The organism is Streptomyces sp. NPDC085900 (assembly GCF_044540925.1).
Classification (GTDB): Bacteria; Actinomycetota; Actinomycetes; order Streptomycetales; family Streptomycetaceae; genus Streptomyces; species Streptomyces gilvifuscus.
Map to the genome: position 1 here is coordinate 343,964 of NZ_JBITSP010000009.1, position 56,836 is coordinate 400,799.

At 71.8% G+C, this 56,836-nt stretch carries 50 protein-coding genes (1 of these 50 only partly in view); 18 read left to right on the forward strand and 32 right to left on the reverse strand.

Annotated features, from left to right (window positions below):
- Nucleotide 1: a 1-nt sliver of a transcriptional repressor LexA gene (lexA, locus tag ACIGDI_RS29835; RefSeq protein WP_200702936.1), read on the forward strand. Its footprint begins 779 nt before the window's first position; just 1 of its 780 coding nucleotides falls inside the window; the start codon falls outside the window, past its left edge; only part of the stop codon is in view: it crosses the left edge, with 1 base visible at nt 1.
- Between the two features lie 126 nt (nt 2-127).
- Here lexA and ACIGDI_RS29840 read toward each other — a convergent pair whose 3' ends face one another.
- From ACIGDI_RS29840 to ACIGDI_RS29855, 4 genes are all read right to left on the reverse strand, one after another.
- Nucleotides 128-2,104, reverse strand: coding sequence for an ATP-dependent DNA helicase (locus ACIGDI_RS29840; RefSeq protein ID WP_200702937.1), 1,977 nt, complete (start codon nt 2,102-2,104; stop codon nt 128-130).
- A 125-nt stretch (nt 2,105-2,229) separates the two neighbouring features.
- Entirely contained in the window at nt 2,230-3,114 is an 885-nt protein-coding gene (locus ACIGDI_RS29845) for a GNAT family N-acetyltransferase (protein ID WP_399902946.1), read from the reverse strand.
- A gap of 13 nt (nt 3,115-3,127) precedes the next feature.
- Nucleotides 3,128-5,170 carry an IucA/IucC family protein gene (locus ACIGDI_RS29850; RefSeq protein WP_399902949.1) on the reverse strand — a complete coding sequence of 681 codons (2,043 nt, stop codon included), beginning with the start codon at nt 5,168-5,170 and terminating at the stop codon, nt 3,128-3,130.
- Nucleotides 5,171-5,225: 55 nt separating this feature from the next.
- A complete protein-coding gene (locus ACIGDI_RS29855; RefSeq protein ID WP_399902952.1) occupies nt 5,226-6,482 on the reverse strand; it encodes an aminotransferase class III-fold pyridoxal phosphate-dependent enzyme in 1,257 nt (418 codons plus the stop codon).
- Nucleotides 6,483-6,846: 364 nt separating this feature from the next.
- Here ACIGDI_RS29855 and ACIGDI_RS29860 point away from each other — a divergent pair, with 364 nt between their 5' ends.
- Complete coding sequence (locus tag ACIGDI_RS29860) at nt 6,847-8,076, forward strand: trypsin-like serine peptidase (RefSeq protein WP_399902955.1); 1,230 nt, start codon at nt 6,847-6,849, stop codon at nt 8,074-8,076.
- A gap of 63 nt (nt 8,077-8,139) precedes the next feature.
- Here the strand turns inward: ACIGDI_RS29860 and hflX are convergent, their stop codons facing one another.
- The 6 genes from hflX to miaA form a co-directional block, all read right to left on the reverse strand.
- Nucleotides 8,140-9,633: a GTPase HflX gene (gene hflX / locus ACIGDI_RS29865; RefSeq protein ID WP_399902958.1), complete on the reverse strand. Its 1,494-nt coding sequence runs from the start codon at nt 9,631-9,633 to the stop codon at nt 8,140-8,142.
- Nucleotides 9,634-9,768: 135 nt separating this feature from the next.
- Nucleotides 9,769-11,244, reverse strand: a complete 1,476-nt coding sequence (locus ACIGDI_RS29870; RefSeq protein WP_399902961.1) for a M1 family metallopeptidase — start codon at nt 11,242-11,244, stop codon at nt 9,769-9,771.
- An 87-nt stretch (nt 11,245-11,331) separates the two neighbouring features.
- Nucleotides 11,332-13,440 (reverse strand): RelA/SpoT family protein, encoded by a 2,109-nt coding sequence (locus ACIGDI_RS29875; RefSeq protein ID WP_399902964.1) that lies wholly within the window; start codon nt 13,438-13,440, stop codon nt 11,332-11,334.
- 297 nt (nt 13,441-13,737) lie between these two features.
- A complete protein-coding gene (dapF, locus tag ACIGDI_RS29880; RefSeq protein ID WP_399902967.1) occupies nt 13,738-14,613 on the reverse strand; it encodes a diaminopimelate epimerase in 876 nt (291 codons plus the stop codon).
- An 82-nt stretch (nt 14,614-14,695) separates the two neighbouring features.
- Nucleotides 14,696-15,199 (reverse strand): hypothetical protein, encoded by a 504-nt coding sequence (locus ACIGDI_RS29885; protein ID WP_399902970.1) that lies wholly within the window; start codon nt 15,197-15,199, stop codon nt 14,696-14,698.
- A 108-nt stretch (nt 15,200-15,307) separates the two neighbouring features.
- The gene (gene miaA, locus ACIGDI_RS29890) at nt 15,308-16,246 is read right to left on the reverse strand and encodes a tRNA (adenosine(37)-N6)-dimethylallyltransferase MiaA (protein WP_399902972.1); all 939 of its coding nucleotides are present in this window, start codon (nt 16,244-16,246) and stop codon (nt 15,308-15,310) included.
- Between the two features lie 183 nt (nt 16,247-16,429).
- Between miaA and ACIGDI_RS29895 the strand changes: the two genes are divergently transcribed.
- Together ACIGDI_RS29895 and ACIGDI_RS29900 are read left to right on the forward strand one after the other, a co-directional pair.
- On the forward strand, nt 16,430-16,699 hold the full coding sequence (locus tag ACIGDI_RS29895; protein WP_399902975.1) for a hypothetical protein: 270 nt from the start codon (nt 16,430-16,432) through the stop codon (nt 16,697-16,699).
- 62 nt (nt 16,700-16,761) lie between these two features.
- Complete coding sequence (locus ACIGDI_RS29900; protein WP_399902977.1) at nt 16,762-17,031, forward strand: antitoxin; 270 nt, start codon at nt 16,762-16,764, stop codon at nt 17,029-17,031.
- A 663-nt stretch (nt 17,032-17,694) separates the two neighbouring features.
- Here the strand turns inward: ACIGDI_RS29900 and ACIGDI_RS29905 are convergent.
- The 3 genes from ACIGDI_RS29905 to ACIGDI_RS29915 all read right to left on the reverse strand — a co-directional run bounded on the left by ACIGDI_RS29905 (nt 17,695) and on the right by ACIGDI_RS29915 (nt 20,509).
- Nucleotides 17,695-18,408, reverse strand: a complete 714-nt coding sequence (locus ACIGDI_RS29905; RefSeq protein ID WP_399902980.1) for a class III extradiol dioxygenase subunit B-like domain-containing protein — start codon at nt 18,406-18,408, stop codon at nt 17,695-17,697.
- Nucleotides 18,409-18,476: 68 nt separating this feature from the next.
- Nucleotides 18,477-20,006 carry a tRNA (N6-isopentenyl adenosine(37)-C2)-methylthiotransferase MiaB gene (gene miaB / locus ACIGDI_RS29910; RefSeq protein ID WP_399902983.1) on the reverse strand — a complete coding sequence of 510 codons (1,530 nt, stop codon included), beginning with the start codon at nt 20,004-20,006 and terminating at the stop codon, nt 18,477-18,479.
- Between the two features lie 68 nt (nt 20,007-20,074).
- Entirely contained in the window at nt 20,075-20,509 is a 435-nt protein-coding gene (locus tag ACIGDI_RS29915) for a plastocyanin/azurin family copper-binding protein (RefSeq protein ID WP_399902986.1), read from the reverse strand.
- 191 nt (nt 20,510-20,700) lie between these two features.
- Here ACIGDI_RS29915 and ACIGDI_RS29920 point away from each other — a divergent pair, with 191 nt between their 5' ends.
- On the forward strand, nt 20,701-23,610 hold the full coding sequence (locus tag ACIGDI_RS29920; RefSeq protein ID WP_399902989.1) for a SpoIIE family protein phosphatase: 2,910 nt from the start codon (nt 20,701-20,703) through the stop codon (nt 23,608-23,610).
- 12 nt (nt 23,611-23,622) lie between these two features.
- Here ACIGDI_RS29920 and ACIGDI_RS29925 read toward each other — a convergent pair whose 3' ends face one another.
- Entirely contained in the window at nt 23,623-24,027 is a 405-nt protein-coding gene (locus ACIGDI_RS29925) for a MazG nucleotide pyrophosphohydrolase domain-containing protein (protein ID WP_399902992.1), read from the reverse strand.
- Nucleotides 24,028-24,122: 95 nt separating this feature from the next.
- Here ACIGDI_RS29925 and ACIGDI_RS29930 point away from each other — a divergent pair, with 95 nt between their 5' ends.
- Entirely contained in the window at nt 24,123-25,121 is a 999-nt protein-coding gene (locus ACIGDI_RS29930; RefSeq protein ID WP_399902995.1) for a TAXI family TRAP transporter solute-binding subunit, read from the forward strand.
- Here the strand turns inward: ACIGDI_RS29930 and ACIGDI_RS29935 are convergent.
- Nucleotides 25,111-26,514, reverse strand: coding sequence for a sensor histidine kinase (locus ACIGDI_RS29935; RefSeq protein WP_399902998.1), 1,404 nt, complete (start codon nt 26,512-26,514; stop codon nt 25,111-25,113). The two genes, ACIGDI_RS29930 and ACIGDI_RS29935, sit on opposite strands and share 11 nt — an antisense overlap.
- A gap of 9 nt (nt 26,515-26,523) precedes the next feature.
- Nucleotides 26,524-27,210 carry a response regulator transcription factor gene (locus ACIGDI_RS29940; RefSeq protein WP_142143031.1) on the reverse strand — a complete coding sequence of 229 codons (687 nt, stop codon included), beginning with the start codon at nt 27,208-27,210 and terminating at the stop codon, nt 26,524-26,526.
- Nucleotides 27,211-27,495: 285 nt separating this feature from the next.
- Here ACIGDI_RS29940 and ACIGDI_RS29945 point away from each other — a divergent pair, with 285 nt between their 5' ends.
- The 8 genes from ACIGDI_RS29945 to ACIGDI_RS29980 all read left to right on the forward strand — a co-directional run bounded on the left by ACIGDI_RS29945 (nt 27,496) and on the right by ACIGDI_RS29980 (nt 33,965).
- A complete protein-coding gene (locus ACIGDI_RS29945; protein ID WP_200705373.1) occupies nt 27,496-28,272 on the forward strand; it encodes an amino acid ABC transporter ATP-binding protein in 777 nt (258 codons plus the stop codon).
- Nucleotides 28,273-28,330: 58 nt separating this feature from the next.
- Nucleotides 28,331-29,173 carry a glutamate ABC transporter substrate-binding protein gene (locus ACIGDI_RS29950; protein ID WP_399903003.1) on the forward strand — a complete coding sequence of 281 codons (843 nt, stop codon included), beginning with the start codon at nt 28,331-28,333 and terminating at the stop codon, nt 29,171-29,173.
- Between the two features lie 132 nt (nt 29,174-29,305).
- Nucleotides 29,306-29,971 carry an amino acid ABC transporter permease gene (locus tag ACIGDI_RS29955; RefSeq protein ID WP_399903006.1) on the forward strand — a complete coding sequence of 222 codons (666 nt, stop codon included), beginning with the start codon at nt 29,306-29,308 and terminating at the stop codon, nt 29,969-29,971.
- Nucleotides 29,968-30,867, forward strand: a complete 900-nt coding sequence (locus ACIGDI_RS29960; protein WP_399903008.1) for an amino acid ABC transporter permease — start codon at nt 29,968-29,970, stop codon at nt 30,865-30,867. The genes ACIGDI_RS29955 and ACIGDI_RS29960 overlap by 4 nt, the downstream gene beginning before the upstream one ends.
- A 180-nt stretch (nt 30,868-31,047) precedes the next feature.
- Nucleotides 31,048-32,658 (forward strand): FAD-dependent monooxygenase, encoded by a 1,611-nt coding sequence (locus tag ACIGDI_RS29965; RefSeq protein ID WP_399903011.1) that lies wholly within the window; start codon nt 31,048-31,050, stop codon nt 32,656-32,658.
- Between the two features lie 174 nt (nt 32,659-32,832).
- Nucleotides 32,833-32,919 carry a putative leader peptide gene (locus ACIGDI_RS29970; RefSeq protein WP_313960178.1) on the forward strand — a complete coding sequence of 29 codons (87 nt, stop codon included), beginning with the start codon at nt 32,833-32,835 and terminating at the stop codon, nt 32,917-32,919.
- A gap of 96 nt (nt 32,920-33,015) precedes the next feature.
- The gene (locus tag ACIGDI_RS29975) at nt 33,016-33,567 is read left to right on the forward strand and encodes a cysteine dioxygenase (RefSeq protein ID WP_399903014.1); all 552 of its coding nucleotides are present in this window, start codon (nt 33,016-33,018) and stop codon (nt 33,565-33,567) included.
- Nucleotides 33,564-33,965, forward strand: coding sequence for a rhodanese-like domain-containing protein (locus ACIGDI_RS29980; protein WP_399903017.1), 402 nt, complete (start codon nt 33,564-33,566; stop codon nt 33,963-33,965). The genes ACIGDI_RS29975 and ACIGDI_RS29980 overlap by 4 nt, the downstream gene beginning before the upstream one ends.
- Nucleotides 33,966-34,063: 98 nt before the next feature.
- Here ACIGDI_RS29980 and recX read toward each other — a convergent pair whose 3' ends face one another.
- From recX to ACIGDI_RS30000, 4 genes are all read right to left on the reverse strand, one after another.
- On the reverse strand, nt 34,064-34,972 hold the full coding sequence (recX, locus tag ACIGDI_RS29985; protein ID WP_399903020.1) for a recombination regulator RecX: 909 nt from the start codon (nt 34,970-34,972) through the stop codon (nt 34,064-34,066).
- Nucleotides 34,973-34,975: 3 nt separating this feature from the next.
- Nucleotides 34,976-36,100, reverse strand: a complete 1,125-nt coding sequence (gene recA / locus ACIGDI_RS29990; protein ID WP_390628137.1) for a recombinase RecA — start codon at nt 36,098-36,100, stop codon at nt 34,976-34,978.
- Between the two features lie 362 nt (nt 36,101-36,462).
- Nucleotides 36,463-37,752, reverse strand: a complete 1,290-nt coding sequence (locus ACIGDI_RS29995; RefSeq protein WP_399903024.1) for an AI-2E family transporter — start codon at nt 37,750-37,752, stop codon at nt 36,463-36,465.
- 194 nt (nt 37,753-37,946) lie between these two features.
- The gene (locus tag ACIGDI_RS30000; RefSeq protein WP_272176412.1) at nt 37,947-38,141 is read right to left on the reverse strand and encodes a DUF3046 domain-containing protein; all 195 of its coding nucleotides are present in this window, start codon (nt 38,139-38,141) and stop codon (nt 37,947-37,949) included.
- A gap of 79 nt (nt 38,142-38,220) precedes the next feature.
- Here ACIGDI_RS30000 and ACIGDI_RS30005 point away from each other — a divergent pair, with 79 nt between their 5' ends.
- Nucleotides 38,221-39,165, forward strand: a complete 945-nt coding sequence (locus ACIGDI_RS30005; RefSeq protein ID WP_399903027.1) for a hypothetical protein — start codon at nt 38,221-38,223, stop codon at nt 39,163-39,165.
- A 10-nt stretch (nt 39,166-39,175) separates the two neighbouring features.
- Here ACIGDI_RS30005 and ACIGDI_RS30010 read toward each other — a convergent pair whose 3' ends face one another.
- From ACIGDI_RS30010 to ACIGDI_RS30020, 3 genes are read right to left on the reverse strand one after another with little or no spacing between them, the layout of a single operon-like run.
- The gene (locus ACIGDI_RS30010) at nt 39,176-39,484 is read right to left on the reverse strand and encodes an AzlD domain-containing protein (RefSeq protein WP_399903030.1); all 309 of its coding nucleotides are present in this window, start codon (nt 39,482-39,484) and stop codon (nt 39,176-39,178) included.
- The gene (locus tag ACIGDI_RS30015) at nt 39,481-40,227 is read right to left on the reverse strand and encodes an AzlC family ABC transporter permease (protein ID WP_399903034.1); all 747 of its coding nucleotides are present in this window, start codon (nt 40,225-40,227) and stop codon (nt 39,481-39,483) included. Before ACIGDI_RS30015 ends, ACIGDI_RS30010 begins: the two co-directional genes overlap by 4 nt.
- Before the next feature lie 10 nt (nt 40,228-40,237).
- A complete protein-coding gene (locus tag ACIGDI_RS30020) occupies nt 40,238-41,092 on the reverse strand; it encodes an AraC family transcriptional regulator (RefSeq protein WP_399903037.1) in 855 nt (284 codons plus the stop codon).
- A 176-nt stretch (nt 41,093-41,268) separates the two neighbouring features.
- Between ACIGDI_RS30020 and ACIGDI_RS30025 the strand changes: the two genes are divergently transcribed.
- From ACIGDI_RS30025 to ACIGDI_RS30035, 3 genes are read left to right on the forward strand one after another with little or no spacing between them, the layout of a single operon-like run.
- Entirely contained in the window at nt 41,269-46,140 is a 4,872-nt protein-coding gene (locus ACIGDI_RS30025; protein WP_399903040.1) for an ATP-dependent helicase, read from the forward strand.
- Nucleotides 46,141-46,193: 53 nt separating this feature from the next.
- The gene (locus tag ACIGDI_RS30030) at nt 46,194-47,030 is read left to right on the forward strand and encodes an Fpg/Nei family DNA glycosylase (protein WP_399903043.1); all 837 of its coding nucleotides are present in this window, start codon (nt 46,194-46,196) and stop codon (nt 47,028-47,030) included.
- 32 nt (nt 47,031-47,062) lie between these two features.
- On the forward strand, nt 47,063-47,827 hold the full coding sequence (locus ACIGDI_RS30035) for an SDR family NAD(P)-dependent oxidoreductase (protein WP_399903046.1): 765 nt from the start codon (nt 47,063-47,065) through the stop codon (nt 47,825-47,827).
- Here the strand turns inward: ACIGDI_RS30035 and ACIGDI_RS30040 are convergent.
- The 9 genes from ACIGDI_RS30040 to ACIGDI_RS30080 form a co-directional block, all read right to left on the reverse strand.
- On the reverse strand, nt 47,775-48,053 hold the full coding sequence (locus ACIGDI_RS30040) for a hypothetical protein (protein ID WP_399903049.1): 279 nt from the start codon (nt 48,051-48,053) through the stop codon (nt 47,775-47,777). The genes ACIGDI_RS30035 and ACIGDI_RS30040 overlap by 53 nt on opposite strands.
- A 112-nt stretch (nt 48,054-48,165) precedes the next feature.
- A complete protein-coding gene (locus ACIGDI_RS30045; protein ID WP_399903052.1) occupies nt 48,166-48,636 on the reverse strand; it encodes a Dps family protein in 471 nt (156 codons plus the stop codon).
- Between the two features lie 164 nt (nt 48,637-48,800).
- Nucleotides 48,801-49,169 carry a helix-turn-helix domain-containing protein gene (locus ACIGDI_RS30050; protein WP_058922588.1) on the reverse strand — a complete coding sequence of 123 codons (369 nt, stop codon included), beginning with the start codon at nt 49,167-49,169 and terminating at the stop codon, nt 48,801-48,803.
- Nucleotides 49,170-49,278: 109 nt separating this feature from the next.
- Nucleotides 49,279-49,824, reverse strand: coding sequence for a CinA family protein (locus ACIGDI_RS30055; RefSeq protein WP_399903055.1), 546 nt, complete (start codon nt 49,822-49,824; stop codon nt 49,279-49,281).
- The gene (gene pgsA / locus ACIGDI_RS30060) at nt 49,821-50,543 is read right to left on the reverse strand and encodes a CDP-diacylglycerol--glycerol-3-phosphate 3-phosphatidyltransferase (RefSeq protein ID WP_399903058.1); all 723 of its coding nucleotides are present in this window, start codon (nt 50,541-50,543) and stop codon (nt 49,821-49,823) included. The genes ACIGDI_RS30055 and pgsA overlap by 4 nt, the downstream gene beginning before the upstream one ends.
- Entirely contained in the window at nt 50,540-52,009 is a 1,470-nt protein-coding gene (gene rimO, locus ACIGDI_RS30065) for a 30S ribosomal protein S12 methylthiotransferase RimO (protein WP_399903061.1), read from the reverse strand. Before rimO ends, pgsA begins: the two co-directional genes overlap by 4 nt.
- Before the next feature lie 84 nt (nt 52,010-52,093).
- Nucleotides 52,094-52,933 (reverse strand): helix-turn-helix domain-containing protein, encoded by an 840-nt coding sequence (locus ACIGDI_RS30070; RefSeq protein WP_399903065.1) that lies wholly within the window; start codon nt 52,931-52,933, stop codon nt 52,094-52,096.
- Nucleotides 52,934-53,176: 243 nt separating this feature from the next.
- Nucleotides 53,177-55,873, reverse strand: a complete 2,697-nt coding sequence (locus tag ACIGDI_RS30075) for a DNA translocase FtsK (protein ID WP_399903068.1) — start codon at nt 55,871-55,873, stop codon at nt 53,177-53,179.
- Between the two features lie 124 nt (nt 55,874-55,997).
- A complete protein-coding gene (locus ACIGDI_RS30080) occupies nt 55,998-56,681 on the reverse strand; it encodes a two-component system response regulator (RefSeq protein ID WP_200703440.1) in 684 nt (227 codons plus the stop codon).
- Nucleotides 56,682-56,836 lie beyond the last annotated feature (155 nt).

The window sequence follows — 56,836 nt, forward strand, 5'->3', positions numbered from 1 at the left end:
ACCGCTGCGGCGGGCGGTTCCTCGTGGGTACCGCCTCCTGACCGGGCCCCGGAACCCCTGCGCCGGTTCCGGGGCCCTGCACTGTCCGGGGTCGGTCCGTCAGGTCACACGACGGACCGACCCCCGGTCATTCGGCTTCCGCCTGCTTCGCGGCCGCGTCGATCGCCGCCAGCGACCTGCGGACCTGGTTGCGGTCCGTGGTGAACCAGAAGTCCGGCAGCGACGCCTTCAGATAACTGCCGTAGCGCGCGGTGGCCAGCCGCTGATCCAGTACGGCGACCACACCGCGGTCACCCGACGCCCGTACGAGGCGGCCGGCGCCCTGGGCCATGAGCAGGGCTGCGTGGGTCGCGGCGACCGCCATGAAGCCGTTGCCTCCCGCGTCCTCCACCGCCTTCTGCCGGGCGCTCATCAGCGGGTCGTCGGGGCGGGGGAACGGGATCTTGTCCATGACCACCAGCTGGCAGCTGGAGCCCGGGACGTCGACGCCCTGCCAGAGCGACAGCGTGCCGAAGAGACAGGTCTGCGGATCGGCCGCGAAGTTCTTGATCAGCTCGCCCAGAGTCTCCTCGCCCTGGAGGAGGATCGGGAACTCCGGGATCCGCGACCGCAGTTCCTCGGCCGCGAGCTGTGCGGCCCGCATCGACGAGAACAGGCCGAGGGTGCGGCCGCCTGCCGCCTGGATCAGCTCCGTCAGCTCGTCCAGCATGTCCGCGCGGTCGCCGTCGCGCGCCGGGCGCGAGAGGTGCTTGGCGACGTAGAGGATGCCCTGCTTGGGGTAGTCGAACGGGGAGCCGACGTCGACGCCCTTCCACTTCGGCAGGTCGTCGCCCTCCGTGCCCTCCGGGGCGAGGCCCAGCGAAGCACCCACCCCGTTGAAGTCGCCGCCCAGCTTCAGCGTCGCGGATGTCAGCACGACAGAGCGGTCCGCGAAGAGCTTCTCGCGCAGCAGACCCGAGACGGACATGGGAGCGACGCGCAGGGAGGCACCGAAGCGGTCGTGGCGCTCGTACCAGACGACGTCCCACTCGGAGCCGTTCGTGATCCGCTCCGCCACGTCGTGCACCGACTCCACCGAGGCCAGTGCCTGCTTGCGCACCGCGTCCTCGTCCTGGACGGACTTGTCGCGCGTCGCACCGATCGCGGAGATCACCGTACGGCAGGCGTCGCGCAGCGCCATGAGGGCGTAACCGAGGTCCTCCGGGATCTCCTCCAGGCGGCCCGGCAGAGCGAGCTCCATCAGCCGCTCGAAGCCCTCCGAGGCGGTCTGGAGCTGGTCCGCGGCCTTCTCGTTGACCAGCTTGGCGGCGCGGCGCACCGCGCGGTTCACCTGCCCCGGGGTGAGCTCGCCGGTGGCGACGCCGGTGACCCGGGAGACCAGTTCGTGCGCCTCGTCGACGATCAGCACCTCGTGCTGGGGCAGCACCGGGGCGCCTTCGATCGCGTCGATCGCGAGCAGCGCGTGGTTGGTGACGACGACCTCGGCGAGCTTGGCGCGCTCGCGGGCCATCTCGGCGAAGCACTCGGCGCCGTACGCGCACTTCGTGGCGCCCAGGCACTCGCGGGAGGAGACGGACACCTGGGCCCAGGCGCGGTCCGAGACGCCCGGGGTGAGGTCGTCGCGGTCACCCGACTCGGTCTCGTCGGCCCAGTCGCGCATCCGCAGCAGGTCCTGGCCCAGCTTGCTGGTGGGCGCGGCGGCCTCGAACTGGTCGAAGAGCCCTTCCTCCTCGTCCTGCGGGACGCCCTCGTGCAGGCGGTGCAGGCACAGGTAGTTCGACCGGCCCTTGAGCATGGCGAACTCCGGGCGGCGGCGCAGCAGCGGGTGCAGCGCCTCCACCGTGCGCGGCAGGTCCCGCTCCACCAGCTGGCGCTGCAACGCCAGCGTGGCCGTCGCCACGACGACGCGTTCCCCGTGCGCGAGCGCGGGCACGAGATAGCCCAGCGACTTTCCCGTGCCGGTGCCGGCCTGGACCAGCAGATGGGAACCGTCGTCGATCGCCTCCGCGACGGCTTCGGCCATGGTCACCTGGCCGGGGCGCTCCGTACCGCCGACGGCAGTGACGGCAGCATGCAGGAGTTCGGGGAGTGAGGGCTTCGTCATAGCGCGACCACCCTACGGCCCGGCACTGACAAACGGGTGATCAAGGCGAGGACGAGGGACGGGATCAAGACCGGGAACTCCTCCGCGGGGTTTCGATTCGACTGCGTCAAGATCGCGACGCGACGTCACAGCAGATGGCGCAGGGACCGGTCCCGGACCATGAGGGCGGCCCGTTTGTCGGGCAGGTCGATCTCGGCGGAGAACCGGAAACCGGCGGTCAGGAAGGCGGCGACGGAGGGTGTGTTGCGAAGCGCGGGTTCCGCGACGACGCGTGCGCACGCCGGCCTCCTGTCCAGGGCGAGGTCGGCCACGGCTCGAAGCAGCGCGCTGCCGAGACCTCGTCCCCGGTCGGCGACCTCACCGATAAGGAGATGGATGCCGGTGTCATGGGGCCGCGCGGGATAGTGGCGGGCCATTGGGTCGAGGTCCGCGCGGTAGATCTCCCAGTAGCTCATGGGAGTGCCCTCCAGCACGCCGACGCACGGCACGCTGCGGCCGTCACCGTCGAGCTGGGCCCGCAGATGCTCCCCGGTCACGCTCTCGGCACCGGCCAGCTCCCAGAATTCGGCGACGGCCGGGTCGTTCATCCAGCGGGTGATCAGCGGCAGGTCCCGCTCGATGACCACGGGGACGAGGTGGAAGGTGCCGACGGGGGTACCGACGGGACCCCATTCGGCGACGCGGTCGAGAAGGTCGTGATCGATCGTCGCGGCGAAGAGGGGCGGCGCCGCGCCGCCGCCCGGCCCTGGCCCTGGCCCTGGCCCATCGTCCGCGCCGGCCTGCTCCTCGAGGAAGGCGAGCAGTTCGTCGGGCAGGCGCAGATCCAGCGTGTCCTCGCAGTCCGTGGCCACGGTGTCCACGGTGTTCACGCTGTCCACAGCCTCGCGGTCCGTGGCCACGGGCTCCCCGGTCACGTCGGTACTGCTCTCGGCCGGGCGCGTGTCGGTCGGGTCACCGCTGTCGCTGCCGATGGCGGGGGCTGCGTGGGCGCTGGCGTCGGTGGGAGGCACCGCGACGCTCCTCTCAGAAGGCGGGGTGGGGCATGTTCCTCGGGTACGACGGGTGGAGGGGATTGGCGACGGTGACGTAGACGGACTGGGTGTCGACCGGGCCGACGAGCTCGTCGAGGCCGTGCAGCCGGGTCAGGAGGTTGGCCTTGCAGCGCAGGACGGGTGAGTCCAGCAGGCGGGCCGGAAGTGGGGTGCGCAGCCGGTCGGGCCCGGAGGCGACGTCACCGAGGAAGCGGCGGAAGGCCGCGAGCAGCAGCCGCTCGTCCGCCAGCCGCTGGGAGCCGAGGGCACCGATGAGACCGAAGACGTTGTTGATCGCGAGGTAGTAGGCGAAGCGCTCGTCGGTGACCTTGTCGGAGACGAAGGTGTCGCTGTGCTCCCCGATGCCGGGCAGCCGCGCGTCGAGTTCGACACGGCGGGATGCGCGGAAGTAGTAGCCCTGGTTGTCGCGGTAACGGCCGCCCACGGGCCACCCGTCCGAGTCCAGCAGGAGCAGCGTGTTCTGCTGATGGGCCTCCAGGGCGATCCCGGCCTCCGCGTCCAGCCACAGCACGGGGCGGACGACCTGGTCCAGGTAGCGCAGGAACCACTCGGCGGCGACGGCGCCGCGCGGGCGTCCCGTCCGGCCCGCGAGGCGGGTGATCATCGCGTGCAGCCGGGACCGCATGACCGGCCCCTCCGTCGTCGGAAGCTGAGCCGGGACACCCGACACGCCCTGAGGGCGGGGTGAGACGAGTCCGGCGACGCAGGAGACGTCGTCGGAGGGGGCGAACGGGTTGTGCCGGATCACCACGTCGAGGCCCGGCACGGGGCTGCCGTCCTGGGCGTCGACGGCGAGCCAGGCGGGGTCACGGACGATGTCGAAGCCGGGGTGCGCGGCCCGCCAGCGCTGGGCGAGGCCGGTGCGCAGCAGGCGGTGGACCTCGACGCCCCGGTGCAGTTCCTTGCGGAGGTTCTCGCGGCGGGAGTTGGTGATCTGCAGGCCCAGGGACAGCTTGAGCATGGCGGGCGCGCCGGTTCGGTGGACCGTGCGCACGGAGGAGGTGGGACACCACGCCGCGCCGTGGGCGCCGAGGTCGCGGAGCAGTCCGGCGTCGAAGAGGGCCGCGGTCTCGGACCGCTGCCGGACTTCGCGGAGCTGCCAGGGGTGCAGCGGAAGGGCGGCGAAGCCCTCGGGCAGCGGCAGCTCGGCGTCGGCGAGACGGGCCGTGAGCAACGGCGCGGGGACGGGACGGCCGCGCTCGGTCCAGGCGGAGTCCGTGGCGAGCAGGGCGGGTGCGACGGCCAGCCAGTGCAGGGGGAAGCTGCCGCGTGACTCCGGTGAGTACCGGCGCGCCTCGGCCTCGGAGAGACCTTCACGGCTCTTGGGGGTGGGGTGGAAGGGGTGTCCGAGGACGAGTGCCTGCTCCGCCGTGAGGAAGAGGTCGGTGCCGTCGGCGGGGTCGTCCCTGCGCTCGCGGACGAAGGCGGCGGTACGGCGGACGGAGTCGGCGACCCGCGCGACCAGCTCGGGACCGGCGTCTGCGGAGTCATGCGCCGACGCGGACCCGTCTGCGGAGGCGTTCACCGACACGGACCCGCCCGCCGAGGCATTCTCCGAGGCTGGCCCGCCTGCGGGGGCGGTCTCCCGGGCGAGGAGTGCGGCGACGGTGACGGCGTCGGCGGGCGGGAGCCGGTCGGGGGTTCCGGCGAAGCGCGGGCGGCCGAAGCGGTGCCATCCCGTCGACGACCAGTACCGGACCGGGACGTGCAGTTCCGTACCGCTGGCGGGCAGCGGGATACGGAGAACGCCGTCGTCCGGGACCACCGCCACGCCGGTCTCGCGCACCCAGCAGCGCAGCAGATTCTCGACGGCCGCTGCGTCGGCGGCGATGCCGGGGTCGGCGTGCTCCAGCGGGTCGGCATGCTCCGGGGAATCGCCGTCGGACCGGTCCTGCCCCACCGGTGCCCCGCCTTCGACGGCCGGGGCCCGCTGCTCGGGGACCCTCTCCGTGGTCCGGTCGTCGAGGGGGCCGGGGGTGTGGGTGCCCGTGCCGGATGCGGGGGTGGTGTTCACAGTGGTCCTCTTCGGTGGTTCTGGCCCGCGCGGCGACGAGCCGGGTGCTGCCGCGCTACCTGCGTTCTCGACCTGCCTCTACGAACGCGCGTCGACGGGCGCGGGTCACTGCCTCCACCGCGTCGCAGAGCCGGTCGAGTACGGCGGCCGCCTGTTCGTCGCTGATCGTCAGCGGCGGCAGCAGTCGTACGACGCTCCGGTGACGGCCGCCCAGGTCGACGATCAGGCCACGGCGCAGACACTCACCCCGTACGGCGGCCGCCAGTTCGGGCCCCGCCCCCTCCTCTTCCGGGTCCACGAACTCCACGCCGATCATCAGTCCCCGCCCCCGCACGTCCCCCACGCACGCGATGTCCCGAGCCAGGTCGCGGAGCCGCCCGAGCATGCGGGAACCGAGGGTGGCCGCGCGCTGGGCGAGGGCGTTCTCGCGGACATGGGAGAGGGTGGCCGTCCCCGCGGCCAGGGCAAGTTGGTTGCCGTGGAAGGTGCCGGGCTCCCCGCTGCCGAGGTCGTCGCGGTGGACGACCACGGACAGCGGGAGGCTGCCGCCGACGGCCTTGGAGAGGACCATCACGTCGGGCGTGATGCCACTGTGCTCCACCGCCCAGAAGGCCCCCGTGCGGCCCACGCCGGTCTGGGTCTCGTCCGCGATCAGCGGGACGGAACGGGCGGCGGTGAGCCGGCGCACGCGCCGCGTCCAGGCGTCGGGCACCGGAACGACTCCGCCCTGGCCCGCGAAGGGTTCGAGGATCACCCCGGCCGGCCGCGCCGCCCCCGGCCCGAAGTCGCCCAAGTGCGCGCCGAGTTCGTCTTCACCGGAGGCGCCCCAGAGCTCCACCGGGTCGTCCCCGCCGTGGGCACCGTCGAGGGAGCCGGTGAGCGACAGCACCGCCGTACGCCCCGTAGCGGCCCGCACCAGCCGCAGTGCGGCCTCCATCGCGTCCGTCTCCCCCGGCCCGCAGAAGCGCACGCGCGCGTGGCCGGCGAAGTCCGGCGGCAGGGTGCGGAGCAGTTCGGCGACGAAGGCGTCCCGCACCGGTGTGGCGAGGTCGGGTGCGTGGAGCGGTGCGCCCGAGTCCAGGACCCTGCGGATCGCCTCCAGCACGACGGGGTGGTTGTGCCCCAGGGCGAGCGCTCCTGCGCCGGAGAGACAGTCCAGGTAACGGCGGCCGTCGGCGCCCTCGATGGTCAGCCCCCGGGCGCGGACGGGCACGATCGGCAGGGACCGCGCATAAGTGCGCGCCGCCGGCTCGCGCGTCGGCGGGCGCCGCTGGACGCCCGGCTGCACCGGGTGCGACGCCCGCACCGACACCGGCGGCTTCCCGGCACCCGCCCGGCCTCTGGTCGTACCCTCCGACGCACTCGCCCCGCACGCAGACTCGGCCACGCCTTACCGTCCTCCCGCCGCACAGGCACAGGGGGACCGCCCTTGAACAGCAGACTCCCCACCGCTACAACCTCCCCTCGGCGCACGGGTTACGGGTTGCTTCAAGATCCTTACCGTGACGGAACCGTTGCCGTACCGTCGGAAGTCCCCCACAGCGAGCGCATAGTGTGTGGTGCCGTTCCAAGGCACACGCCGAACCAGCCCAGGGGCACGCCGGACCAGTCCAAGGCACATGCCCATCAAGGCGGTTCGGCACCCGGTTCGTTCTTCTCAGGGGGAGTCTCCGACCATGCGATCCATACGGCCGTCGTTCCGCATCCGGCGAGACGGGGGTGCTCGTCGCGGAACCTCCCGCGTTCTCACCGCCGTCGCTCTCGCCTCGGCGCTGGCGCTCACCGCCACCGCCTGCAACTCCGGTGACGACAAGGCGGACGGCCAGGCCTCCGCCTCCGCGACCGACACCGGGAGCGGCGACGGCAAGATCAAGATCCCCGACGACATCAGGAACAAGCTCAAAGAGCACGGGATCGACATCGACAAGTGGAAGCACGGCGCCTGGAAGAACTGGAACAGGGACGACTGGCTGCGCGAGGCCGACGAGTTCATCAACCCGATCATCAAGGGCCTGTGGGACACGGACCGGATGCGCCGCGCCAACGACCCGGAGAAGAGCGTCGACAGCAACGACCTCTCGGGTGACCAGGGCGTGACCGACCCGACGCCCGCGCCGGTGAACGCGAAGGCCGTGGCGCCCAGGTACCACTCGAACGCGGCGACGGCCGGGAAGGTGTTCTTCGACTCCCCCGAGGGCACGATGGTCTGCTCGGCGACGGTCGTGGAGGACCCGGCCCACCCGGGCAAGTCCAACTTGATCTGGACGGCCGGTCACTGCGTGCACGCCGGCAAGAAGGGCGGCTGGTACCGCAACATCGCCTTCGTGCCGTCGTACAACGACGCGGGCAGGACGGCCGACCAGCTGCGGAACGCCACCCGGGAGCAGGCGGCCCCCTACGGCGTGTGGTGGGCCGACTGGGTCAAGACCTCCCAGCAGTGGATCGAGCAGGGCGGTGAGACGGGCGGTGACGGTGCCTCGTACGACTACGCCGTCCTCCATGTGACGCCGGAGAAGGGCGGCACCGGCAAGTCGCTGGAGGAGACGGTCGGTTCGGCGCTGCCCGTCAACTTCGACGCCCCGGCCGTGCCGAAGGTCTCCAGCATCACCGCGACCGGCTACCCGGCCGCCGCGCCCTTCGACGGGCAGCTGCTGTACCAGTGCACGGACAAGCCCGGGCGGCTGTCGCTCAACGCCTCGGACCCGACGATGTACCGCATCGGCTGCACCATGACCGGCGGTTCCTCCGGCGGCGGCTGGGTGGAGACGGGCTCGGACGGCAAGCCGGCGCTGGTCTCCAACACCTCGATCGGCCCGGTGAGTTCGGGCTGGCTGGCCGGTCCGCGACTGGGCGATGTGGCCAAGGGCGTCTACGACTCGGTGAGCCGGAAGTTCGCCGGTCGGTGACACCGGAATGCCGAAGGCCCGCCCCCTGCGCAGGGGGCGGGCCTTCGGGTTTCGGGTCGAAGGTCAGACCGTGGGAACCGGCACGTACGGCTGCAGGTCCGCCGCCAGCTCCTCGTGCACCCGCGCCTTGAGCAGGGTGCCCTCCGGGGTGTGCTCCGCGGAGATCACCTCGCCCTCGTCGTGGGCACGGGCGACCAGCTTGCCGTGGGTGTACGGCACCAGGGCCTCGATCTCCACGGACGGCCGGGGCAGCTCGTTGTCGATGAGCGCGAGCAGCTCCTGGATGCCCTGGCCGGTGCGGGCCGAGACGGCGATCGAACGCTTCTCGATCCGCATGAGCCGCTGCAGGGTCAGCGGGTCGGCCGCGTCCGCCTTGTTGATCACGACGATCTCGGGTACGTCGATGGCGCCGACGTCCCTGATCACCTCGCGCACGGCGGCCAGCTGCTCCTCCGGGTTCGGGTGCGAGCCGTCCACCACGTGCAGGATCAGGTCGGACTCGCCGACCTCCTCCATGGTGGAGCGGAACGCCTCGACCAGGTGGTGCGGCAGGTGCCGGACGAATCCGACGGTGTCCGCCAGCGTGTACAGGCGGCCGCTCGGGGTCTCCGCCCGGCGGACGGTCGGGTCCAGAGTCGCGAACAGGGCGTTCTCGACCAGGACACCGGCGCCGGTCAGGCGGTTGAGCAGCGAGGACTTGCCCGCGTTGGTGTAGCCCGCGATGGCGACCGAGGGCACCTTGTTGCGCTTGCGCTCCTGGCGCTTGATCTCGCGGCCGGTCTTCATGTCCGCGATCTCCCGGCGCATCTTCGCCATCTTCTCGCGGATCCGCCGCCGGTCGGTCTCGATCTTGGTCTCACCGGGACCACGGGTGGCGAGACCGCCGCCCTTGCCGCCGCCCATCTGACGGGACAGCGACTGACCCCAGCCGCGCAGCCTCGGCAGCATGTACTGCATCTGCGCGAGCGCGACCTGCGCCTTGCCCTCGCGGGACTTGGCGTGCTGGGCGAAGATGTCGAGGATCAGGGCCGTACGGTCGATGACCTTGACCTTGACGACGTCTTCCAGGTGGATGAGCTGGCCCGGGCTGAGCTCTCCGTCGCAGATGACGGTGTCGGCGCCGGACTCCAGGACGATGTCCCGCAGCTCGACGGCCTTGCCGGAACCGATGTAGGTCGCCGCGTCGGGCTCGCTGCGGCGCTGGATCACACCGTCGAGCACGAGCGCGCCGGCGGTCTCCGCGAGGGCGGCGAGTTCCGCGAGGGAGTTGTCCGCGTCCTGTGCGGTCCCCGAGGTCCAGACGCCGACGAGGACGACCCGCTCCAGGCGGAGCTGGCGGTACTCGACCTCGGTGACGTCCTCGAGCTCGGTGGAGAGGCCGGCCACGCGGCGCAGGGCCGCGCGCTCGGAGCGGTCGAACTGGTCGCCGTCCCGGTCTCCGTCGATCTCGTGGCTCCAGGCGACGTCCTCTTCCATCAGGGCATCGGCCCGAAGACCTTCGGCGTACGAGTGCGCGAATCGCTGCGTGTCCTGGGAAGGGGATGAAGAGGAGGTCATTGGATCCTTACGTCGATGGGGATGCCGATACCGGCGTTCACAGTGGACAACGCTTGAGTACCCCGGGAGATTCCCGCGACCCGTGCCGCGCCGTCCGGAAGATGGTCGCACGGTACGGGACGTCTCGTCATCGCCTTATTTCCGGGGCGCCGCCTTGGTGGGCGGGGTGGGCTTCCAGTCCGGGTGGCCCGGCATCGGCGGGGTCTTCTCGCCGTACAGCCACGCCTGGAAGAAGCCGCCGAGGTCGCGCCCGGAGACCTGAGAGGCGAGGTGCTCGAAGTCGGCGGTGCCGGCCGTGCCGTCGCGGTGCAGGCGCACCCAGTCCCGCTCCAGGCGCTCGAAGGCGGGCCGGCCGATCTCCTGGCGCAGGGCGTACAGGACGAGCGCGGCGCCGTCGTAGACGTTGGGGCGGAAGATGCTGATCTTCTGGCCGGGCGCGGGTGCCTTGGGGGCGCCCGGGGGCCCTCCGGCGGCGCGCCAGCGGTCGGACGCGCCGTAGGCGGCCTTCATGCGCGTCTCCATGGGGCGGTGCGCGGTCTCCTGCGCGTACAGCTCCTCGTACCAGGTGGCGTGTCCCTCGTTGAGCCACAGGTCGGACCAGGTGCGGGGGCTGACGCTGTCGCCGAACCACTGGTGGGACAGCTCGTGCACCATGATCGACTCGATGTACCACTTGGGGTAGGCGGGCTCGGTGAACAGCTCCTTCTCGAAGAGGGAGAGCGTCTGGGTCTCGAGTTCGAAGCCGGTGGAGGCCTCGGCCATGAGCAGGCCGTACGTCTCGAAGGGGTACGGGCCGACCTTGTTCTCCATCCAGGCGATCTGGTCGGGGGTCTTCGCGAGCCAGGGTTCGAGGGCCTTGGCGTCCTTGGTGGGCACGACGTCGCGTACCGGCAGGCCGTGCGGGCCCTTGCGGTGCAGCACGGTGGAGCGGCCGATGGAGACCTGGGCGAGCTCGGTGGCCATGGGGTGCCCGCTGCGGTACGTCCAGGTGGTGTTCTTGCCGACGCGGTCGACGCCGGCCGGCAGGCCGCCGGCGACGGCCGTGTAGCCGTTGGGGGCGGTGATCCGGATGGTGAACATCGCCTTGTCGGAGGGGTGGTCGTTGCACGGGAAGACCAGGTGCGCGGCGTCGGCCTGGTTGGCCATGGCGAGGCCGTCCGCGGTGCGCACCCAGCCGCCGTCCTCGTCGCCGGGGGACGCGGGGTCGCTGGTGTGCCGGACGGTGATGCGGGTCCAGCTGCCTTCCTGCAGCGGGTCCTCGGGCGTGACGACGAGGTCCTCGCCGGCGGTGGCGAAGCCGGCGGGTTCGCCGTCGACCTCGACGGACTCGACCTTGCCGTGCGCGAAGTCGAGGTTGATCCGGTCCAGGTCCTGGGTCGTCCAGGCGTCGATCGTCGTGACGGCCTGCAGCGGCTTGTCGTTGGAGCCGGGATAGGTGAAGGCCAGGTCGTACGCCGCCACGTCGTACCCCGGGTTGCCGAGGTACGGGAAGAGGCGGTCGCCGACGCCCAGGGGGGCCGGCGGGGCGCTCGCGGCGAGGAGGCAGACCGAGACGGCGGAGGCGAGGAGCGCGGTCGCCTTCAGGCGACGCCCGCGGGGGGTGAGGAGCATGCATCACGGCTATCAGCGCACGCGCGTGTGGCGGCGACGGCGCGCGACCGGCCCACCCGAAGGGGTGGTCCCGGCGTACTGCGGGTTTCAGGCGCCCGGCGTCTGCGGCTGCGGCTGCGCCCGGCTCACGTCGTACACGCCGGGTACGTTGCGCATCGCCCGCATGAGGCCCGGCAGGAGCGCCGCGTCCGGGAGCGTCACGGTGTACGAGTGCTTCACGCGCTGCCGGTCCGGCGGCTCGATGGTCGCGGACACGATCTCGGCGCCCTCCAGGGCCATGGCCTCGGTGAGGTCGGCGAGGAGATGCGGGCGCCCGAACGATTCGGCGAGCAGCGTGACCCGGCACTCACTGGTGTCCCCCCAGCGCACGCCGACCTCCGCGCGCCCCCCGCTCTTCATGCGCGCCACCGCGGAGCACTCCACGCGGTGGACGGTGACCACGCCGCCGCGCACGGCGAAGCCGGTCACCTCGTCGGGCGGCACGGGGGTGCAACAGCCGGCGAGGCGCGCGGTCGCCCCGGGCTGGTCGACGACGACATCGGCGGCGGGAAGGGCGACCGCCCCTTCGGGAGCGGGGCGGGGAGCCGACGAGCGCCGGTCCTCCTCGGGCGCGTCCGCCTCGGGGTGGGTCGCCAGCCACCGCTGGATGGCGATCCGGGCGGCGGGCGTGTGGGCGTGCTCCAGCCACTCCCTGGAGGGCTCGGAGGCCGGGTCCTGGCCCATGAGGAGCTGGACGGTGTCGCCGTCCTTCAGGACCGTGCTGAGGGTCGCCAGGCGGCCGTTGACGCGGGCGCCGATGCAGGCGTGCGCGTCCTCGCCGTACTGCGCGTAGGCGGCGTCGACGCAGGTGGCGCCCTCGGGCAGGCCCAGGGTGCCGCCGTCCGGGCGGAAGACGGTGATCTCGCGGTCCTGGGCGAGGTCCTCGCGGAGCGTGGACCAGAAGGTGTCGGGGTCCGGCGCGGCCTCCTGCCAGTCCAGGAGGCGGGAGAGCCAGCCGGGCTTGGTGGGGTCGACGCGCTCGCCGTCGGCCGGGTCGTCGGCGGCGGGCGCGTAGGGATTGCCGAGCGCGATGACGCCGGCCTCGGCGACCTTGTGCATCTGGTGGGTGCGGATGAGGACTTCGGCGACCTGCCCGTCCGCACGCGCGACCGCGGTGTGCAGCGACTGGTAGAGGTTGAACTTCGGTACGGCGATGAAGTCCTTGAACTCCGAGACGACGGGGGTCATGCAGGTGTGCAGCTCGCCGAGGACGCCGTAGCAGTCCGCGTCCTCGTTGACCAGCACCAGCAGCCGGCCGAAGTCGGCGCCGCGCAGCTCACCGCGCTTGCGGGCGACGCGGTGGACGGAGACGAAGTGCCGTGGCCGGATGAGGACTTCGGCCTGGATGTCGGCCTCGCGCAGATGGCCGCGGACCTCGTCGGCGATCTCGGCGAGGGGGTCGTCGGCGCGGGAGGCGTTGTCGACGATCAACTCGCGGGTGTGCTCGTACTCCTCGGGGTGGAGGATCGCGAAGACCAGGTCCTCCAGCTCGGTCTTGAGCGCCTGGACCCCGAGCCGTTCGGCGAGCGGGATCAGGACGTCCCGGGTGACCTTGGCGATGCGGGCCTGTTTCTCGGGGCGCATGACGCCCAGGGTGCGCATGTTGTGCAGGCGGTCGGCGAGTTTGATCGACATCACGCGGACGTCGCTGCCGGTGGCGACGAGCATCTTGCGGAAGGTCTCGGGCTCGGCGGCGGCGCCGTAGTCGACCTTCTCCAGCTTGGTGACGCCGTCGACGAGATAGCGCACCTCCTCGCCGAACTCCTCGCCCACCTGATCGAGCGTCACATCGGTGTCCTCGACGGTGTCGTGGAGCAGAGACGCCGTCAGGGTGGTCGTCTCCGCGCCGAGTTCGGCGAGGATCAGGGTCACCGCGAGAGGGTGTGTGATGTACGGCTCGCCGCTCTTGCGCATCTGGCCGCGGTGCGAGGACTCGGCCAGGACGTAGGCGCGGCGCAGGGGTTCGATGTCGGCGCTCGGGTGGTGGGCGCGGTGCGCGTCGACGACGTGGCCGATGGCGTCGGGCAGGCGGTCGCGGGCGGCGGGGCCGAGCAGGGCGGCACGGCCGAGGCGGCGCAGATCGATCCGCGCGCGCCAGCGGGCCGCCGGGCCTGCTACCGAACCTGGCGTCGCAGGGTTCGTGGCCTCCGCACTCATGGGCACCTCCGGCTGCGTGGACCGGCGGACGGGGTGCCCCAGGGCGGACACGGCTCAGGGGGCGGCAACGGTCCCCCGTCCGGGCCGGTGCTTGATGCTACCGAGCCCATCACGTGCGTCCGACCGCCTCTCGCCGAGCGTGAAACGGATCACCCATTCGAGCGACGGTTTCGAGGTTTACGGTTTCGCGCCATGCGACGGCCGGGTGTCCGTACATTTGAATCCCGAACCGTCGCACCGGTAGTTGACACCTGCACCACGGGGCACAGCTGCCTGCGATCCCAAGCCTCGTCCCCGTCAAGAGGTGAACGTTTCCAGCCAGCCGGCTTCGATCTCGCCCTCGGCGACGATCACCGCCGGACCGGTCATCTCGATCTCGCCGTCGGGCCGTTCGGTGATCACGAGCGTCCCGCCGGGCACGTCGACGGTGTACGTCGCCGGCGTCCCGGTGACCGCCGGGTCGACGCCGTCCCGGCGGGCGGCCGCCACGGCGACCGCGCACGCGCCCGTGCCGCACGAGCGGGTCTCGCCGGCGCCGCGCTCGTGCACGCGCAGGGCGACGTGGCCGGGGCCGCGGTCGACCACGAACTCGACGTTGACCCCGTCGGGGTAGGCGGAGGCCGGGCTGAAGGGCGGCGGGGAGTACAGGCTGCCCGCGTGCGCGAGGTCCTCGACGAACGCGACCGCGTGCGGGTTGCCCATGTTCACGTTCCGCGCGGGCCAACTGCGCTCGCCCACACTGACGGTGACGTCGCCCTCGGGGAACCGCGCCCTGCCCATGCCGACCGTGACGGCACCGTCCTTGGCGATGTGCACGGTCTTCACGCCGCCCCGCGTGGCCACCGTGAGGTCGCCCTCGGTGGCGTGGCCGGCGCGCTGCAGGTAGCGCGCGAACACGCGCACGCCGTTGCCGCACATCTCCGCGATCGAGCCGTCGCCGTTGCGGTAGTCCATGAACCACTCCGCCTCGGCCGCCATGTCCCTCGCCTCGGGGTGCGCGGCGGAGCGCACCACGTGCAGCAGGCCGTCGCCGCCGATGCCCGCGCGGCGGTCGCACAGGGCGGCGACGGCGGCCGGGGGCAGGTCGAGAGTGTTCTCGGGGTCCGGGACGATCACGAAGTCGTTCTCCGTGCCGTGCCCCTTGAGGAAGGCGATACGCGTGCGCGTGCTCATGCCCCGATCGTAAGGGAAGGTCGCATTCGCACCGCGGGCCGGTCGGAGCTGGGGGCGCTCCAGCGCAGCTTTGCAGGGCGCTCTAGCGCAGCCGGGCCACGCGCCACACCGCCAGCACCACCACCGCGGCGACCAGCACCACGTATGCCAGCACGACCCGCCAGTCCGGTCGGCGGCCGGAGCCGCGCTGCGGGAGCCCGGGCCACGTGTAACCCACGCGACGCGCGGCCATCATGCCCCAGCCCGCGGCACAGGAGCAGATCAGGAGCCCCAGCATGGCGATCACGGCCCCGCTGTCGCCGAAGTCGAAGGCGAGCGGGAAGGCGAACATCAGGGAGCCGACCGCGGCCAGGGCCACGATGGGGGCGAGCTGCCAGATGCGCAGCCGCCGCTGCGGGCGCAGCTCGACCTCGACCTCCGGTCCGCCCGCGAACATCTCCTCGGGCTCGGGACCGTCGGCGGTCACACCGCCCTGGGTGTCGTCGGGCCCGTCGGGGCTCAGACGGTCCGCGTCCTGCTCCGGTGCACCGCCGACAGCGGTGCGGGGCTCGATGCCTTGTGCGGTGTCGCGAGGGCCGGCCTCCATCGCCACGCGCCCTCCCAACTAGGACTCAACTCGGTCGATCGAAGCTCGATGATGGCACGGCGCCGGAGGCCCGAACGGCAGCCGGAGCGTCCCGATGCCATGACGTGATCAGGCTGTGACCGGTCGTTCGACCAACGCCAGTGCGAGGTCCGGAAGTTCTGTGAGATCCGCCGCACCCCCACTCAACCAGTGCACCCGCGGATCGCGCCTGAACCACGAATCCTGGCGGCGCGCGAAGCGCTTGGTGGCACGCACCGTCTCGGCCCGCGCCTCCTCGATCGTGCACTCCCCCGCGAGCGCCGCGAGGACCTGCTGGTATCCGAGCGCGCGGGAGGCCGTGCGCCCCTCGCGCAGGCCTTGCGCCTCCAGCGCGCGCACCTCGTCCACGAGCCCCTGGTCCCACATGCGGTCCACCCGGCGGGCGATGCGCTCGTCGAGCTCGGGGCGGGCGACGTCCACGCCGATCTGGACGGTGTCGTAGATCGAGTCGTGGCCCGGCAGGTTGGCGGTGAAGGGCTTGCCGGTGAGCTCGATCACCTCCAGGGCCCGGACGATACGACGGCCGTTGCTCGGCAGGATCGCCTGCGCGGCCCCGGGGTCGGCGGCGGCCAGGCGGGCGTGCAGCGCGCCCGAGCCGCGCAGGGTCAGCTCGTCCTCCAGCCGGGCCCTGACCTCGGGGTCGGTGCCGGGGAACTCCAGGTTGTCGACGGCGCCACGGACGTAGAGGCCGGAGCCGCCGACGAGGACCGGCCAGCGGCCGGCGGCGAGCAGGGCGTCGATGCGCTCGCGGGCGAGCCTCTGGTACTCGGCGACCGACGCGGTGACCGTCACGTCCCAGATGTCCAGCAGGTGGTGCGGGATGCCGCCGCGCTCCTCGGGCGTCAGCTTGGCGGTGCCGATGTCCATCCCCCGGTAGAGCTGCATGGAGTCGGCGTTGACGACCTCGCCTCCCAGGCGCTGGGCGAGGAAGACGCCCAGATCGGACTTTCCGGCCGCGGTCGGTCCGACGACGGCGATGACGCGGGGGGCGGGGGGTGCGGTGCTCACTGCACCAGTCTCGCAAACCCTGAACGGTCTCCTCGAACGAGTTGCGTGACGGCGGGGGTTCGGGGTCGTTGCCCGCTGCGTGGTTCTCGCCGCCGGTTTCCGGAAGGCGGCGCTCCCGGTGGCGCAATCGGACGCACCGGGCAACGCGGGTTTTCCCCCGCACGAGTAGCTTATGGAGTGGATATGGGCGTTTTCGCGCGACTTCTCCGGAGGTCGAAGGCCACGGAGGAGGCGTCGCCCGCCGAGGCGCCGGCCGCCGCAGCGACGGCCGGGCCCGAGGCGGAAGAGGCGGCAGAGGCGAAGGGGTCGGCCGGCACCGAGGAGCGGGCCGAGACGGAGTCCACGGCGACGGAGGCCGACGAGGCCGGCTCGGACGAGGGCGTCGAGATCCCCAAGCAGCAGTCCGCCCAGGAGGCGGCCGACAGCGAGGCCGGCGAGGGCGCCCGCACGTGACCGGGTCGCGCGCGAGTGGGCCGAGAGGCGCACCGGGCCCGGCCTGACGAGAAAGGCGGACCATGGGTCTCCTGCACAACCTGAAGGTCAGGCTTTCCCCGGCGAAGGACAAGGTCTCGGACCTCGCGCAGCAGCACGGGGGCAAGATCTCGCACGGCCTCGACAAGGCCGCCCAGGTGGTCGACGAGAAGACCAAGGGCAGGTACAGCGACCGGATCCGGACCGGGACCGGCAAGGCCAAGGACGCCATGGACCGACTCGCGCACAAGGGCGACGCGGGCAAGGGCGGCGGCACCGCGCCACCGGACACGCCCACGCCGCCGCACTCCTGAACGGCAGGGCGCACCGACGGACGGCCGCGGGCCCGAGGGGTTCCCGGCCGTCCGCCGTTTCCCGCGCCTCGACGCGCTCACGGCGCCGCGACCGGCCGTCATGACCGGGTCGCCCTCGTCATGCCCGATCGCCGCCTCCATGCGGGTCGCCGCCCCCACGACCCGGTCGCCGCGGTCATGCATCGGACGCCGCAGTCACGACTTGGTCGCCCGCGTCATGTCCAGATCGCCGCCGGCTTGCCCGGGTCGCCGCCGTCATGACCAGATCGCCCCCGTCATGCCGGGGCGATCCCGTCACCACCAGGTCGCCGCCGTCATGCATCGGTCGTCGCCGTCATGACCAGATCGCCCACGCCCGGGCCGCCGCTATCACGACCCGGTCACCCCCGCCATGTCCAGATCGCCGCCGTCATGCCCGGGTCGCCGCCGCCACGACGAGATCGCCGCCGTCATGCATCGGTCGTCGCCGTCATGACCAGTTCGCCCACGCCCGGGCCGCCGTCATCACGACCAGGTCACCCGCCATGTCCAGGTCACCCCCGCCATGTCCAGGTCACCCCCGTCATGCCCGGGTCGCCCCCGTCATGCCCGGGTCGCCCCCGTCATGCCCGGCTCGCCCCCCGTCATGCCCGGCTCGCCCCACGTCACGCCCGGCTCGCCCCCTCACGACCACGTGGCCACCACGTACCCCACCCCGTACGGCGCGTCCTCGTACAGCAGGGCTCCGGCGAGGTCCGTGCCCTCGGCCGCGCCCGCGAGGACCTGCCAGGGGGCCCGGCCCGAGGCCTTCAGCTCGTACGCCAGGTCGGCGTCAAGCGCCTTCAGCGCCGGCACGTCGGCCGTGCCCAGCGCCCGCGCGACCTCCGCGTCGAAGGGCGCGGCGCGCTCGTCGAGGTAGCCGGGCGCCTTGAGCGTGCGGCAGGCGCTGCCGTCGCCCATCACCAGCAGGGCCACCCGCTCGGCACGGGGGGCGATCTCCCGTCCGGTCTCGACGCACCGGTCGGCCACGAGCGGTTCCCCCACGCCGAGCCCCTCGATCGGGGCGTCGGACCAGCCGGTCCGCTCCAGCAGCCACGCGGCGACGGCGAGGGAGGGCGGAAGCTCCCGCCCGGGCTCCACGTCCTTCGCGCCGCCCAGCCGTACGTCGACCTCGACGCCGAAGCCGCGGAAGGATCCCGGCGTGCCCTCGGGGTGCGGGCCGCGCCCGCTGCGCTCGGCGGGCCCGATCACCACCAGCAGGTCGGGACGGGCGGCGGCGAGCACGCCGAGCGCGTCCGCGCAGGCGGCACGCGCGCGGTCCAGTTCCGGAGCGGCGCCCGCGGCCACCTCCGGCACGAGGAGGGGCGGGCAGGGGCAGATGGCGGCGGCGACAAGCATGATCGGCAGGGTAACGCCGGGGCGGCGACCTTCGTCGTGCCCCGGCGGACCGCGTCGGCCGGGCCGGGTCAGTCGCAGCCGCAGCCGCTGCCCGACGCCACCGGCAGCGGCTCGGGCGCGCCGATCTTCGGCAGGCCCAGCATCACGCCGGCCGGCTTGGCCGCCTCGGCGGCGTTGCGCTTCTCCCACGCGTCACCCGCGCGCGTGCGGCGCACACCGAGGACGGCGCCCTCGGCGAGGAGGTGGTGCGGGGCAGCGTAGGTGATCTCGACGGTGACGACGTCACCGGGGCGGACGTCCTGGTCGGGCTTGGTGAAGTGGACCAGACGGTTGTCGGGGGCGCGGCCGGAGAGACGGTGGGTGGCGCCGTCCTTGCGGCCCTCGCCCTCGGCGACCATCAGCTCCAGGGTGCGGCCGACCTGCTTCTTGTTCTCCTCCCAGGAGATCTCCTCCTGGAGGGCGACGAGACGCTCGTAGCGCGCCTGGACGACCTCCTTGGGGATCTGGTTCTCCATGGTGGCGGCCGGGGTGCCGGGGCGCTTGGAGTACTGGAAGGTGAACGCCTGCGCGAAGCGGGCCTCGCGGACCACGTGCAGGGTCTGCTCGAAGTCCTCCTCGGTCTCGCCGGGGAAGCCCACGATGATGTCGGTGGTGATCGCCGCGTGCGGGATGGCCGCGCGGACCTTCTCGATGATCCCCAGGTAGCGGTCCTGGCGGTAGGAGCGGCGCATCGCCTTCAGGACCGTGTCCGAGCCGGACTGCAGGGGCATGTGCAGCTGCGGCATGACGTTCGGCGTCTCGGCCATGGCGGCGATGACGTCGTCCGTGAAGTCGCGCGGGTGCGGCGAGGTGAAGCGGACCCGCTCCAGGCCCTCGATCGCGCCGCAGGCCCGCAGCAGCTTGCTGAAAGCCTCGCGGTCGCCGATGTCGGAGCCGTACGCGTTGACGTTCTGGCCGAGCAGGGTGATCTCGGAGACGCCCTCGGCGACCAGCGCCTCGACCTCGGCGAGGATGTCGCCGGGGCGGCGGTCCTTCTCCTTGCCGCGCAGGGCGGGGACGATGCAGAAGGTGCAGGTGTTGTTGCAGCCGACGGAGATCGACACCCACGCCGCGTACGCGCTCTCGCGCCGCGTCGGCAGGGTGGAGGGGAACGCCTCCAGGGACTCGGCGATCTCGACCTGCGCCTCTTCCTGCACACGCGCGCGTTCCAGCAGCACCGGGAGCTTGCCGATGTTGTGCGTACCGAAGACGACGTCCACCCAGGGCGCCTTCTTCACGATGGTGTCGCGGTCCTTCTGCGCCAGACATCCGCCGACCGCGATCTGCATGCCGGGGCGGGACGCCTTCCTGGGCGCGAGGCGGCCGAGGTTGCCGTACAGGCGGTTGTCGGCGTTCTCCCGGACCGCGCAGGTGTTGAAGACCACGACGTCGGCGTCGCCGTCGGAGCCCTCGGGGGCGCGCACGTAGCCGGCGTCCTCCAGCAGTCCGGACAACCGCTCGGAGTCATGGACGTTCATCTGGCACCCGTAGGTGCGCACTTCGTAGGTCTTGGGTGACTGAACGTCCACTGCCGGGCTCCGGTCGCTGCTGCTGGTCATGCGTCAAGGGTAGGCGGTCCCCGGAGGCACCCGTCCGCCCCTTGCGAAGCACGCCGACCGGGGCGCGCTCAGCCGACCTTGAGGTCCGTCTTCATGCCGAGCTGCTGGTGCCCGTCCACGGGGCAGTAGAGCTTGTACGTTCCCTTCTTCAGGGTGACCGTCACGGACGTGTTCTGGCCGCTGGAGATGTTCTTGGTCCGCACGTCGGAGACACCGGGGCCGTCCACCTCCAGGGCGTGCGTGGTCGTGCCCGCGTTGTCCGCGGTGAAGGTGTAGGTGCCGGGGGTGAAGGAGTTCCGGGAGAGCTTGAGGGCGTACTCGGTCTCCGTCACCGTGACCTTCGTCCCCGAGCCGGCCTTGGCCGCGCCGGTGCTCTGCGAGGCCTTCCCGCCTCCACCGCCTCCACCGCCGCCGCTGGAACAGGCGGCCACCAGCAGGGCGGCGGAGAACGCCAGCGCCGTCGCACGGACAGCCGTTCGTGCGGTCTTGTTCGTGATCACCATGTGGCTCATCCCCTTCGGGGCCACCCCGCGATCCGCCGGGCTTGTCCCAATCTGACACGAGGGGCCCTTGATGGGGGATACGGATATATCGGTCCCGTTGTTCAGGCGATGGCCGTCGACGGGGATCCCGTCACACGCCAGGAATCCCCGAAAGAGGTTTCGGACGAAAACAGGAACGATAAGTTCCCTTCATGAACGCGCGGCTCGCTCTCCTCGGCACGGTGGCTCCCGGAGTCACGGAGAGCGAGGTCTTCCGGCTGGCGTTGCAGCACGCGGTGGGTGAGCTGGGCGCGCTCGGCGGAGTCATCCATCTGCGCGGCCCGATGTCCGCGCTGCGCCTGGTGTCGTCCGTCGGCCTTCCGGCCGCCCTGACCCGCTCGTGGGAGATCGTCGACCAGGAGAGCCCGCTGGCCCCCGCCCGCGCCCTGCGGCGGGGCAGCGGTGTGTGGGTGCCCCTGGAGTCCGAGGAGTCCGAGCCGTGGCAGGCGTGGCCCGGCACGGGACTCGCCGCCCTGCCCCTGTTCAGCGGGCCCCGCGGGATCGGCGCACTGACCGTCCTGACCGGTGAGCGGGGCGGGCCCACGCGGGAGCAGTGGGAGTTCCTGCGGACCGTGGTCGCCTGGGCCGAGGACCGCATGGCCAAGGCTCCGCCGACGAGCGGGCCCGACCGGTCGGGGCTGACCGGAGAGCGTCTGCGGGACGCCCTGAAGGAGGTGCGGGTCGGCGCGTGGAACTGGGACATCCGCACCGGCGACCTGGTCTGGGACGAGGCAGCGCTGGAGCTGTACGGCACCCGGCCGGCCGAGTTCACGGGCCGGATCGAGAACTGGATGCGCATCGTCCACCCCGACGACCTGGCCCCCACCCTGGCGGCCGCCCAGCGGGCGATAGCCGACGGCACGGTCTTCGAGGCCGAGTACCGGGTACGGCGCCTGGACGGCACGTACGGCTGGACCCAGGCGCGCGGCCGGGCGACGTACGACGAACGCGGCGAGCCGCTGCGGATGATCGGCGTGGGCTGGGAGAGCAACGAGTCGCGCCGGACCCGGGACGCGCTCAGCCGGGCCCTGCGGCACATGAGCGACGGCTTCCTCGCGGTGGACGACCAGTGGCGGATCACCTTCGCCAACCTGGAGGCCGAGCGGCTGCTGGGCTTCTCCGAGGAGCAGATGTTCGGCCGTCTGCTGTGGGCCCTGCCCTCCGTCCGGCGGATACCCGGCCTCAAGGCCCGGTGCCTGCGGGCCGCGGCCGAGGAGAAGCCGGCCGGCTTCGATGTGCACCTGCCGGAGACCGGGCAGCGGTTCCATCTGCGGTTGGTGCCCGGGCCCGACGGGCGCACCCTGTACTTCCAGGACGTCACCGAGAAGCGCCGGCTGGCGGAGGAGCGGCAGTCCGCCGAGCGGTCCGCGGCCGAACGTGCCCTTCGAATAGCCGAGTTGACCGCGGAACTCGCCAAGGCGACGACCTCCCAGGACGTGGTGGACGCGGTGGCCAGACGCGTGCTCCCGCCGTTCGCCGCGACCGGGCTCATGGTGCAGGTCATCGAGGGCGACCGGCTCCACCACGTGGGTGCCGTCGGCTACCCCGACGACTTCCTCGATTCCGTCGACGGCCGCCTGCGGTCACCCATGGACCCCGGCTGGGACCCGGCCGAGTCGGACACCCCGCTGTTCATGTCCTCCGTCGAGGAGTTCGCCGCGCGCTACCCGGCGATGGCCGACCTGCCGGGCCGGGCCGGCAAGCAGTCCTGGGCGTTCCTGCCGCTGACGGCGTCCGGGAACACCTTCGGCGTGTGCATCCTGTCCTTCGACCGGCCTCGGCGGCTCACCGACGAGGAACGCGCACTGCTGACCACGATCAGCGCGCTGGTGGCCCAGTCCCTAGAGCGGGCCCGGCTCTACGACGCCGAGCACACCCGGTCCCGCGAACTCCAGCGCAGTCTGCTCCCCCAGGGGCTGCCCGACCTGCCCGCGTGCACGGCCGCCGCCCGCTACCTCCCGGCCGGGCAGGGCGCCGACGTGGGCGGCGACTGGTACGACATCATCCCGCTGTCCGGCGGTCAGGTGGCGCTGGTGGTCGGCGACGTCATGGGCCACGGGCTGCCGGAGGCTGCCACCATGGGTCGGCTGCGCACCGCCGTGCACACCCTGGCCGACCTGGAACTGCCGCCGGGCGAGATCCTGGGTCACCTCAACGACATCGTCGCCGGGATGGGCGAGGCGTCGTACGCCACCTGCCTGTACGCGCTCTACGACTCCACCACCGGGCGCTGCTCGCTGGCCCGCGCCGGGCATCCGCCGCCCGCCCTGGTCCGTCCCGACGGCACCGTGCACTTCCCCGAGCCGGACGCCGATCCGCCGCTGGGGGCCGCGGAGCCGCCGTTCGAGACGGTCGAGCTGGAGGTGCCCGAGGGCAGCCTCCTGGTGCTGTACACCGACGGCCTGGTCGAGTCGGCCAAGCGGGAGATCGACGAGGGCATGGCGGAGCTGGCCCGGCTGCTGGGCACGGCCCACCGGGACGGGACGGCCGTGGACCTGGAGCGGCTGTGCGACACGCTGACCGCCGGTCTGCTGCCCACCGAGCAGCAGGCGGCCGACGACGCGGCGTTCCTGGTGGCCCGGCTGCACGCCCTGCCGACGGACCGGATGGCCTCCTGGCCGCTGCCCCAGGACCCGCGGGCGGCCGGACTGGCCCGCCGGCACATCCGCGAGCAGCTCGCCGCCTGGGAGCTGGACGACCTGGCCCCCACCACGGAACTCCTGGTCAGCGAGCTCGTGGGCAACGTCGTCCGGCACGCCAGGGGCCCGGTCCGGCTGCGCCTGCTGTACGGGGCCGAGCTGATCTGCGAGGTCTACGACGGCAGCCAGACGATGCCGCGTATCCGCCGCGCGACGGAGACCGACGAGGGAGGCCGGGGGCTGCAGCTCATCGCGGCGCTGACCGGGCGGTGGGGCGCCCGCTACACCCCGACCGGGAAGTGCATCTGGGCCGAGCAGCCGCTGTCCGCCTCGGGCGGCCAGGACGAGCCGTCACTCGACGCGACGGAGCTGCTGTTCCTGGACCCGGCCGGTTTCGACGGCGACTGGGACGGCCTGTCCTGAGTCCCGCGCGGCTCACTCCCCGCCCGGTGTCCAGCCCTGCCGCCGCAGCACCCCGGACACGTCCGGCGCCTCGTAGTGCTCCCCCTTGAGGACCTTGCCGTCGGCGCGGCGGGCGACGCTGCCGTCGGGGCCCAGCTTGGTCATGTTGGAGCGGTGGATCTCGGCGATGACCGCGTCGAGGTCGATGCCGTGTACCAGGGCCGTGCCGTACGCCACGTAGACCACGTCGGCCAGTTCGTGGGCGAGCCGGTCGAGCGGTCCGGCGACCGAGACCTCGGCGACCTCAGCGGCCTCCTCGGCCAGCAGTTCGCCGCGGTGGGCGGCCAGCGCGGGCGGCACTTCGGTGGGCGTGGTGCGGGCGTCCAGGCCGAAGGCGAGGTGGAACTGGCGGACCAGATCGGCGGGCGATGAGCTCATACGGCGACTGTAGCGATCGCCACTGACAGTCACGTCCGTCCCCTGCGGGACTCCGCCCTGGTCAGCATCGCGTCCCGGCTGGCAGGATCGCCCGCATGTCCAACGTGTTCCACCGGATCGGCAGGCGTCGGGCCCTGCAGGGCGCGGCCGCCGGCCTCGTCGTCCTCGGGCTGCTGCTGTGGTGGCTGCTGCCGCTGGGCGAGGCCCCGCCGAGCGGCACGATCAGGTTCAGCACGGGGGCGGAGGCGGGGGTGTACCAGCAGTACGGCAAGCTGCTGAACGCCGAGTTCGACCAGGACATGCCGAAGCTGAAGGTGCGGCTGCAGATCAGCGACGGTTCGCAGCAGAACGTCAAGCGCGTGGCGACCGGCGACTCCGACTTCACGATCGCCCAGGCCGACGCGGTCGAGACCTACAAGCTGGACCACGGGACGGGAGCAGGCCGGCTGCGCGGGGTCGCCCGGCTCTACGACGACTACGTGCAGCTCGTCGTCCCCCGCGACTCGGCCGTGAGGTCGGTCGCGGACCTGCGGGGCAGGAAGGTGGCCATAGGGCCGCCCCGCTCGGGCGTGCGGCTGATCGCCGAGCGGGTGCTGAAGGCGGCGGGCATCGACGCGCACAAGGACATCACGCCCTTCTCCGACGGCATCGGCGACGGTCCGGAGAAGCTGAAGAAGGGCGACATCGACGCCTTCTTCTGGTCGGGCGGGGTCCCCACGGAGGGACTGGCGAAGCTGGCCGACGGCCTGACCTTCCGGTTCGTGCCGATCAAGGCCGATCTCGTCGCCAAACTGCACGCCCAGGGCGGCGCCACCCGCTACTACCGCGCCACCAACATGCCGGAGTCGGCCTACCCCAGCATCCAGAACGGGATCGCCGTGCCGACCATCGCGGTCGCCAACCTCCTGGTGACGCGCAAGGACGTGGACACCCGGCTCACCGAGTGGGTGACCCGCACCGTGATCAAGAGCCGGGACGTCATCGGCAAGCAGGTCCACTCCGCGCAGCTCGTCGACCTGCGCACCGCGATCTACACCGATCCGCTGCCGCTGCAGGAGGGCGCCAAGCGGTACTACCGCTCGGTCAAGCCGTAGGGCCGTTCCTCGGCACCGACACCGTCACCGTCAGCCCGTGCGGCTCGTGATGGCCGTACGAGATCGAGCCGCCGCCCGCCGAGAGCAGGGCGCGCGAGATGGACAGGCCGAGGCCGGAGCCCTTGATGTTCTGGTGGCGGCCGCTGCGCCAGAAGCGGTCGCCGACGCGGGCGAGTTCCTCGTCGGTCAGGCCCGGGCCGTTGTCGCTGACGACGACGGTCGAGGTGCTGCCGTTCGAGGCGACCGTCACCTCGACGCTCTGGTCCTCCGGCGTGAACTTGAGCGCGTTGTCGATCACCGCGTCCAGGGCGCTGGAGAGGGTGACCGGGTCGGCCCAGGCGGTGGTCGGCGGGCAGTCGCCCACCAGCCGTACGCCCTTGGCCTCGGCGGTCGGTGTCCAGGCGGCGACGCGCTCGGCGGTCAGCGCGCCGATGTCGGTGACCATCAGGTCGGCCTCGGTGTGCTCGGCCAGGGCCAGGTCGAGCAGGTCGTCGAGGACCTCGGCGAGGCGCTTGCCCTCGGTGCGGACCGATGCGATCTCCTCGTTGTCCTCGGGCAGTTCGAGCGCGAGCAGTTCGATGCGCAGCAGCAGAGCGGAGAGCGGGTTGCGCAGCTGGTGCGAGGCGTCGGCGACGAAGGCGCGCTGCTGCTCCAGCACGTCCTCGACGTTGTCCGCCATCTCGTTGAACGCCTGGGCCAGGCGCCTGAGTTCCGGTGGCCCGCCGGCGGCCGCGACACGGGACTTCAGCCGTCCGCTGGCGATCTCGTGGGTGGTGGCGTCGAGCACTCTTACGGGCCTGAGGACCCAGCCGGTCAGCCGTAGCGCGGCGCCGACGGCCAGCAGCATCGCGGCGATCTCCCCGGCGCCGATGATCAGCCAGCCGTGCAGGATCCGCGAACGCAGCGGTCCCGTGGGCGAGTCGGTGACGACTACCGCGACGACGTCGCCGTCCCGGATGACCGGCGAGGCGACGACGAGGCGGTGGCGCTGCCAGGGCCACACCTGCTTGGGGTCGTGGCTGCGGCGGCTGAGCGTCGCCTCGTCGAAGGCGTCGCGCACCTCGCCCGAGTTGGGCAGGAAGAAGTCCGACGGCGCCTTGGCCATGGGGATGTCGGTGCGGCAGAACACCCCGGCGCGGATGCCGTAGACGCCGTAGTAGCTGGTGAGTTCGCTGCCGAGGGTCTCCAGGCGTTCGTCCGTGGACGTCCGCGTGGAGCTGCAGGCGTCGGTGACGAACTGGGCGAGGGCCGCGAAACGCGCGGTGTCGTCGATCCGGTCGACGACCACCTTCTGCTGCTGTGCCGCGGCCACGCTCACGGCGAGCGGGATGCCGAGCGCGAGCAGCACGGCCGCCATCAGGACGATGAGCAGCGGGAGGAGTCGGGTACGCACCCGTGCACGCTACGGGGAGGGGGCGACGAGCCGGTAGCCGACGCCGCGTACGGTCTCGATCAGGGCCGGCATGCGCAGCTTGGCGCGCAGGGAGGCCACGTGCACCTCCAGGGTGCGTCCGGTCCCCTCCCAACTGGTGCGCCACACCTCGCTGATGATCTGCTCACGGCGGAAGACGACCCCGGGGCGCTGCGCGAGCAGGGCGAGCAGGTCGAACTCCTTCCGCGTCAGCTGGACGACCGAACCGTCGACGGTGACCTGGCGCGTGGGAAGCTCGATGAGCACGGCGCCGAGGCGCAGCGTGCTGTCCTCGCCGTGGGCGGCGTCCTCGTGGACGGTGCGCCGGCTGACGGCGTGGATCCGGGCGAGCAGCTCCCCGGTGTCGTACGGCTTGACCACGTAGTCGTCGGCGCCGAGGTTGAGGCCGTGGATGCGGGAGCGGACGTCGGAGCGGGCGGTGACCATGATCACCGGGGTGCTGGTGCGCTTGCGGATCTTGCCGCACACCTCGTAGCCGTCCTGATCGGGCAGGCCGAGGTCGAGCAGGACGACACCGAAGCCGGCGCCCTCCGGGACCAGTGCCTGGAGGGCCTCCTCGCCGCTGCGCGCGTGCGTGACGTCGAAGCCATGCCGTGCCAGAACCGCTGAGAGAGCGGCGGCGACATGGTTGTCGTCCTCGACGAGGAGCAGTCTCATCCGGGCCTCCTTCGGTTCATCGGCCGTACGAACGGAGTGGGTAGGAACGTGTCCGGGCGCGCGGGCACCCAGGCAGTCACGCTGATGGACGAGGACGCAGTCAAGTGGGTTCCGGTTGCGGCGGGCTTTAGTTACCCGGCCGATATGCGCCCTGCTCGCAAGTGCTACGACCCGTGTCCGATTGCTATCGGATCGTGATGCTCAGATTCCCCTCAGATGTAATGACGCTGGTGGAACGGCATCACTACTGTCCTCCGAAACCGAGGAGGACGGAGCCCGATAGCGATGACCGAAGTATCGGTGGCCAAGCAGGACGTGGCCGCGACCGGCGAACTGGTCGTCCTGAAGAGCGTCAACAAGCACTTCGGCGCGTTGCACGTACTCCAGGACATCGATCTGACGATCGCCCGCGGCGAGGTCGTCGTGGTCATCGGGCCCTCCGGGTCCGGTAAGTCCACCCTGTGCCGCACCATCAACCGTCTGGAGACCATCGACTCGGGCACGATCGCCATCGACGGCAAGCCGCTGCCCCAGGAGGGCAAGGAGCTCGCCCGGCTGCGGGCGGACGTCGGCATGGTCTTCCAGTCCTTCAACCTCTTCGCGCACAAGACCGTGCTCGAGAACGTGATGCTCGGCCAGATCAAGGTCCGCAAGGCCGACAGGAAGAAGGCCGAGGAACGGGCCCGCACCCTGCTGGACCGGGTCGGCGTGGCCGCCCAGGCCGACAAGTACCCCGCGCAGCTCTCCGGCGGCCAGCAGCAGCGCGTCGCCATCGCGCGGGCCCTTGCCATGGACCCGAAGGTCATGCTCTTCGACGAGCCGACCTCGGCCCTCGACCCCGAGATGATCAACGAGGTCCTCGAGGTCATGCAGCAGCTCGCCCGCGACGGCATGACCATGATCGTCGTCACGCACGAGATGGGCTTCGCGCGATCGGCCGCGAACCGCGTGGTCTTCATGGCCGACGGCCGGATCGTCGAGGAGGCCGCGCCCGACCAGTTCTTCAGCAACCCGCGCAGCGACCGTGCCAAGGACTTCCTGTCGAAGATCCTGCACCACTGAAGACCCGCCCCTCCGCCCAGACGGCCTTTCTCTCTTCACCAGCCAAAGGATGTTCATCATGAAGCTCCGCAAGGTCACCGCCGCCTCGGCCGCCGTCCTCGCCCTCGCCGTGGCCGCCACGGCTTGTGGGTCCAGCGACAACAAGGACAGCGGTTCCTCCGGGGGCGGCGGCAACAAGATCAAGATCGGCATCAAGTTCGACCAGCCCGGCCTCGGTCTGAAGGAGCCCAACGGCAGCTACTCCGGCTTCGACGTGGACGTGGCGACGTACGTGGCGGGCAAGCTCGGCTACAAGCCCAGCCAGATCGAGTGGGTCGAGACCAAGAGCGCCGACCGCGAGAACGCACTGCAGCGCGGCGACGTCAAGTTCATCGCGGCCACGTACTCGATCACCGACGAGCGCAAGCAGAAGGTCGACTTCGCCGGCCCGTACTTCCTGGCCCACCAGGACCTGCTGGTCAAGAAGGACTCGACCATCACCAAGGGCACGGACCTCAACGGCAAGAAGCTGTGCTCCGTGGTCGGCTCCACCTCGGCGCAGAACGTCCAGAAGACGATCGCCCCGAAGGCCAACCTGAAGACGAACAGCGGCTACTCCGAGTGCGTCGCCAGCCTCCAGAGCGGCGCCGTGGACGCGCTGACCACCGACGACTCGATCCTCGCGGGCTACGCGGCGCAGGACAAGTACAAGGGCCAGTTCAAGCTCGCCGGGCTCAAGCTCAGCAACGAGAACTACGGCATCGGCGTGAAGAAGGGTGACACCGCCACCCTCAACAAGATCAACGACGCTCTCAAGACCATGGTCAGCGACGGCACCTGGGAGAAGGACGTCAAGAAGAACTTCGGCCCGGCCCAGTACCAGTACGAGCCGGCGCCGAAGATCGGCCAGATCGTCAAGTAAGGCTCCGGCCCGGACCCCCGGCCACCGCAGGGACTCCGGGCGCGCCGCCGCCCGCCGCGATCACGGCGGCGGCGCGCCCGGCAATGGGCCTCGCCCTCCTCGTACGCCACACACCCGGAAGCGCGGGAGATCGTGTTCGACTTTCTTCATGGTTATGACGTCCTGGGGGCGTTCTGGATGACGGTGAAACTGACCGTCATCTCCGCCCTGGGCTCCCTGGTCTGGGGCACTCTGCTGGCGGCGATGCGGGTCAGTCCGGTCCCCCTGATGCGCGGGTTCGGCACCGCCTACGTCAACATCGTCCGGAACATCCCCCTGACGGTCATCATCGTCTTCAACTCGCTCGGTCTCGCCGACATCTTCGGTGTGACCATGGGCGCCACCGACTTCAAGATCCAGGGCTTCCGGCTGGCGGTGCTCGGTTTCGTCGCCTACACCGCGGCCTTCGTCTGCGAGGCGGTGCGGTCGGGCATCAACACCGTGCCCGTGGGGCAGGCCGAGGCGGCGCGCGCCATCGGGCTGAGCTTCAGCCAGACCCTCCGGCTCATCGTGCTTCCCCAGGCGTTCCGTTCGGTCATCGGCCCGCTGGCCAACGTCCTGATCGCGCTGACCAAGAACACCACGGTGGCGGCCGCGATCGGTGTCGCCGAGGCCGCGGCCCTGATGAAGACGATGATCGAGAACGAGGCCCAGACGCTGCTCATCGGCGCGGTCTTCGCCCTCGGCTTCGTCGTACTGACCCTTCCCACCGGCCTGATCCTGGGCTGGCTGGGCAAGCGACTGGCGGTGAAGCGATGAGCTCCGTTCTCTACGACGCCCCCGGCCCCCGGGCCAAGCGGCGCAACGTCGTCCTCTCGGTGGTCTTCCTCGTCCTGCTCGGCCTGCTGCTGTGGTGGGTCTGGCAGACGATGGACGACAAGGGCCAGCTGAAGTGGAGCCTGTGGCAGCCGTTCACCACGTCGGAGGCGTGGACGACGTACCTGCTGCCGGGCCTCGGCAACACCCTGAAGGCCGCCGCGCTCTCGATGGTCATCGCCCTTCCGCTGGGCGCGTTCTTCGGCATCGCACGCATGTCCGACCACCGGTGGGTGCGCGTACCGGCCGGCGCCGTGGTCGAGTTCTTCCGCTCGATCCCGGTCCTGCTGCTGATGCTGTTCGCGAACGAGTTCTTCGCCCGCTCCACGAACGTGACCACCGAGGACCGGCCGCTGTACGCGGTCGTCACCGGCCTGGTGCTCTACAACGCCTCCGTCCTCGCCGAGGTGGTCCGCGCGGGCATCCTCGCCCTCCCCAAGGGTCAGACGGAGGCCGCGTACGCCATCGGTCTGCGCAAGGGCCAGACGATGACCAGCATCCTGCTCCCGCAGGCGGTCACGACCATGCTGCCGGCCATCGTCAGCCAGCTCGTCGTCATCGTGAAGGACACCGCGCTCGGCGGCGTGATGATCGGCTACACCGAACTGCTGAACGCCCGCAGCACGTTCGCCGCCAACTACGCCGACGTCATCCAGAGCTTCGTCGGCGTGGCGATCATCTTCATCGTGGTGAACTTCATCCTCACCAGCTTCGCGAGCTGGCTCGAGGGCCGGCTGCGGCGCAGCAAGCGGAGCACGGGGGCGGTTCTCGCCGAGGACCAGGTGGAGGTCAATCCCGCCGCGGTCGGCGGTGGCTTCGGGACCGGCGCTTCCGTATGACCTGATGATCACTCAACTGGCTTGACCCACATGGAGGCAGTGGCATGATCGCCACTGCCTCCGTCACTTGACGCAAACAACGACAATGGGTTGCATACGTTCTGTGATCGTGCACCCTGCTCCAACTTCCTGTTCACATACGTCCCTCAGGACACCACCGCGGGCAGGGGGCGCCGCGCCGTGGACCCGGTGATCATCGTCGGAGCGGGGCCCGTCGGGCTCACGCTCGCCCTGGCGCTGGCCCGTCAGGAGGTGCCCTCCGTCGTACTGGACGAGGGCCCCGGCAAGGACGAACCGCGTCCGGCGCGCACGGTCGTGCTGCGCGAGGACACCGCCGCCCTGATGCAGCGGCTGACCGGACTGCCGGTCGACGAGGCCGGCGCGCGCTGGACCGGATGGCGGTCGCTGCGGCGCAAGCAGGTGATGCGCGAGATCACGTTCGACGACGACACCGAACCCGCTCCCCTGCACATCGCGCAGCACGTCCTGACCGGCGCCCTGCGCGAGTCCCTGGCGGGCGAGCGGCTCGTCGAGATCGTCACCGACAGCCGTGTCGACACCATCGAGCAGGAGCCCTCCGGCGTCACGGCCCACACCCGCGGCCCGAAGGGCACGTGGTGGCGCGGCGGTTACCTGGTCGGCTGCGACGGCGTCCGCTCCACCGTGCGCAAGCTCCAGGACATCCGCTTCCCGGGCCGCACCGCGGTGGAGCGGCACGCCGTGGCGGCGCTGCGCGCGGAACTTCCCTTCGACGGCCAGGCGTTGCTCCATCGGATGCCGCCGTGGCGGACGTCCGGCCCCTCGGGCGGGGAGGTCACCGGGCGCCCGCTGCCGGACGGGGTGTGGCGCCTGGACTGGCTGCTGCCACCGGGCAAGGACCTGGTCACGCCCGAGCTGCTGCTGGCCCGCATCCGCGAGACCCTGGCCGGCTGGACCGACGGCTCCACACCGCCGTACGACCTCCTCGACACCGGCGTCCACACCGTCCACCACCGTCTCGCGCGCAGGTGGCGGGCGGGTCGGGTCTTCCTCGCCGGGGACGCCGCGCATCTGCTCGGCGCGCTCGGCACGCAGGGGCTCGACGAGGGGCTCAGGGACGCCGACAACCTCGCCTGGAAGCTGGCCCTGGCCTGGCACCACGGGCCGCACGAAGCCCTGCTCGACAGCTACCAGGCGGAGAGGCGCGGTGCGGTCGCCGCCCGGCTGCGCGCCGCCGACCAGGTGCTCCCGCTGCTGCGCGGCGCCGGAGGGCTGCGCGCGTACGTCCCCGGCTCGGCCCGGGGCGCCGACGCGCTGCTCACCGACGGCCACCTGGGGCGCGGGGCGCTCGGTGCGCCGGGGGCGTACGCCGACTCGCCGCTGACCCCCCGGCATCTGGAGGGCGAGGTGCCGGTCGACACGGAGTTCGGCGCGCCGGTCGCCGACGTGCGGGTGACCGCGGAGGACGGCACCTTCGTCCAGCTCCGGGACCGGCTCGGACGCGGAGCCCTGCTGGTCGTCCTCGTCGCGCCGGGCGCGAGCGTGTGGGACCGCAAGCACTGGGTGACCGCCGGAGTCATGCCCCGGCTTGCGGCCGCCGTGGCCGCGCTGCCGCAGCAGGCCGAACTGCTGGTCGCCGAGAGCTACCCGGGCGCCGCCGCGCACACCGTCCTGCTCGTCCGGCCCGACGGCCACCTGGTCACGGCCTTCGGCGGAGTACGCCCGGCCGACCTGTACGCAGCGGCGGAGGCGACGCTGGGGGGACCAGCGAAGACGGGGGCGGGTGCCGAGGCGGGGGCGGGGGCGCGGTGAGGCCGGCGCGGGGGGCAGGCGCACGGTGAGGCCGGCGCGGGCGTACTGCCGTCGGCACGGGCGCGGGCGTGCGCTGAGGCCCTTGGGGGCACACGGTCGTGCTTCCCGTCACTGTGCGGTCCACATAGTGACAGTGAGTTGACCGGCCCGCACCGTCATGGTCTACTCCCGACCATGACCGACACCTGTGTGCGCCTGTGGCGGAGGGTCCATATGGACCTCGTCCGCTACGCGGGCTGCGTGTGTCGTCCGTCCTGCTGAATTCGCGTCCCTCTTCTCCTCCGCGCGCCGCCATCGAGCTCTTGAGCTCTTGAGTCGCCGCGCGCTTCCCGCGAACGCTCTTCAGGACGGTGCCCCGTGTCTGTCTCTCCCTCTGTCCCCGTGCCTACGACGGCCTCCGCGTCCTCCGCGGCGTCCGCGCCGACGCAGGCCGACCTCCTCGACTTCGTGCGGCGTACGGCCGCCGACACCGAGCTGATCGCCTCGCTCCCGCTCGACCCCGAGGGCCGCACCTGGGTGCGCCTGGCGGGGCCCGGCGGCAGCGAGGCCTGGCTGATCGGCTGGCCGCCCGGCACGGGCACCGGCTGGCACGACCACGCCGAGTCCGTCGGTGCCTTCGTCACCGCGTCCGGTGAGCTCAAGGAGAACGCGCTCGCCGCCCGCCTGCCCGCCGACGGCTGGCGGACCCTGGAACTCGCCGACGACGTGGACCGGGAACGCCGGCTGCCCGCGGGCAAGGGACGCTCCTTCGGCCGCCACCACGTGCACGAGGTCCTCAACGAGTCCACCGACCGGCACGCGATCTCCGTGCACGCCTACTACCCGCCGCTGCCGCAGATCCGCCGCTACAGCCGGGTGGGCCAGATCCTGCGGCTGGAGCAGGTCGAGCGTCCGGAGGACTGGCAGTGAGCGGCACCGGCGAACGGCCCGTGGGCATCGACGAGTTGCTGGAGCGGGTACGCGAGGGCTACGACCGGGTCGAACCCGAGGAGGCCTACGACGCCGCGCGAGCGGGTGAGGCCGTACTGGTCGACATCCGATACGCGGCCCTGCGGGAGCGGGACGGCCTGATCCCCGGTGCACTCGTCGTCGAGCGCAACGAGCTGGAGTGGAGGCTCGACCCCCAGGGCAGCCACCGCCTCCCCGAGGCCACAAGCCACGAGCTGCGGGTCATCGTGATCTGCAACGAGGGCTACGCGTCGAGCCTCGCGGCCGCGTCCTTGCACTCGCTGGGGCTGTCGCGGGCCACCGACCTGATCGGGGGCTTCCAGGCGTGGCGGGCGGCGGGACTGCCGGTGACGTCGTAGGGGCGGTGGGGCGGAGGTTCCGGGCGGAGGCTCCGGGCCTCTCCTCGGTGGTGTCGGCGATTCGCCCACGTGATCGGACCTTCCCGGCGCTCCCCCTGTCAGTACCCCTCGTCTCCCAGGAACTCCGTGTCCTCCCCTTCCTCCTCCAGTGCCTGCCGGACCACGCGCAGGGCCATGCCCTCGGAGTAGCCCTTGCGGGCGAGCATGCCCGCAAGGCGGCGGAGGCGCTTGTCGCGGTCGAGCCCGCGGGTGGAGCGCAGCTTGCGGGCGACGAGTTCGCGCGCGGTCTCCTCTTCCTGTTCGGAGTCGAGCTGTGCGACGGCCGCGTCGATCAGTTCGGGCTCCACGCCCTTGGTGCGCAGCTCCTGGGCGAGGGCCCGCCGGGCAAGCCCGCGGCCGTGGTGCCGGGACTCCACCCAGGCGTCCGCGAACGCGCCGTCGTTGATCAGCCCGACCTCCTCGAACCGCGACAGCACCTCCTCGGCCGCCTCGTCCGGGATCTCCCGCTTGCGCAGGGCGTCCGCGAGTTGTTTGCGCGTGCGCGGGGTCCCGGTGAGCAGGCGCAGGCAGATCGCCCGTGCCCGCTCCACCGGGTCCGCGGGCGGCTCCTCCCGCTCGGCCCTCGACAAGGAGGAGGAGCCCCCGTCCTCACCGAACGGCTCTCCGCCGCGCCGCCTGCGACGCCCGCGGGAGCCGCCCGCACCACCGGTCCGCCCGCCACGACGGCGCGAACCTCCGTCGTCCGAGGCCGAGCCGGACGAACTCTCGTCGACCAAAGCCGAGCCGAACGGGCCTTCGTCGACCGAGGACGAGCCGAACGGACCGCCGTCGACCGACGCCCCCGTGCCGTACGCACCGGCGCGGCCGTGTCCCCCGTCCGCGTCCTGCCGCGTCTCTCCCCCGTCCGCTTCGCCGACCGGACCGGCAAAACCCCCGTCGTCTCTCCCACCCCGACCGCGTGGTGCGTCGGGGTAGGTGTACTCCGCCCAGTCGGTTCGCCGTGTCACGGATCAGCTCTTGGCGGCCGGAGCCTTGGCCTTGGTCGCCTTGGCCGCCGGTGCGGGCACCGTCTTCGCGGCGTCGTCCGGGGCAGCGCCGACCGCGGCGTCGACACCCGGCTCGGTCGTCGGCTCCTCCGGGCGCACGCCCACGCCGAGCTTCTCCTTGATCTTCTTCTCGATCTCGTTGGCCAGGTCGGGGTTGTCCTTCAGGAAGTTGCGCGCGTTCTCCTTGCCCTGGCCGAGCTGGTCGCCCTCGTACGTGTACCAGGCGCCGGCCTTGCGGACGAAGCCGTGCTCCACGCCCATGTCGATCAGGCCGCCCTCGCGGCTGATGCCCTGGCCGTAGAGGATGTCGAACTCGGCCTGCTTGAAGGGCGGCGCGACCTTGTTCTTGACGACCTTGCAGCGGGTGCGGTTACCGACCGCCTCCGTGCCGTCCTTCAGGGTCTCGATGCGACGGATGTCGATGCGCACCGAGGCGTAGAACTTCAGCGCGCGGCCACCGGTCGTGGTCTCCGGGGAGCCGAACATCACGCCGATCTTCTCGCGGAGCTGGTTGATGAAGATGGCGGTGGTCTTGGACTGGTTGAGCGCGCTGGTGATCTTCCGCAGGGCCTGGCTCATCAGACGGGCCTGCAGACCGACGTGGCTGTCGCCCATCTCGCCCTCGATCTCCGCGCGCGGGACCAGCGCGGCGACGGAGTCGATGACGATGAGGTCGAGGGCGCCGGAGCGGACCAGCATGTCCACGATCTCCAGGGCCTGCTCGCCGTTGTCCGGCTGGGAGAGGATCAGGTTGTCGATGTCGACGCCGAGCTTCTTCGCGTACTCCGGGTCGAGGGCGTGCTCCGCGTCGACGAAGGCGACCTGGCCGCCGGCCTTCTGCGCGTTGGCCACCGCGTGCAGGGTCAGCGTTGTCTTACCGGAGGACTCCGGTCCGTACACCTCCACCACACGGCCACGCGGCAGGCCGCCGACGCCGAGGGCGACGTCGAGCGCGGTCGACCCGGTGGGGATGACCTCGATGGGCTCGTTCGGCCGCTCGCCGAGGCGCATCACCGCGCCCTTGCCGAACTGCCGTTCAATCTGTGCGAGCGCGGCATCCAGGGCCTTCTCGCGGTCGGTTCCTGCCATGGGTTCCACCCGATTTGCTTGAGTCGATCGCTTCACGTCAAAGACGCTAACGCCTGCCACTGACAATGCGCCTCGACGCCCGTCCGGCCTGTGGATAACTCGGGTACTTCTCCGCCGAAACCGGATCGAATCACCCGTCGAGAGCCTCGCCGGAGCCTCCATGAGAATGGATGTTCGATTTTGGTGTCAAGCGCACCACGCGGCACTCCCGAGACTACGTCCGCGGTCGGATGGCGGGTCGGAGACGGGCCGTGGGCAGGCCGGAGACGGGCCGTCGGCTGGCCGGAAACGGGCCAGGACGGGTCGTAGGCGGGCCGAGAGCGCGGCCGACGCCCCGCTCGCGCTCGGCGGAAAGAGCTGCCTCAGGCCTGCCGGGAAGATCCGACCTCGGGCTCGCCCCCGGGCTCGCCCTCGAGCGGCGCCTCTTCCGGCCGTCGCGCCCAGAGCACTCTGGCGCGCGTGAGGAGACCCGGCCCCGACCCCGGTCCTCCGCGCCGGTGCCCGTGCACCCGGGGGTCGTCCGTGACCGCGTACCGCTTCACGTAAGCCCCGAGGAACGCCTGCAGCGTGGCGACCGCCGGGATGGCGATCAGCGCGCCGACGGCGCCGAGGAGTGCGGTGCCGGCGATGACCGAGCCGAAGGCGACGGCGGGGTGGATGTCGACGGTCTTCGCGGTCAGCTTGGGCTGGAGCACGTAGTTCTCGAACTGCTGGTAGACCACGACGAAGACCAGGACCCACAGCGCGTACCAGGGATCGACTGTGAAGGCGACCAGCATCGGCAGGGCGCCCGCGAGGTACGTGCCGATGGTCGGGATGAACTGCGAGACCAGGCCCACCCACACGCCGAGCACGGGCGCGTACGGCACGCCCAGGATCTGCAGCAGTATGTAGTGCGCGATACCGGAGATGAGCGCCATCAGCCCGCGCGAGTACAGGTACCCGCCGGTCTTGTCGACGGCGATCTCCCAGGCGCGCAGCACCTCGGCCTGCCGGGCGGGCGGCAGTACCGAGCAGATCGTGCGGCGCAGGCGGGGCCCGTCGGCGGCGAAGTAGAACGAGAACAGCGTGATCGTGAGCAGCTGGAAGAGTCCGCCGAGCACCTGGGCGGACACGTCGAGGACGCCCGTGGCACTGTGCTGCACGTAGTTGCGCAGCCAGTCGGAGCGGAGCAGGCCCTTCTGGACGTCCACCCGTTTCAGGTGGGTGTGGAAGTGCGCGTTGACCCAGTTGATGACCGAGTCGAGGTAGTTCGGGAAATCCTCGACGATCTTGATGATCTGGCCCGCCAGCATGGAGCCGAGCAGGGTGACGAAGCCCGCGGCCGCGATCATCACGGCCAGGAAGACGAGTGCCGTGGCCAGCCCCCTGCGCATGCCGCGCGCGGCCATCCAGCTCACCGCGGGTTCGATGGCGAGGGCCAGGAAGAACGCGATGAGGATGTTGATCAGCAGCCCGGTGAGCTGGTGGAACGCCCAAGTGCCCAGCTGGAAGGCGGCATAGAGGGAGAGCACCAGCACCACCGCGCGCGGCAGCCAGCGCGGCATACGCGCGCCCGAGACGGCGCCGTCGGCCGGGGGGCGGTCGGGCGGCGTCGTACCGAACGGGGAGGCATGCCGGGCGTGCGGCTCGGTCTCGTCAGTGGGTGCCACGCGTCAAGTCTCGCCCACGGGTACGACAATCATCCCCCGTCCTGCGATCTTCGTGACCGATCAGCACTTCTCACGCAGAACATCCCCGCGCGATGAGTGCCTTTCGCGCGGAACCTCCTCGCCCCGATCAGATCCTCTCGCGCAGAAGACACTCGCCCGATCAGTACCCATCGCGCGAACCTCTCCGCCCCCGATCAGTGCCTCTCGCGCGGAACGTCCATGACCGTGCAGACCACGCGCCACACGTCCTTGGCGTCCCAGCCGGCGTCCAGTGCCTCGTGCACCGTGCGCCCGCCCAGCTCCGTCATCACGTGGTCGCGCGCGAAGGTGTCGGCGTACCCCGGGCCGAAGTGATCCGCCATCCGCTGCCAGAAGACCGTCAACCGCATGCCTCCAGTATCCCGCCCCTGGGGTGGGCCTGAGACGTGACCGCTTGTCGAGACCGCTTTCCGCCCTACGGTCTGTCGCATGTCCGAAACCGGAGCTTCCCCACTCCCTGCCACACCCCCGGCGCGCTCCCCGCTCTTCCGCGCCGAGCACTTCGTCTGGCTCACCGCGCGCGTGCTGGAACAGCGCCTCTTCGCCCACCACTTCCTGAACGGCGGCGCCGACCCGGTCGAGACCGCCCTGGACGCCTACCGCAACGAGGACGGCGGGTACGGCCACGCCCTGGAGCCCGATCTGCGCGGCCCCGTCAGCCAGCCGCTGCACACCGGGCACGCGCTGCGCGTCCTGGACTCCATCGGGCGCTGCGGCGGCCAGAGGGTGGAGCGGGTATGCCGCTATCTGACCTCCGTCTCGACCGCGGACGGAGCGCTGCCGGCCATCCATCCCAGCCAGCGCGGTTACCCCTGCGCCCCCTTCATGCCGATCGTGGACGACCCGCCGAGCGAACTGCTCGCCACCGGACCCGTGGTGGGCCTGCTGCACCGCAACGAGGTGTGGCACGCCTGGCTGTTCCGGGCCACCGACTTCTGCTGGCACGCGATCGAATCGCTGGAGAAGTCCCATCCCTACGAGATCGAGGCCGCGGTGGCCTTCTTGGATTCCGCTCCCGACCGCCCGCGCGCGGAGGCGGCCGCGGACCGGCTCGGCCGTCTGGTGCGCGAACACCGGCTGGCCGCACTGGATCCGGGCGACCTCGCCGCCTATCCGGTAGCGCCCGGCTACGCCCCCGGTGAGCACCACTTCCCGCACGACTACGCGAAGACGCCGAGCTCACTCGCGCGCGCGTGGTTCACCGACGACGAGATCGAGCGCTCCCTGGACTTCCTCGCGGACGATCAGCAGGAGGACGGCGGCTGGCCGATCCGGTGGCGTCAGTGGGCGCCGGGTATCGCCCTGGAGGCGCGCCCCCAGGTGACGATCGAGGCGCTGCGCACCCTCAGGGCGTACGGCCGCTCCATCGGCTGACGGCGTCCCTTCACCCGCCCATGGCCCGCACCCCGGCGGTCACCACCACACCCGCGGCCACCACGAGCAGGAAGGGGGCGCGCAGGACCAGCACGACGGCGGCCGCGAGAACACCGGCCACGCGCGCGTCCAGCACCAGGGCGCGTCCGTCGGCGAAGGTCTGCTGGGCGGTGAGCGCGGCCAGCAGAGCCACAGGAACAAGGGCGGCCAGCCGCCTGACGAACGGCCGCTGCAGGGCGCCCTCGGGGACGAACAGGCCGGCGACCTTGACGGCGTAGCAGCCGAGAGCCGTCAGGCCGATGGCGATCCAGGTGTTCAACGGTCCTCCCCCGTGGTGTCATCGGGCACCCGGCCGTCGCGGCGTCCCTGCAGGAGCAGGACGCCCGGGGCGGCCAGCGCGGCCACCAGGACGGGCACACCGGCGGGCAGCACGGGCAGCAGCCCGAGGCCCAGTACGACGGCGAGCCCGGCGACGGCGCGCTCGGTGCCGGTCCTGAGCATCGGCGCGAGCAGGGCCAGGAAGACGGCGGGCCCGGCGGCGTCGAGGCCCCACGCGTCCGTGTCCCCGATGGCCTTGGCGCCCAGGGCGCCGAGCAGGGTGGTGAGGTTCCACAGCAGGTACAGGCTGAGCCCGGTCACGGTGAACCCGAGCCGGGCGCCGCGCCGCGTGGGCTGCGCGAGGGTGACCGCGGTCGTCTCGTCGATGACCCACTGCGCCGCGAACGGCCGCAGCAGGCGCGGAAGCGCCAGCACCTGTGACAGGCGCAGCCCGTAGAAGGCGTTGCGCACACCGAGGAAGAACGCGCCGGCGGCCGCCGTGAACGGGTTGCCTCCGGCCGCGAGCGCCCCGACGAGCGCGAACTGGGACGCGCCGGTGAACACCAGGAGGCTGAGCACGCAGGTCTGCAGGAGCGTGAGCCCGCTGCCGGCCGAGGTCACCCCGAAGGCGAACCCGGACAGTCCGACGGCGACGCCGACTCCGAGCGCGTCCCGGACCACGGCGGCGTCCGACTTGCCTCCTCCGTCGGCACCTGTGTCTGCGAGAGCTGTCTGTTCTGCCACGTGCCGGACGCTACGGGGACGGCGGCCGGGCGTCTTGTACGTTCTTGCGCTCCCGCTGGTAGGCACCCGGAGGAACGCCGACGATCCGTGCGAAGTGCCGGTTGAGATGCGGCTGATCGGTGAATCCCACGGCGACGGCCGCCTCCGCGGGCGCCGTCCCGCCGTCGAGCAGCCGCCGCGCCCGCCGTACCCGGGCGTCCGTCAGCCAGGCGTGGGGCGGCATCCCGTAGGCGTCCCGGAAGGACCGCAGCAAGGCGAACGGGCTGGTCCCGAGATCACCCGCCAGCGTCTCCAGCGTCGGCGGCTGGACCATCCGCTCCTCCAGCACGGCACGCGCGCGTGCGGCGACCCGGGCCCCCGCCGTCCGCACGGCGCGCTGCGGCAGCGGGCCGCCGTTGAGCCGCAGCAGCCGGGTCACGGCGACCCGCAGCAATGTGTCGGCGGCCAGCGCGTTGCCCTCGTCGGCGGCGCGCAGGACCTGATGGACGAGCCGCACGGCGTACGGATCGTCGAGTACGGGGCTGACGAACCCCGGTGTCCCGCGGATGAGGGTGGTCTCGGCAGCGATCTCGGAGACGACGTCCGGCGACGGATACACGGCCCCGTACCGCCATCCCTCGGGCACCCCGGCCCGCCCCGTGTGCGAGGTGTCGGGATTGACCAGCGCGAGCGCCCCCGCCCCCGCGTACTGGTCGGCACCGCGGTGGTGGAAGACCTCGACCCCGTCGGCGATGGCCGCGATGACGAAGTGCTCATGGGTGTGGCGCACGAACGTCTTGCGAACGTACCGGGCCCGCAGCAGATCGACGCCGGGCAGGTCGGCGTACCGCCAGTGCCGCGCCGCCTCCTCACCGAAATCCGCCATACCGCCGATTCTCCGCCACGCACCCCGCCCCCGCCGAGCCGCACCCGCGCCGCCCGCCCCGCCGAGCCACACCCGCGCCGCCCACGCTGCCCGCCCCGCCGCACCGGAGCCCCCGCTCGCGCGCCGCGAACCCGCAGGTCAACCGTATTGTCAGTGGCCGGGTGCAGGATGGACGCATGGTCAGCGACGCACAACGAGCCCTCGACGGCTTCTCCCCCGCGACCCGCGGCTGGTTCACGGGGGCCTTCTCCGCGCCCACCGCGGCCCAGGCGGGCGCGTGGAACGCCATCAGAGAGGGCTCGGACGTGCTGGTGGTGGCCCCCACCGGCTCCGGCAAGACCCTGGCCGCCTTCCTCGCCGCCCTGGACCAGCTCGCCTCCACACCGCCGCCCGCCGACCCGCGGAAGCGCTGCCGGGTCCTTTACGTGTCGCCGCTGAAAGCCCTCGCGGTGGACGTGGAGCGCAACCTCCGCAGCCCCCTCACCGGTATCCGCCACGAGTCCGTCCGCCTCGGCCTGCCCGAGCCCGAGGTGAAGGTGGGCATCCGCTCCGGCGACACGCCCGCCGCCGAGCGCCGCGCGCTGGCCACCCGCCCCCCGGACATCCTGATCACCACTCCCGAGTCCCTCTTCCTGATGCTGACGTCGTCGACCCGCGACGCGCTGACCGGCGTGGAGACGGTGATCCTCGACGAGGTGCACGCGGTGGCCGGCACCAAGCGCGGCGCCCATCTCGCGCTCTCCCTGGAGCGTCTGGACGAGCTCCTGCCCAAACCGGCCCGCCGCATCGGCCTGTCGGCGACCGTCCGTCCGGTCGACGAGGTGGCCCGCTACCTCTCGCCGCGCCGCAAGGTCGAGATCGTCCAGCCGAAGTCGGGCAAGGAGTTCGACCTCTCGGTCGTCGTCCCGGTGGAGGACCTGGGCGAGCTGGGCGGCTCGCCGGTCGCCGACGGCTCGGAAGGCGCGGAGCGCCCCTCCATCTGGCCCCATGTCGAGGAGCGGATCACCGACCTCGTGCAGGCCCACCGCTCCACGATCGTGTTCGCCAACTCCCGCCGCCTCGCGGAGCGCCTGTGCAACAGGCTCAACGAGATCGCGTACGAGCGCGCCACCGGCGAACCCCTGGACGAGCACCACGCCCCGGCCGAGCTCATGGGCGGCTCGGGGGCCGCCCAGGGCGCCCCGCCCGTCATCGCGCGCGCCCACCACGGCTCGGTCTCCAAGGAGCAGCGGGCCCTGGTCGAGGAAGACCTCAAGGCGGGCCGCCTCCCCGCGGTGGTGGCGACGTCCAGTCTGGAACTGGGCATCGACATGGGCGCCGTCGACCTGGTCGTCCAGGTCGAGTCGCCCCCTTCGGTCGCCTCCGGTCTCCAGCGCGTCGGCCGTGCGGGCCACCAGGTCGGTGCGGTCAGCACCGGCGTGGTCTTCCCCAAGTACCGCGGTGACCTGGTCCAGGCGGCGGTGGTCACCGAGCGCATGCGCACCGGCTCCATCGAGTCCCTGAGGGTCCCCGCCAACCCGCTGGACGTCCTCGCCCAGCAGCTGGTCGCCATGACGGCCCTGGACACCTGGCAGGTCGACGACCTCCTGGCCACGGTCCGCCGCGCGGCCCCCTTCGCGTCGCTGCCCGAGTCGGCGTTCACCGCGGTCCTGGACATGCTCGCGGGCCGCTACCCGTCCGACGCGTTCGCCGAGCTGCGCCCGCGCGTGGTGTGGGACCGCGTGGCCGGCACGGTCACCGGCCGTCCGGGCGCCCAGCGCCTCGCCGTGACCTCGGGCGGCACCATCCCCGACCGCGGCCTCTTCGGGGTCTTCCTCGCCGGATCCGATCCCAAGAAGGGCGGCGGCCGGGTCGGCGAGCTCGACGAGGAGATGGTCTACGAGTCCCGGGTCGGCGACGTGTTCACGCTCGGCACCAGCTCCTGGCGGATCGAGGACATCACCCGCGACCGCGTGCTGGTCTCCCCCGCACCGGGCGTCCCGGGCCGCCTGCCCTTCTGGAAGGGCGACCAGCTCGGCCGCCCGCTCGAACTGGGCCGGGCACTGGGCCAGTTCCTGCGCGAGGTCGGCTCCCTGCCCAAGGACGACGCCCGGCTGCGCCTCCTCACGGCGGGCCTGGACGCCTGGGCGGCGGACAACGTCCTGTCCTACCTGGACGAGCAGCGCGAGGCCTGCGGCCACATCCCCGACGACCGCACGATCGTGGTCGAGCGCTTCCGGGACGAACTGGGCGACTGGCGCGTGGTCGTCCACTCCCCGTTCGGCGCCCAGGTGCACGCCCCGTGGGCGCTCGCCCTCGGCGCCAAGCTCTCCGAGCGCTACGGCATGGACGCGCAGGTCATGCACGCCGACGACGGCATCGTCCTGCGCCTGCCCGACGCCGATCTCATGGGCCTGGACCTGCTCGACCGGGAGCCGATGAAGGCGGGCACGGAGTACGACGCCGACCAGGCACCCGTGGGTGCGGCGGACGTCGTCTTCGACAAGGGCGAGGTCGACCAGATCGTCACCGACCAGGTCGGCGGCTCGGCCCTGTTCGCGTCCCGTTTCCGCGAGTGCGCCGCCCGCGCGCTGCTGCTGCCGCGCCGCAACCCCGGCAAGCGCACCCCGCTGTGGCAGCAGCGCCAGCGAGCCGCGCAACTGCTGGAGGTGGCCAGCGAGTACGGCTCGTTCCCGATCGTCCTCGAAGCCGTCCGCGAGTGCCTCCAGGACGTCTTCGACGTGCCCGGACTCGTCGAGCTGATGGGCGACCTCGAGGCCCGCAAGGTGCGTCTGGTGGAGGTCACCACCCCGGAGCCGTCCCCCTTCGCCCGGTCCCTGCTCTTCGGGTACGTCGCCCAGTTCCTGTACGAGGGGGACTCACCGCTCGCCGAGCGCCGGGCCGCCGCCCTCTCCCTGGACTCGCGCCTGCTGGCCGAACTGCTGGGGCAGGCGGAGCTGCGCGAACTCCTCGACGCCGAGGTGCTGACCGAGCTGGAGCGCGAGCTCCAGTGGCTCACCGAGGACCGGCGTGTGAAGGACGCCGAAGGCATCGCCGACGTCCTGCGTATCCTCGGCCCGCTGACCGACGCGGAGCTGGCCGAGCGGGGTGCGGAGCCCAACTGGGTGCAGGAGCTGGCCTCCGCCCGGCGCGCGATCCGGGTCCGGGTCGGCGGCACCGAGCACTGGGCGGCCATCGAGGACGCCGGCCGTCTGCGCGACGCACTCGGCACAGCGCTCCCCGTCGGCGTCCCCGAGGCCTTCATGGAGCCGGTGAAGGACCCTCTGGGCGACCTGCTCGCCCGCTACGCCCGCACCCACGGCCCGTTCACGTCGGCCACGGCGGCGGCCCGGTTCGGCCTGGGCGTGGCGGTCACGGAAGGCGCGCTGCAGCGCCTCGCCGCGAACGGCCGCGTCGTACAGGGGGAGTTCCATCCCGCGGGCATCGGCCAGGAGTGGTGCGACGCGTCCGTGCTGCGCCGCCTGCGCCGCCGTTCCCTGGCGGCGCTGCGGCACGAACTGGAGCCGGTGCCGCCGCCCGCGCTCGCCCAGTTCCTCCCGCAGTGGCAGCACATCGGCAAGGGGCACGCACTGCGCGGCATCGACGGACTGGTCCGGGCGATCGAGCAGCTGCAGGGCGCGTCCGTCCCCGCGTCCGCCCTGGAGAAGCTGGTGCTGCCCTCCCGCGTCGCCGGCTACACCCCGGCGATGCTCGACGAGCTCACCGCCGCCGGAGAGATCGTCTGGGCCGGCGCGGGCGCGCTTCCCGGCAAGGACGGCTGGGTCTCCCTCTACACGACGGACGCGGCCCCGCTCCTCCTGCCCGCACCGCACCCCCTGGAACTGACCGCTCTGCACGAGTCCGTGCTGGACGCCCTCTCCGGCGGCTACGGCCTGTTCTTCCGGCAGATCGCCGACCAGGTCCGCGCCACGACCCACCCCGCGGCCACCGATCCCCAACTGGCCGACGCCGTCTGGGACCTGGCCTGGTCCGGGCGCCTGACGAACGACACGCTGACCCCCATGCGCTCCCTGCTGGGTTCGGGCCGCACCGCGGGCTCCACGGCCCACCGGGCCAAGCGCACCGTGCCGCGCGGCCGCTACGGCTCCCTGACCGCCGCCGCCCGCACCGCCTCCCGGACGGGCCCGCCCACGGTCGCCGGCCGCTGGTCCCTGCTCCCCGCCCAGGAGCCCGACCCCACGGTCCGCGCCCACGCCCTCGCGCGAACTCTCCTCGACCGGCACGGCGTGGTCACCCGGGGCGCCGTCGCCGCGGAGGGCGTCGAGGGCGGCTTCTCGGCGACGTACCGCATCCTGTCCGTGTTCGAGGAGAGCGGCCAGGCCCGGCGCGGCTATGTCGTGGAGGGCCTCGGCGCGGCCCAGTTCGCGATGGACGGCGCGGTGGACCGCCTCCGCGCGGTCTCCAACGCACGGGACCGAGGCGAGTCCCTCCCCCAGCCGCCCATGGACGACATGACCTGGCCGCCGCCGGACGACGCCGCGCCGGACATCAAGGGGTTCACCGACGACCTCGAGGGCTTCACACCCTCCCGTGACGAGTACGTCTCCCCTCGTGACTTCGCCGACCCCGGCGCGGGAGGTCCACGCGGCGGCGGCTCCTCGTACGTGCCCTACGCCTCGTACGGCTCCCCCGCCCCCAACCGCCGTCCGCGCCGCGATTCCCGGGCCGTGGTCCTGGCCGCCGCCGACCCGGCGAACGCCTACGGCGCGGCCCTCGCCTGGCCGGAGTCCCCGACCGGCGCGGGCCACAAACCGGGCCGGAAGGCAGGCTCTCTGGTGGTCCTCGTCGACGGCGAACTGACGCTCTACATGGAGCGCGGCGGCAAGTCCCTCCTGGCCTGGCCGGCCGACCCGGACGCCAAGGCCACGGACGACCCCCGCCTCCAGGAGGCGGCCGAAGCCTTGGCGGCAGCGGCCAAAGCAGGCTCCCTCGGAACAGTCACGGTGGAACGCATCAACAACGCCCCGGCCCTCACGTCACCCATCGGCACCCTCCTGGAAGGAGCGGGCTTCATCGCGACCCCCCGAGGCCTGCGCCTGCGGGCATAGGGCGCACCCCGCCCGAACCGGCTGACGACACGAGCCCGTGCAACCCTGGAGCCATGCCCGAAGGAGACACCGTCTGGCAGGCCGCCAAGCGCCTGCACACCGCCCTGGCGGGCAAGCCGCTGACCCGCAGCGACCTGCGCGTGCCCAAGTACGCCACGGCCGATCTGACGGGCCGGACCGTCCTGGACGTGACCGCGCGCGGCAAGCACCTCCTGACCCGCATCGAGGGCGGCCTCACCCTCCACTCGCACCTGCGCATGGACGGCGCCTGGAAGGTGTATGCCAACGGCCGGCGCTGGACCGGCGGCCCCTCCCACCAGATCCGGGTGATCCTGGGCACCGCGGACCAGACGGCCGTCGGCTACCGCCTCCCCGTACTCGAGCTCCTGCGCACCACCGACGAGGACCGCGCCGTGGGCCACCTCGGCCCCGACCTGCTGGGCCCGGACTGGGACCCCGAGCGGGCGCTCGCGAACGTCCTCGCCGATCCCGACCGCGCTCTGGGCGAGGCCCTGCTGGACCAGCGCAACCTCGCCGGCATCGGCAATGTCTACAAGTGCGAGCTCTGCTTCCTGCTCGGTGTGACCCCCTGGCTCCCGGTCGGCGCCCTCCCCCCGGAGCGCGCGGCGAAGCTGCCGGAGCTGGCCAAGCGGCTCCTGGAGGTCAACCGCGACCGCCCGGTCCGCACCACCACGGGCCGCCGCGGCCAGGACCTGTTCGTGTACGGCCGCGCGCCCCGGCCCTGTCTGCGCTGCGGCACGTCCATCCGCCTGGCCGACCAGGGCGACGGCTCCCGCGACCGCCCCACCTACTGGTGCCCGAGCTGCCAGCCCGGCCCGGCCCCGAGCCCCCGTGCCCGCCGCGGAACCCAACCCCGCACGACTGATTGACGGACCGTCAGAAACGCTCGTACCGTCCCTGCATGCCCGTCAAGGCGTACGACCTCACCGAACGCACCGCATTCGTCACCGGCGCCGCCGCCGGTATCGGCCGCGCCTCGGCCGTCCTGCTGGCCGAGGCCGGCGCCACGGTCCACTGCGCCGACCGCGACGCACAGGGCCTGCACGAGACGGCGACCCTGATCAAGGACGCCGGCGGCACGGCCCACACGCACCACCTCGATGTCACCGACCGCGAACAGCTCCACCAGGCCGTCGCATCCTGCGAGCGGCTGGACGTGATGGCGGCGATCGCCGGGATCATGCACAGCAGCCCGGTGCTGGAGACACGGGACGAGGACCTCGACCGCGTCCTGAACGTCAACTTCAAGGGGGTCCTCCACTCCTGCCAGGAGGCGGCCCGCGCGATGCTGGCCGGGCAGCACCCCGGCAGCATCATCACCATGGCCTCCGGCGCCATCGACTCCGGCCGCCCCGGTCTGCTTTGCTACGGCGCCGCCAAGGCGGCCGTCGTCCAGCTGACGAAGACGCTGGCGAGCGAGGTGGGACAGCACGGTATCCGCGTCAACGCGGTCGCACCGGGCTGGACGCGCACACCCATGACCGAGCGCCACGAGGCCGCCGAGCAGGCGCGGACGGAGGCGCTGATGGCACGGTTGTCGCCCCTGGGGCGGGTGGGCGAACCACGAGACGTCGCCCACGCCGTGCTCTACCTCGCCTCGGACGCCTCGGCCTTCATGACGGGCCAGATCCTGCGTCCGAACGGCGGAGTGGCGATGCCGTGGTGACGTGGGCGGTCCGCCAGGCCGCCCGCCACCGGCCCGCCCCGATGGCTCCGGCCGCCCGCCCCTTGGGCACGCAGTGCACCGGCAGCAGGCTCACCCCCCACCCTCCGGCCACGACCGCCCCCTCCAGCACCCCGGCATCCGGCGCCAGTGCCAGCCGCAGCACGGCACACCACCACAGCACCCCGAGCCCGAGCGCCACCCCCCGGCGCACCGTCGGCCGTGCCATGGATCCACCTCCAGCCCGACGCTAATCCGACCCGCTCACCACCAGAAAGGGCGCACCACCGGCACACGGGCGCACCTCTCGAGAAGAGGCCCGCCGAGCGGACGTCGGCTGCTCAGCCGTTCTCCGCCTGGAACATCCAGTGGTGCTTCTCCAGATCCGCCGTGATCCCGATCAGGATGTCCTGGCTGACGGGATCCGCGTCCGCGGTGGCCGTCACCCGCTCCCGCATCCTCACGATCACCGCGCCCAGCGCGTCCACGAGGGTCTGCACCGCGTCCGTGTCCTTGACCCAGCCGTCGGACACCGCCCCGATCCCGCTGCCGGCGGCCACCGTCGCGGCGCGCCCGTCGGGCGACACGCCCAGTGCGGAGGCCCGTTCCGCCACCGTGTCGGAGTGGGTCCGCGCGGTGTCCACGACCTCGTCGAGCTGAAGGTGCACGGAGCGGAAGCGCGGACCGACCACGTTCCAGTGGACCTGCTTCGCGACGAGGGAGAGGTCGAGGAGGTCGACGAGCGCCCCCTGCAACGCCTCGGAGACGGTCTTCAGGCCCGCGTCGGACAACGGGCTCTTCACGACGTACATCCGTGTACTCCGATTCTGTGTGCGGCCCCGAGTCCCGTCCCCCGCCTGACCACCATGCACGAAAGCCCCGCACCGCGCCTCTCCGGATCGTCCGGAGAAGCCCCGGTCGGGGCCTCGCACACTTCGTGGTGCGTCGTCAGGTCAAGCGCACATCCGCGTGAACGTCACGCGGCGACCACGTCCACCGCCTCGGCGGGCGCCTTGATGGTCACCCTTTCCGGAGGCACACCGGTCACCGACACGGAACCCAGCATCGGGCGAACCGGTGCCGGCGAGGCGGCCGCAGCGGACTGGGCCAGCTCGGCGAGTGCGAGTTCGTCGCTCACTTCCCGCATGAGTTCGGACATCCGTACGTCCAGCGCGTCGCAGATGGCGGCGAGCAGCTCGGAGGAAGCCTCCTTCTGCCCCCGCTCCACCTCGGAGAGATAGCCGAGTGAGACTCGGGCGGACGAGGAGACTTCGCGCAGAGTACGGCCCTGGCGTTGGCGCTGCCGACGCAGCACGTCACCCAGTAGGCGACGGAGCAGAATCATCGGTGGCTCCCTCCTCGGACCGCGTAGCCGCATCCTTCACGCCCCACCGTACCGCCTTGCGCCGCGGCCGTGCGGGGAGCGATGTCGTGTTCACTCAGGGCTGCAAACATCAAAACCCCCCGTTCTGTTCCGTATCCTGTGTCCGCTCATTCCCACTGTGTTCGCCCGCAAGCTCCGTCAGGAGCAGTGCGAGTACGCTCCGTACACTCTCTCTACGAATTTCCGCACGGTCGCCGTTCAACCGCAGGGCCTCTACTTTTCCGCCAGAGGCAGAACCGGAACCAGGGCCGAAGGGCCCGTCGACGGCCACGAAAACCGTCCCGACGGGCTTGCCGTCCTGCGGGTCCGGGCCCGCGACTCCGGTCGTCGCCACGCCCCAGTCGGCGCCGAGCGCCTTGCGCACGCCGGCCGCCATCTGGGCCGCGACCTGCGGATCCACCGCTCCGTGCTCGGCCAGCAAGCCGGCGTCGACACCCAGCAGCTCGTGCTTGAGTTCGGTGGCGTACGCCGTCACCGAGCCCCGGAACACCTTGGACGCCCCGGGAACGCCTGTGACTTCCGCCGCGACCAGCCCACCGGTGAGCGACTCCGCGACGGCAAGGGCCTGGCCCCTCACTGTCAGTAGTCTCACCACGTCGGCGGCCTGGGAACTCACGCTTCCGTCTCCTCCAACGCGGCCTTGCGCTCGGCGATTCCCTGCCTGCGCAGCACAATGGCTTGTCTCACATAGTCGAAGCCGGTCGCCACCGTCAGGACGACCGCCACACCCATCACCCAGAACCTCAGGGTGGCCAGCCATCCCGTCAGCGCCAGGATGTACATCCCGACCGCCACGCCCTGCGTGAGCGTCTTGAGCTTGCCGCCGCGGCTCGCCGGGATGACGCCGTACCGGATGACCAGGAAACGCAGCAGCGTGATCCCGAGTTCCCGGCCGAGGATGACGATCGTCACCCACCACGGCAGATCGCCCAGCCCGGACAGGCAGATCAGCGCCGCCCCCATGATCGCCTTGTCGGCGATGGGGTCGGCGATCTTCCCGAAGTCGGTGACGAGGTTGTAGGTGCGGGCGAGGTGGCCGTCGAACAGGTCGGTGATCATGGCGACGGCGAACGCGGCCCAGGCGACCGAGCGCCAGGCCGGGTCGTAGCCGCCGTCGGCGAGCATCAGCATGACGAAGGCGGGGACGAGCAGCAGCCGAAGCATGGTGAGCAGGTTGGCGATGTTCCAGACGCTCGCCTGGTTGACGGCCGCGGCCGCGATCTTCGCGCCCCGCGGCGGCTTCGTGCCGCCTTCCTCTTCGGAAGAGATGGCGTCGGCCTGCGAGGGACCCGTCTTGGAGGAGCCGTTCGCCGCCGATGCCGGGACTCCGGTCATCTGCCCTCCTCCTCACTGCACCCGAGCGAGCCCGTGAGCGGCTCGGCCACCAGGTCGACACCTTCCGTACCGACCACCTTGGCCTCGACGATACGGCCGACGCTCAGACCCGCGCCGCTCGTGAGCAGCACCTGGCCGTCCGTCTCGGGCGCCTGGTGCGCGCCGCGGCCGTACACGCCCTCCTCGTCCACGGACTCCACGAGGACGTGCGTGGTCTCGCCCACGCGCTCCTCGGCCCGCTGCGAAACCAGTTCCTCGGCCAGCCGGGAGATGTGGGCCAGCCGCTCGGCGACGACGTCCTCGTCCAACTTGTTCTCGTACGTCGCCGCCTCGGTGCCCTCCTCGTCGGAGTAGCCGAAGACGCCGATGGCGTCCAGGCGCGCGCCGTTGAGGAACCGCTCCAGCTCCGCCAGGTCGGCCTCGCTCTCGCCCGGGAAGCCGACGATGAAGTTGGAGCGCACGCCCGCCTGGGGGGCCTTGGTCCGGATGGTGTCGAGCAGTTCCAGGAAGCGGTCGGTGTCGCCGAAGCGGCGCATGGCGCGCAGCACGTCGGGCGCGGAGTGCTGGAACGACAGGTCGAAGTACGGCGCGACCTTCGGGGTGGAGGTCAGGACGTCGATCAGCCCGGGGCGCATCTCGGCCGGCTGGAGGTAGCTGACGCGCACGCGCTCGATGCCGTCGACCGCGGCCAGCTCGGTCAGCAGGGACTCCAGCAGGCGGATGTCGCCCAGGTCCTTGCCGTAGGAGGTGTTGTTCTCGGAGACCAGCATGATCTCCTTGACGCCCTGCTCGGCCAGCCAGCGCGTCTCGTTCAGCACGTCGCTCGGGCGGCGGGAGATGAAGGAGCCGCGGAAGGACGGGATGGCGCAGAAGGTGCAGCGCCGGTCGCAGCCGGAGGCGAGCTTCACCGAGGCGACCGGGGAGCCGTCCAGCCGGCGGCGCAGGGGTGCCCGGGGGCCCGAGGCGGGCGCGATGCCCTCCGGGAGGTCCACGGGCCCGTGCCCGGGCAGCGCGACCTCGGCCGCGGAGTCCTGGCGCGCGGCGGGGCTGATCGGCAGCAGCTTGCGCCGGTCGCGCGGGGTGTGGGCGGCGTGGATGCCGCCGCTGAGGATGGTCTGCAGGCGGTCGGAGATGTCGGCGTAGTCGTCGAAGCCGAGCACGCCGTCGGCCTCGGGGAGGGCCTCGGCGAGGTCCTTGCCGTACCGCTCGGCCATGCAGCCCACCGCCACGACGGCCTGGGTTCTGCCGTGGCCCTTGAGGTCGTTGGCCTCCAGGAGGGCGTCGACGGAGTCCTTCTTGGCGGCCTCGACGAAGCCACAGGTGTTCACGACCGCGACGTCCGCGTCCGCGGCGTCCTCCACGAGGTCCCAGCCGTCCGCCTCCAAGCGGCCTGCGAGCTCCTCCGAGTCCACCTCGTTACGGGCGCAGCCAAGGGTGACGAGTGCGACGGTACGGCGTTCAGGCATGGGCTCAAGACTACTTTGTCCCGCTGACAGTCCATGTCGAAGGGCCCGGCCGATCCCGGCCGGGCCCTTCGGTGCTCGTGTGCGTCAGCCGACCTGGGGGTCGCCCTTGGTGTACGTCAGGCGCTCCACCGCGCCCGGCTGGAAGTCGTCCTCGATCTTCTTGCCGTTGACGTAGAGCTGGATGGCTCCGGCGTCGCCGAGGACGAGGTTGATCTTCTCGTTGTCCTGGAAGGTCTTGGAGTCGCCCTGCTGGAGGAGCCCGTCGAACAGGAGCCGGCCGTTGTGGTCCTTGGCGGAGATCCAGCTCTTTCCGTCGGGGGCGCTGACCCGGACGGTCACCTTGTCCTGGGGCGCGGCCGCGATGGCGCTGTCCGAGGGGTCGGACTTCGGGGTGGCGGACTTCTTGTCGTGCGGTGTCGGCGAGGGGGACTTGCTCTGCGTGGGCGTCGATCCCTCGGCGACCTGGGTCTTGGCGCCGCCGTCGTCGCCGCCCTTGAACGCGGTGAAGCCGACGAAGCCGACCACGGCGACGATCGCGGCGACCATCGCCGCGGTCCAGTTCGGGCCGCGGCGCTCGGGGCGGATGCGTTCCGCCTCGAACAGCGGGGCCGCGGGGGTCGGGGCCGGGCGGCCGCCGTGATCGGCGTCGTACTGCGCGAGCAGCGGGGCCGGATCGAGGTGGACGGCCTTGGCCAGGGTCCGGATGTGCCCGCGCGCGTAGACGTCCCCGCCGCAGGGGGCGAAGTCGTCGGCCTCGATGGCGTGCACGATGGCGATGCGGACCCGGGTGGCGTTGCTGACGTCGTCGACGGTCAGCCCGGCATCGATCCGCGCCTGTTTGAGGGCGCGGCCGACGGAGAGGCGGGCCTGCTCGCGATCGTCTTCGAACGGACGCTCGTCTTCAGGGGAGTTGCCGATGGACACGGGGGCGCCTTTCGAGCGTTTAAGCCACCTGTGCTGGAGGTTCAGTCTAGGGGGGGTGCGAAAGGGTGGGGCAACCGGACGGTCGAGCTTGTTAGCCCATCGGTATGGCCGGACACGCCGATGGTCGGGCACGCGTTTGTCGCTTCCCTCAACTTGACGTACGTCGAAGGGAAACGGTTGCTCAATGATCCCTTACGGGTGAGTCACGATCGGACATCGGTGGCGCACCCGTACGGGCCTTTCTCAAGCCTCCCCGCGGATCACCGCGAGCACGCCGTCCAACTCGTCAGCCTTCACAAGAACGTCACGAGCCTTCGACCCCTCGCTCGGCCCGACGATGCCCCTGGACTCCATGAGGTCCATCAGCCGCCCGGCCTTGGCGAAGCCGACGCGCAGCTTGCGCTGGAGCATGGACGTCGACCCGAACTGGGTGGACACCACCAGCTCGGCCGCCTGGCACAGCAGGTCCAGGTCGTCGCCGATCTCCTCGTCGATCTCCTTCTTCTGCTTGGTCCCCACGGTGACGTCGTCCCGGAAGACGGGCGCCATCTGGTCCTTGCAGTGCTGGACGATCGCCGCGACCTCTTCCTCGGTCACGAAGGCGCCCTGCATACGGGTGGGCTTGCTCGCGCCCATCGGCAGGAAGAGACCGTCGCCCTTGCCGATCAGCTTCTCGGCGCCGGGCTGGTCGAGGATGACGCGGGAGTCGGCGAGCGAGGACGTGGCGAAGGCGAGCCGCGAGGGCACGTTCGCCTTGATCAGGCCGGTGACGACGTCGACGGACGGCCGCTGTGTGGCGAGGACCAGGTGGATGCCGGCCGCGCGCGCGAGCTGTGTGATGCGCACGATCGCGTCCTCGACGTCGCGCGGGGCGACCATCATCAGGTCGGCGAGCTCGTCGACGATCACCAGCAGGTACGGGTAGGGCTGGAGCTCGCGCTCGCTGCCCTCCGGGAGCTTCACCTTGCCGTTGCGGACGGCCTCGTTGAAGTCGTCGATGTGCCGGTAGCCGTACGCCGCGAGGTCGTCGTAGCGCAGGTCCATCTCGCGTACGACCCACTGGAGCGCCTCGGCGGCCCGCTTGGGGTTGGTGATGATCGGCGTGATCAGGTGCGGGATGCCCTCGTAGGCGGTCAGCTCCACGCGCTTGGGGTCGACGAGGACCATGCGCACGTCCTCAGGGGTCGCGCGGACCATGATCGACGTGATGAGGCAGTTGATGCACGACGACTTGCCGGAGCCGGTGGCGCCGGCGACCAGGACGTGCGGCATCTTCGCGAGGTTGGCCATCACATAGCCGCCCTCGACGTCCTTGCCGAGCGCGACCAGCATCGGGTGGTCGTCCTCGGCGGCCGCCGCGAGCCGCAGCACGTCGCCGAGGTTGACCATCTCACGGTCGGTGTTGGGGATCTCGATGCCGACGGCGGACTTGCCGGGGATCGGGCTGATGATCCGCACGTCCGGGCTGGCGACGGCGTACGCGATGTTCTTCGTCAGCGCGGTGATCCGCTCGACCTTCACGGCCGGCCCGAGCTCCACCTCGTAGCGGGTCACCGTCGGCCCGCGCGTGAAGCCGGTGACGGCGGCGTCGACCTTGAACTCCGTGAAGACGTTCGTGAGGGAGGCGACGACGGCGTCGTTGGCGGCGCTGCGCGCCTTGCCCGGACCGCCGCGGGTGAGGAGGTCGAGGGAGGGCAGCGCGTAGGTGACGTCGCCGGACAGCTGGAGCTGCTCCGCGCGCGCGGGCAGCTCGGCGGGCGCCTCCGGCGCGGGCTTGGTGAGGTCGGCGACCTCGACCTTGAGCTTCTCCTGCTTGGGGCGCGCGGCCGGGACGGGCGTCGGCGTGGGCAGCGTCTCCTCGCGGTCGCCCACGCTCACCCCCTGGGTGAGGTCGGCGACGACCGGCGAGGGCGGCATCCCGTGCATGACGGCACCGTCGAGCGCAGCCGCGGCGGCCGCCGCGACGTCCACAGCGTCCATCTGACGGCCCATGTCGGGCTGGGGCACCGCGGAGCGCCTGGGGCGGCCCCGACGCCGGGAGAGGGCCTCCTGCTCCGCGCCGTCGGGGTCGTACGGCTCGGCGGCGGATCCACGCCGGCGCTTCCGGGCGGGAATCGCCTCGCGCCACTGCTCGTCGTAGCGCTCGTCGTCCTCGGTGAATTCGCCCACGTGCGGGTCGTGGACGATCCCGAGCCGCACTCCGAGCAGCCGCAGCCGCTGCGGGATGGCGTTGACCGGGGTGGCGGTGACGACGAGCAGACCGAAGACCGTGATCAGCACGAGCAGCGGTACGGCGAGTACGTCGCCCATGGTGTACGTCAGCGGGGTGGCCGCCGCCCAGCCGATGAGGCCGCCCGCGTCCCTTATGGCCTGCATGCCGTCGCTGCGGGCCGGCGAGCCGCAGGCGATGTGGACCTGGCCGAGCACGCCGATGGCGAGCGCGGACAGGCCGATGACGATGCGGCCGTTGGCCTCGGGCTTCTCGGGGTGCCGGATGAAGCGCGCGGCGATGACCGCCAGCAGTATCGGCACCAGCAGGTCGAGGCGGCCGAAGGAGCCGGTCACCAGGATCTCGACGAGGTCGCCGACGGGGCCGCGCAGGTCGGCCCAGGTGCCGGCGGCGACGATCAGGGCGATGCCGAGGAGGAGGAGAGCCACGCCGTCCTTGCGGTGTGCGGGGTCGAGGTTCTTCGCTCCGTTCCCTATACCCCGAAAAACGGCGCCGACGGCGTGCGCGACGCCGAGCCACAGCGCGCGCACCAGCCGGTAGATGCCCCCGGTCGGGCTCGGCGCCGGCCTCGGCGGCGGCGCGGCCTTCTTCGCCGCGGCCTTCCTGGCGGGCGCCTTCTTCGCGGGGGCCCTTTTCGCGGCGGCCTTCTTCGCCGGAGCCGCCGCCTTCTTCGCGGGCTGCTTCTTGGCAGCGGAGGGACGTGAGGCCATAGGTGTGAGGTTACCGGTGGAGACGACGACGGACACGCGTGCCCACTGCTTCACCCGTTCGTGTCGCCCTTGACCGCGCGCGGAACTGACGCGTCCTCATGCGCAACTGCGCCTGGTGCGTGCGTCAGTTCTGCGAGGGCACCGAGGAGGTGTTCCCGGCGCCCGGCTCCAGCGCGTCCAGCGCCCGCCGCAAACCGGTGAGTTTGCGTTCGAGATGAGCCGCGGTGGCCACCGCCGCCGCGTCCGCCGAATCGTCGTCCAGCTGCTTGGACAGCGCCTCGGCCTGCTCCTCGACGGCCGCGAGCCGCGCCGACAGCTCGGCGAGCAGGCCGGCCGGCTCCTTGGCGTCACCGACCGCGGCCTTGTCCCCGCCGCCCTCCAACTGCAGGCGCAGCAGCGCCGCCTGCTCCCGCAGCTGGCAGTTCTTCATGTACAGCTCGACGAAGACCGAGACCTTCGCGCGCAGCACCCACGGGTCGAACGGCTTGGAGATGTAGTCCACCGCACCCGCCGCGTAACCGCGGAACGTGTGGTGCGGGCCGTGGTTGATCGCGGTGAGGAAGATGATCGGGATGTCCCGGGTCCGCTCCCGCCGCTTGATGTGCGCGGCGGTCTCGAAACCGTCCATGCCCGGCATCTGGACGTCCAGCAGAATGACCGCGAAATCGTCCGTGAGCAGTGCCTTGAGCGCTTCCTCCCCGGACGATGCCCGCACCAGTGTCTGATCGAGCGCGGAGAGGATGGCCTCCAGCGCCAGCAGATTCTCCGGCCGGTCATCGACCAGGAGGATCTTGGCCTTCTGCACCATGGCCCGCCCTCCTCGCCCCGGATGTGCACCGGGCGCCGCCCCTGGGGACGACTCCGTTACGCCGCCCGTCCTTGTGCCGGTCATCGTAGCCGCACCCCGCCTGTCGCCACACCCTGTCACCGTGATGTCACTGTGCACGTAGCAGAAACGGACCG

Excerpts from the sequence above, each read along its gene's own strand:
- ACIGDI_RS29875 (WP_399902964.1), bottom strand. The coding sequence starts at position 13,440 with ATGAGTGCGGAGGCCACGAACCCTGCGACGCCAGGTTCGGTAGCAGGC.
- ACIGDI_RS29925 (WP_399902992.1), bottom strand. The coding sequence starts at position 24,027 with ATGAGCTCATCGCCCGCCGATCTGGTCCGCCAGTTCCACCTCGCCTTC.
- ACIGDI_RS29870 (WP_399902961.1), bottom strand. The coding sequence starts at position 11,244 with ATGCTCCTCACCCCCCGCGGGCGTCGCCTGAAGGCGACCGCGCTCCTC.
- ACIGDI_RS30075 (WP_399903068.1), bottom strand. The coding sequence starts at position 55,873 with ATGGCCTCACGTCCCTCCGCTGCCAAGAAGCAGCCCGCGAAGAAGGCG.
- ACIGDI_RS29945 (WP_200705373.1), top strand. The coding sequence starts at position 27,496 with ATGACCGAAGTATCGGTGGCCAAGCAGGACGTGGCCGCGACCGGCGAA.
- ACIGDI_RS29940 (WP_142143031.1), bottom strand. The coding sequence starts at position 27,210 with ATGAGACTGCTCCTCGTCGAGGACGACAACCATGTCGCCGCCGCTCTC.
- ACIGDI_RS30080 (WP_200703440.1), bottom strand. The coding sequence starts at position 56,681 with ATGGTGCAGAAGGCCAAGATCCTCCTGGTCGATGACCGGCCGGAGAAT.
- hflX (WP_399902958.1), bottom strand. The coding sequence starts at position 9,633 with ATGACCTCCTCTTCATCCCCTTCCCAGGACACGCAGCGATTCGCGCAC.
- ACIGDI_RS29970 (WP_313960178.1), top strand. The coding sequence starts at position 32,833 with ATGACCGACACCTGTGTGCGCCTGTGGCGGAGGGTCCATATGGACCTC.
- ACIGDI_RS30000 (WP_272176412.1), bottom strand. The coding sequence starts at position 38,141 with ATGCGGTTGACGGTCTTCTGGCAGCGGATGGCGGATCACTTCGGCCCG.
- ACIGDI_RS29860 (WP_399902955.1), top strand. The coding sequence starts at position 6,847 with ATGCGATCCATACGGCCGTCGTTCCGCATCCGGCGAGACGGGGGTGCT.
- ACIGDI_RS30040 (WP_399903049.1), bottom strand. The coding sequence starts at position 48,053 with ATGGCACGGCCGACGGTGCGCCGGGGGGTGGCGCTCGGGCTCGGGGTG.
- ACIGDI_RS30050 (WP_058922588.1), bottom strand. The coding sequence starts at position 49,169 with ATGATTCTGCTCCGTCGCCTACTGGGTGACGTGCTGCGTCGGCAGCGC.
- ACIGDI_RS29905 (WP_399902980.1), bottom strand. The coding sequence starts at position 18,408 with ATGCTTGTCGCCGCCGCCATCTGCCCCTGCCCGCCCCTCCTCGTGCCG.
- ACIGDI_RS30020 (WP_399903037.1), bottom strand. The coding sequence starts at position 41,092 with ATGGCGGATTTCGGTGAGGAGGCGGCGCGGCACTGGCGGTACGCCGAC.
- ACIGDI_RS30045 (WP_399903052.1), bottom strand. The coding sequence starts at position 48,636 with ATGTACGTCGTGAAGAGCCCGTTGTCCGACGCGGGCCTGAAGACCGTC.
- ACIGDI_RS30025 (WP_399903040.1), top strand. The coding sequence starts at position 41,269 with ATGGTCAGCGACGCACAACGAGCCCTCGACGGCTTCTCCCCCGCGACC.
- ACIGDI_RS29840 (WP_200702937.1), bottom strand. The coding sequence starts at position 2,104 with ATGACGAAGCCCTCACTCCCCGAACTCCTGCATGCTGCCGTCACTGCC.
- ACIGDI_RS29915 (WP_399902986.1), bottom strand. The coding sequence starts at position 20,509 with ATGGTGATCACGAACAAGACCGCACGAACGGCTGTCCGTGCGACGGCG.
- ACIGDI_RS30035 (WP_399903046.1), top strand. The coding sequence starts at position 47,063 with ATGCCCGTCAAGGCGTACGACCTCACCGAACGCACCGCATTCGTCACC.
- ACIGDI_RS29920 (WP_399902989.1), top strand. The coding sequence starts at position 20,701 with ATGAACGCGCGGCTCGCTCTCCTCGGCACGGTGGCTCCCGGAGTCACG.
- recA (WP_390628137.1), bottom strand. The coding sequence starts at position 36,100 with ATGGCAGGAACCGACCGCGAGAAGGCCCTGGATGCCGCGCTCGCACAG.
- dapF (WP_399902967.1), bottom strand. The coding sequence starts at position 14,613 with ATGAGCACGCGCACGCGTATCGCCTTCCTCAAGGGGCACGGCACGGAG.
- ACIGDI_RS30005 (WP_399903027.1), top strand. The coding sequence starts at position 38,221 with ATGTCCGAAACCGGAGCTTCCCCACTCCCTGCCACACCCCCGGCGCGC.
- ACIGDI_RS29960 (WP_399903008.1), top strand. The coding sequence starts at position 29,968 with ATGAGCTCCGTTCTCTACGACGCCCCCGGCCCCCGGGCCAAGCGGCGC.
- ACIGDI_RS29950 (WP_399903003.1), top strand. The coding sequence starts at position 28,331 with ATGAAGCTCCGCAAGGTCACCGCCGCCTCGGCCGCCGTCCTCGCCCTC.
- ACIGDI_RS29900 (WP_399902977.1), top strand. The coding sequence starts at position 16,762 with ATGGGTCTCCTGCACAACCTGAAGGTCAGGCTTTCCCCGGCGAAGGAC.
- ACIGDI_RS30030 (WP_399903043.1), top strand. The coding sequence starts at position 46,194 with ATGCCCGAAGGAGACACCGTCTGGCAGGCCGCCAAGCGCCTGCACACC.
- ACIGDI_RS29895 (WP_399902975.1), top strand. The coding sequence starts at position 16,430 with ATGGGCGTTTTCGCGCGACTTCTCCGGAGGTCGAAGGCCACGGAGGAG.
- ACIGDI_RS29885 (WP_399902970.1), bottom strand. The coding sequence starts at position 15,199 with ATGGAGGCCGGCCCTCGCGACACCGCACAAGGCATCGAGCCCCGCACC.
- rimO (WP_399903061.1), bottom strand. The coding sequence starts at position 52,009 with ATGCCTGAACGCCGTACCGTCGCACTCGTCACCCTTGGCTGCGCCCGT.
- miaB (WP_399902983.1), bottom strand. The coding sequence starts at position 20,006 with ATGACCAGCAGCAGCGACCGGAGCCCGGCAGTGGACGTTCAGTCACCC.
- ACIGDI_RS29930 (WP_399902995.1), top strand. The coding sequence starts at position 24,123 with ATGTCCAACGTGTTCCACCGGATCGGCAGGCGTCGGGCCCTGCAGGGC.
- pgsA (WP_399903058.1), bottom strand. The coding sequence starts at position 50,543 with ATGACCGGAGTCCCGGCATCGGCGGCGAACGGCTCCTCCAAGACGGGT.